At 74.2% G+C, this 55,837-nt stretch carries 49 protein-coding genes (1 of these 49 only partly in view); 23 read left to right on the forward strand and 26 right to left on the reverse strand.

Annotation, left to right across the window (positions count from 1 at the left end):
* Both ACQUFX_RS31250 and ACQUFX_RS31255 read left to right on the forward strand, forming a co-directional pair.
* Positions 1–221, forward strand: the final stretch of a protein-coding gene (locus ACQUFX_RS31250) for a phosphoadenylyl-sulfate reductase (protein WP_428963720.1). Its footprint begins 544 nt before the window's first position; the window shows 221 of its 765 coding nt (coding positions 545–765); its start codon lies off the left edge, out of view; it ends in the stop codon at positions 219–221.
* A complete protein-coding gene (locus ACQUFX_RS31255) occupies positions 203–1,084 on the forward strand; it encodes a sirohydrochlorin chelatase (protein WP_428963721.1) in 882 nt (293 codons plus the stop codon). The genes ACQUFX_RS31250 and ACQUFX_RS31255 overlap by 19 nt, the downstream gene beginning before the upstream one ends.
* Before the next feature lie 87 nt (positions 1,085–1,171).
* Here ACQUFX_RS31255 and ACQUFX_RS31260 read toward each other — a convergent pair whose 3' ends face one another.
* Both ACQUFX_RS31260 and ACQUFX_RS31265 read right to left on the reverse strand, forming a co-directional pair.
* Positions 1,172–1,429 (reverse strand): WhiB family transcriptional regulator, encoded by a 258-nt coding sequence (locus tag ACQUFX_RS31260; protein WP_007072794.1) that lies wholly within the window; start codon positions 1,427–1,429, stop codon positions 1,172–1,174.
* Between the two features lie 444 nt (positions 1,430–1,873).
* Positions 1,874–2,869: a diacylglycerol/lipid kinase family protein gene (locus tag ACQUFX_RS31265; RefSeq protein ID WP_428963722.1), complete on the reverse strand. Its 996-nt coding sequence runs from the start codon at positions 2,867–2,869 to the stop codon at positions 1,874–1,876.
* Positions 2,870–2,912: 43 nt separating this feature from the next.
* Between ACQUFX_RS31265 and ACQUFX_RS31270 the strand changes: the two genes are divergently transcribed.
* Positions 2,913–3,302, forward strand: coding sequence for a hypothetical protein (locus ACQUFX_RS31270; RefSeq protein WP_428963723.1), 390 nt, complete (start codon positions 2,913–2,915; stop codon positions 3,300–3,302).
* Between the two features lie 102 nt (positions 3,303–3,404).
* On the opposite strand, the gene ACQUFX_RS31275 is transcribed toward ACQUFX_RS31270, so the two are convergent.
* A complete protein-coding gene (locus ACQUFX_RS31275) occupies positions 3,405–3,809 on the reverse strand; it encodes an ATP-binding protein (RefSeq protein ID WP_428963724.1) in 405 nt (134 codons plus the stop codon).
* Positions 3,810–3,992: 183 nt separating this feature from the next.
* Complete coding sequence (gene sodN / locus ACQUFX_RS31280; protein ID WP_428963725.1) at positions 3,993–4,397, reverse strand: superoxide dismutase, Ni; 405 nt, start codon at positions 4,395–4,397, stop codon at positions 3,993–3,995.
* 85 nt (positions 4,398–4,482) lie between these two features.
* Between sodN and ACQUFX_RS31285 the strand changes: the two genes are divergently transcribed.
* From ACQUFX_RS31285 to ACQUFX_RS31295, 3 genes are all read left to right on the forward strand, one after another.
* Complete coding sequence (locus ACQUFX_RS31285; protein WP_428963726.1) at positions 4,483–4,833, forward strand: S26 family signal peptidase; 351 nt, start codon at positions 4,483–4,485, stop codon at positions 4,831–4,833.
* A 144-nt stretch (positions 4,834–4,977) separates the two neighbouring features.
* Positions 4,978–6,156, forward strand: a complete 1,179-nt coding sequence (locus tag ACQUFX_RS31290; RefSeq protein ID WP_428963727.1) for an NAD(P)-dependent malic enzyme — start codon at positions 4,978–4,980, stop codon at positions 6,154–6,156.
* 85 nt (positions 6,157–6,241) lie between these two features.
* Positions 6,242–7,195: a zinc-binding dehydrogenase gene (locus tag ACQUFX_RS31295; protein ID WP_428963728.1), complete on the forward strand. Its 954-nt coding sequence runs from the start codon at positions 6,242–6,244 to the stop codon at positions 7,193–7,195.
* 100 nt (positions 7,196–7,295) lie between these two features.
* Here ACQUFX_RS31295 and ACQUFX_RS31300 read toward each other — a convergent pair whose 3' ends face one another.
* The 5 genes from ACQUFX_RS31300 to ACQUFX_RS31320 all read right to left on the reverse strand — a co-directional run bounded on the left by ACQUFX_RS31300 (position 7,296) and on the right by ACQUFX_RS31320 (position 13,245).
* Positions 7,296–8,264 carry an alpha/beta hydrolase family protein gene (locus ACQUFX_RS31300; RefSeq protein WP_428963729.1) on the reverse strand — a complete coding sequence of 323 codons (969 nt, stop codon included), beginning with the start codon at positions 8,262–8,264 and terminating at the stop codon, positions 7,296–7,298.
* 113 nt (positions 8,265–8,377) lie between these two features.
* A complete protein-coding gene (locus ACQUFX_RS31305; RefSeq protein ID WP_428963730.1) occupies positions 8,378–9,283 on the reverse strand; it encodes an alpha/beta hydrolase family protein in 906 nt (301 codons plus the stop codon).
* Between the two features lie 106 nt (positions 9,284–9,389).
* Entirely contained in the window at positions 9,390–10,505 is a 1,116-nt protein-coding gene (locus ACQUFX_RS31310; RefSeq protein WP_428963731.1) for an acetate/propionate family kinase, read from the reverse strand.
* Positions 10,502–12,580, reverse strand: coding sequence for a phosphate acetyltransferase (pta, locus tag ACQUFX_RS31315; protein WP_428963732.1), 2,079 nt, complete (start codon positions 12,578–12,580; stop codon positions 10,502–10,504). Before pta ends, ACQUFX_RS31310 begins: the two co-directional genes overlap by 4 nt.
* 227 nt (positions 12,581–12,807) lie before the next feature.
* Positions 12,808–13,245: a hypothetical protein gene (locus tag ACQUFX_RS31320; protein WP_428963733.1), complete on the reverse strand. Its 438-nt coding sequence runs from the start codon at positions 13,243–13,245 to the stop codon at positions 12,808–12,810.
* On the opposite strand from ACQUFX_RS31320, the gene ACQUFX_RS31325 reads away from it, so the two are divergent.
* Positions 13,237–15,507: a bifunctional polysaccharide deacetylase/glycosyltransferase family 2 protein gene (locus ACQUFX_RS31325; RefSeq protein ID WP_428963734.1), complete on the forward strand. Its 2,271-nt coding sequence runs from the start codon at positions 13,237–13,239 to the stop codon at positions 15,505–15,507. The two genes, ACQUFX_RS31320 and ACQUFX_RS31325, sit on opposite strands and share 9 nt — an antisense overlap.
* A gap of 41 nt (positions 15,508–15,548) precedes the next feature.
* Here the strand turns inward: ACQUFX_RS31325 and ACQUFX_RS31330 are convergent, their stop codons facing one another.
* The 6 genes from ACQUFX_RS31330 to ACQUFX_RS31355 form a co-directional block, all read right to left on the reverse strand.
* Positions 15,549–16,586, reverse strand: coding sequence for a glycoside hydrolase family 6 protein (locus tag ACQUFX_RS31330; protein WP_428963735.1), 1,038 nt, complete (start codon positions 16,584–16,586; stop codon positions 15,549–15,551).
* 53 nt (positions 16,587–16,639) lie between these two features.
* On the reverse strand, positions 16,640–16,819 hold the full coding sequence (locus ACQUFX_RS31335; RefSeq protein ID WP_428963736.1) for a DUF6104 family protein: 180 nt from the start codon (positions 16,817–16,819) through the stop codon (positions 16,640–16,642).
* 79 nt (positions 16,820–16,898) lie between these two features.
* Complete coding sequence (locus ACQUFX_RS31340; RefSeq protein ID WP_428963737.1) at positions 16,899–20,684, reverse strand: multifunctional oxoglutarate decarboxylase/oxoglutarate dehydrogenase thiamine pyrophosphate-binding subunit/dihydrolipoyllysine-residue succinyltransferase subunit; 3,786 nt, start codon at positions 20,682–20,684, stop codon at positions 16,899–16,901.
* Positions 20,685–20,928: 244 nt separating this feature from the next.
* Positions 20,929–21,753: an ABC transporter permease gene (locus ACQUFX_RS31345; RefSeq protein ID WP_428963738.1), complete on the reverse strand. Its 825-nt coding sequence runs from the start codon at positions 21,751–21,753 to the stop codon at positions 20,929–20,931.
* Positions 21,750–22,688 (reverse strand): ABC transporter ATP-binding protein, encoded by a 939-nt coding sequence (locus ACQUFX_RS31350; protein ID WP_428963739.1) that lies wholly within the window; start codon positions 22,686–22,688, stop codon positions 21,750–21,752. Before ACQUFX_RS31350 ends, ACQUFX_RS31345 begins: the two co-directional genes overlap by 4 nt.
* A 219-nt stretch (positions 22,689–22,907) precedes the next feature.
* Positions 22,908–23,612, reverse strand: coding sequence for a hypothetical protein (locus ACQUFX_RS31355; RefSeq protein WP_428963740.1), 705 nt, complete (start codon positions 23,610–23,612; stop codon positions 22,908–22,910).
* A 204-nt stretch (positions 23,613–23,816) separates the two neighbouring features.
* On the opposite strand from ACQUFX_RS31355, the gene ACQUFX_RS31360 reads away from it, so the two are divergent.
* From ACQUFX_RS31360 to ACQUFX_RS31385, 6 genes are all read left to right on the forward strand, one after another.
* Entirely contained in the window at positions 23,817–24,611 is a 795-nt protein-coding gene (locus ACQUFX_RS31360; RefSeq protein WP_428963741.1) for a GNAT family N-acetyltransferase, read from the forward strand.
* A 44-nt stretch (positions 24,612–24,655) separates the two neighbouring features.
* Positions 24,656–25,663 carry a lysophospholipid acyltransferase family protein gene (locus tag ACQUFX_RS31365; protein ID WP_428963742.1) on the forward strand — a complete coding sequence of 336 codons (1,008 nt, stop codon included), beginning with the start codon at positions 24,656–24,658 and terminating at the stop codon, positions 25,661–25,663.
* 146 nt (positions 25,664–25,809) lie between these two features.
* Complete coding sequence (locus ACQUFX_RS31370) at positions 25,810–26,511, forward strand: response regulator transcription factor (RefSeq protein ID WP_067360587.1); 702 nt, start codon at positions 25,810–25,812, stop codon at positions 26,509–26,511.
* Positions 26,508–28,067, forward strand: coding sequence for a sensor histidine kinase (locus tag ACQUFX_RS31375; RefSeq protein ID WP_428963743.1), 1,560 nt, complete (start codon positions 26,508–26,510; stop codon positions 28,065–28,067). The genes ACQUFX_RS31370 and ACQUFX_RS31375 overlap by 4 nt, the downstream gene beginning before the upstream one ends.
* Positions 28,068–28,129: 62 nt before the next feature.
* Positions 28,130–29,872 (forward strand): S1C family serine protease, encoded by a 1,743-nt coding sequence (locus tag ACQUFX_RS31380; protein ID WP_428963744.1) that lies wholly within the window; start codon positions 28,130–28,132, stop codon positions 29,870–29,872.
* A 213-nt stretch (positions 29,873–30,085) separates the two neighbouring features.
* Complete coding sequence (locus ACQUFX_RS31385) at positions 30,086–31,138, forward strand: glycosyltransferase family 4 protein (RefSeq protein ID WP_428967135.1); 1,053 nt, start codon at positions 30,086–30,088, stop codon at positions 31,136–31,138.
* 63 nt (positions 31,139–31,201) lie between these two features.
* On the opposite strand, the gene ACQUFX_RS31390 is transcribed toward ACQUFX_RS31385, so the two are convergent.
* Positions 31,202–33,010, reverse strand: a complete 1,809-nt coding sequence (locus tag ACQUFX_RS31390) for a serine/threonine-protein kinase (RefSeq protein WP_428963745.1) — start codon at positions 33,008–33,010, stop codon at positions 31,202–31,204.
* A 219-nt stretch (positions 33,011–33,229) separates the two neighbouring features.
* Between ACQUFX_RS31390 and ACQUFX_RS31395 the strand changes: the two genes are divergently transcribed.
* The 4 genes from ACQUFX_RS31395 to ACQUFX_RS31410 are packed head-to-tail and all read left to right on the forward strand — an operon-like array spanning position 33,230 to position 38,925.
* Positions 33,230–34,060 carry a patatin-like phospholipase family protein gene (locus tag ACQUFX_RS31395; RefSeq protein WP_428963746.1) on the forward strand — a complete coding sequence of 277 codons (831 nt, stop codon included), beginning with the start codon at positions 33,230–33,232 and terminating at the stop codon, positions 34,058–34,060.
* The gene (locus ACQUFX_RS31400; protein WP_428963747.1) at positions 34,060–35,076 is read left to right on the forward strand and encodes a 1-acyl-sn-glycerol-3-phosphate acyltransferase; all 1,017 of its coding nucleotides are present in this window, start codon (positions 34,060–34,062) and stop codon (positions 35,074–35,076) included. The genes ACQUFX_RS31395 and ACQUFX_RS31400 overlap by 1 nt, the downstream gene beginning before the upstream one ends.
* Before the next feature lie 9 nt (positions 35,077–35,085).
* Positions 35,086–35,406: a divalent-cation tolerance protein CutA gene (cutA, locus tag ACQUFX_RS31405; RefSeq protein WP_067374386.1), complete on the forward strand. Its 321-nt coding sequence runs from the start codon at positions 35,086–35,088 to the stop codon at positions 35,404–35,406.
* A gap of 48 nt (positions 35,407–35,454) precedes the next feature.
* A complete protein-coding gene (locus tag ACQUFX_RS31410; RefSeq protein ID WP_428963748.1) occupies positions 35,455–38,925 on the forward strand; it encodes an SCO7613 C-terminal domain-containing membrane protein in 3,471 nt (1,156 codons plus the stop codon).
* Between the two features lie 87 nt (positions 38,926–39,012).
* Here ACQUFX_RS31410 and ACQUFX_RS31415 read toward each other — a convergent pair whose 3' ends face one another.
* On the reverse strand, positions 39,013–39,789 hold the full coding sequence (locus ACQUFX_RS31415) for a hypothetical protein (protein WP_428963749.1): 777 nt from the start codon (positions 39,787–39,789) through the stop codon (positions 39,013–39,015).
* A gap of 213 nt (positions 39,790–40,002) precedes the next feature.
* Between ACQUFX_RS31415 and ACQUFX_RS31420 the strand changes: the two genes are divergently transcribed.
* Positions 40,003–40,296 (forward strand): 4a-hydroxytetrahydrobiopterin dehydratase, encoded by a 294-nt coding sequence (locus ACQUFX_RS31420; RefSeq protein ID WP_428963750.1) that lies wholly within the window; start codon positions 40,003–40,005, stop codon positions 40,294–40,296.
* Positions 40,293–41,444, forward strand: coding sequence for an FHA domain-containing protein (locus ACQUFX_RS31425; RefSeq protein ID WP_428963751.1), 1,152 nt, complete (start codon positions 40,293–40,295; stop codon positions 41,442–41,444). The genes ACQUFX_RS31420 and ACQUFX_RS31425 overlap by 4 nt, the downstream gene beginning before the upstream one ends.
* Before the next feature lie 119 nt (positions 41,445–41,563).
* Here ACQUFX_RS31425 and rocD read toward each other — a convergent pair whose 3' ends face one another.
* The 4 genes from rocD to ACQUFX_RS31445 form a co-directional block, all read right to left on the reverse strand.
* Positions 41,564–42,778: an ornithine--oxo-acid transaminase gene (rocD, locus tag ACQUFX_RS31430; protein ID WP_428967136.1), complete on the reverse strand. Its 1,215-nt coding sequence runs from the start codon at positions 42,776–42,778 to the stop codon at positions 41,564–41,566.
* Entirely contained in the window at positions 42,778–43,593 is an 816-nt protein-coding gene (gene ddaH / locus ACQUFX_RS31435; protein WP_428963752.1) for a dimethylargininase, read from the reverse strand. Before ddaH ends, rocD begins: the two co-directional genes overlap by 1 nt.
* 332 nt (positions 43,594–43,925) lie before the next feature.
* The gene (locus ACQUFX_RS31440; protein ID WP_428963753.1) at positions 43,926–44,654 is read right to left on the reverse strand and encodes a thrombospondin; all 729 of its coding nucleotides are present in this window, start codon (positions 44,652–44,654) and stop codon (positions 43,926–43,928) included.
* Positions 44,655–44,845: 191 nt separating this feature from the next.
* Complete coding sequence (locus tag ACQUFX_RS31445) at positions 44,846–45,550, reverse strand: SDR family NAD(P)-dependent oxidoreductase (RefSeq protein WP_428963754.1); 705 nt, start codon at positions 45,548–45,550, stop codon at positions 44,846–44,848.
* A gap of 188 nt (positions 45,551–45,738) precedes the next feature.
* Here ACQUFX_RS31445 and ACQUFX_RS31450 point away from each other — a divergent pair, with 188 nt between their 5' ends.
* Entirely contained in the window at positions 45,739–46,545 is an 807-nt protein-coding gene (locus ACQUFX_RS31450) for an Fpg/Nei family DNA glycosylase (RefSeq protein ID WP_428963755.1), read from the forward strand.
* A 73-nt stretch (positions 46,546–46,618) separates the two neighbouring features.
* Here ACQUFX_RS31450 and ACQUFX_RS31455 read toward each other — a convergent pair whose 3' ends face one another.
* The 4 genes from ACQUFX_RS31455 to ACQUFX_RS31470 all read right to left on the reverse strand — a co-directional run bounded on the left by ACQUFX_RS31455 (position 46,619) and on the right by ACQUFX_RS31470 (position 51,772).
* Positions 46,619–47,533, reverse strand: a complete 915-nt coding sequence (locus ACQUFX_RS31455; protein ID WP_428963756.1) for an aminoglycoside phosphotransferase family protein — start codon at positions 47,531–47,533, stop codon at positions 46,619–46,621.
* A gap of 96 nt (positions 47,534–47,629) precedes the next feature.
* A complete protein-coding gene (locus tag ACQUFX_RS31460; RefSeq protein ID WP_428963757.1) occupies positions 47,630–49,051 on the reverse strand; it encodes a WGR domain-containing protein in 1,422 nt (473 codons plus the stop codon).
* A gap of 95 nt (positions 49,052–49,146) precedes the next feature.
* On the reverse strand, positions 49,147–50,526 hold the full coding sequence (locus ACQUFX_RS31465; protein ID WP_428963758.1) for an FAD-dependent oxidoreductase: 1,380 nt from the start codon (positions 50,524–50,526) through the stop codon (positions 49,147–49,149).
* Positions 50,527–50,626: 100 nt separating this feature from the next.
* Positions 50,627–51,772, reverse strand: coding sequence for a carboxylate-amine ligase (locus ACQUFX_RS31470; RefSeq protein WP_428963759.1), 1,146 nt, complete (start codon positions 51,770–51,772; stop codon positions 50,627–50,629).
* Positions 51,773–52,053: 281 nt separating this feature from the next.
* Here ACQUFX_RS31470 and ACQUFX_RS31475 point away from each other — a divergent pair, with 281 nt between their 5' ends.
* The 3 genes from ACQUFX_RS31475 to ACQUFX_RS31485 all read left to right on the forward strand — a co-directional run bounded on the left by ACQUFX_RS31475 (position 52,054) and on the right by ACQUFX_RS31485 (position 54,953).
* A complete protein-coding gene (locus ACQUFX_RS31475) occupies positions 52,054–52,341 on the forward strand; it encodes a DUF6412 domain-containing protein (RefSeq protein WP_428963760.1) in 288 nt (95 codons plus the stop codon).
* Between the two features lie 199 nt (positions 52,342–52,540).
* Positions 52,541–53,440, forward strand: coding sequence for a YidC/Oxa1 family membrane protein insertase (locus ACQUFX_RS31480; protein ID WP_428963761.1), 900 nt, complete (start codon positions 52,541–52,543; stop codon positions 53,438–53,440).
* A gap of 82 nt (positions 53,441–53,522) precedes the next feature.
* The gene (locus ACQUFX_RS31485; RefSeq protein ID WP_428963762.1) at positions 53,523–54,953 is read left to right on the forward strand and encodes a carbohydrate-binding protein; all 1,431 of its coding nucleotides are present in this window, start codon (positions 53,523–53,525) and stop codon (positions 54,951–54,953) included.
* 118 nt (positions 54,954–55,071) lie between these two features.
* Here ACQUFX_RS31485 and ACQUFX_RS31490 read toward each other — a convergent pair whose 3' ends face one another.
* Positions 55,072–55,740, reverse strand: a complete 669-nt coding sequence (locus ACQUFX_RS31490; RefSeq protein ID WP_428963763.1) for a DedA family protein — start codon at positions 55,738–55,740, stop codon at positions 55,072–55,074.
* Positions 55,741–55,837: the final 97 nt, after the last annotated feature.

A 55,837-nucleotide genomic window follows, 5' to 3' on the forward strand; every position in this document is an offset into this window, starting at 1 on the left:
CGCGCCGGGGCAAGGTCAAGGTCAACCCGATCGTGGCGTGGTCCCAGGGCGACGTCGACGCCTACGTCGCCCGGTACGACATCCCGGTCAACGAGTTGTTCCGACGGGGCTACGGCTCGATCGGCTGCTGGCCGTGCACCCGGCGGACGAAGGCCGGGGAGGACCCGCGCGCCGGCCGCTGGGCCATGTTCGAGAAGACCGAGTGCGGGCTGCACGTCTGAGCGCCGCGTCGACCGCCGGCCCGGGGCGGGGCGACCCGATCCTGCTGGTGGCGCACGGCAGCCGGGATCCCCGGGCGGCCGAGGCGACCCGGGCGCTGGCCCGGGCGGTCGGGGCGGCCCGGCCGGGCACCCCGGTCGTGCCCAGTTGGCTGGACCACACCGCGCCGAATCCGACCGAGGCGCTGCGGAGCCTCGCCGCCGCCGGGCACCGCCGGGCGGTCCTGGTCCCGCTGCTGCTCACCGCCGCCTACCACCGTCGGGTGGACATCCCGGCGGCGGTCGCGGCGGCCCGCGAGAGCGGAGCCCCGCTGACGGTACGGGTGACCGACGTGCTCGGTCCCGCCGACGGCCGGGTCGATCCGGCGCTGCTGGCCGCGCTCTGCCGCCGGCTGACGCAGCCCGACCGGGTCGCCGCCGCGCTGCTGGACTCCCTCGCCGGGCCGGCGCAGCCGGGCGCGGTCACCGGTGCGGCGCGGACGGCTCTCCTGGCCGCCCCGGTGACACCGGCCCCGTTCGACGCGCTGGTGCTGGCGGCGGCGGGGACCCGGGACGCCCCGGCGCGGGGCTCGGTGGGCCGGGTGGCGGCGGCCCTCGCCGACCGGTACGGCGTGCCGTGCCGGGTCGCGTACGCCTCGGCGGCCCCGCCCGTGGTCGGTCGGGCGGTGGCCCGGCTGCGCGCGCGGGGTGCCCGCCGGGTGGCGGTGTCGGCGTACTTCCTGGCGCCGGGGCTGTTCCACGACGCGGTCGTCGTGGCGGCCCGCGACGCGGGGGCGGTGGCGGTGGCGGAGCCGCTGACCGACGTCCCCGAACTGGCCGGGTTGGTGCTGCGTCGGGTCGACGCGACGGTGCGGCGCCCCCGGTGAACAGGGCCGGTGGCCGGGCGTCCACGGGTGCGCAACGCCCCGGCCGGGATCATCCGGCCGGGGCGTGGTGGCGCTTTGTCGATGGGATCAGGCGGAGTGAGCGCGAAGCACCCGGAGGCCACCGCGGCGCTTGACGGCGCGCCGCTCCTCCTCGCTCATTCCACCCCAGACGCCAGCGTCCTGACCGGACTCCAGTGCCCACTGGAGGCACTGGTCGGTCACGGAGCAGCGCCGGCAGACGGCCTTGGCCTGCTCGACCTGCAGGAGAGCCGGCCCAGACGTCCCGATCGGGAAGAACAGCTCCGGGTCCTCGTCGCGGCAGACAGCATGGTGACGCCAGTCCATGGCGGCAACACTCCTCATTCTGGATGGGTGGCAGTGACGCTTGTGCTTTTTCTTTATGCATCCGCAGTGCCGTTGGTGACGGTTCGCGTCCATCAATTCGGCAATGCGTGAGCAAGCCTGTCGGGTTGCCGGGACCTGCGGGGACGGCTCAGGTGCCGAGCCTGTCCGGGTGCGTTCCCGGTAACTCAAGTTCGCTTGTGAATACTTTCACGAACTCACGCAATGTCAAGGGTGGTGCTGGGAAAAACTCCGGGCGGTGAGCAAGCTCACGACCCCTATGTCCGGGTTTGAGGGCGTCCTGATTACCCGGCGTGTAACAGTACTGGGTCAATATAGTACGGTCTTCGTGACATGGTCGACATTTCCGGCACCTGTCCTCCCGGTGTGGCGGCCACCGCGTCGATGCGGTGGGTTACCGCGTCGACCAAGGGCTGTACCCGGGACCTAACAGATTACTCTCAGTGCGGCCGGAACGGATGTGAATCTAACTTTCTCCCGCTCGCCAAGGTAGTCCCCATCTAGTTGGAACGCCTGCGGGCGCGCCGAGACCAGCGTGAACTCCGCCAGATCGTGCAACCTGAGCACCTGTCGGCCGTGCGGATCGGGCTGCTGGGAGAGGAACTGTGTCACCGTGCGTGTCGTACCGGCGACCCGTAGTCGCCGCAGGGCGAGCAGATCGAGCCCCAGATCGAACGACGCCGCCGGGTTCGGGTTGACCTCCCGGTCGCCGACGTACGTCCACGGCGCGGTGTTCTGCACGATGACGGTGGCGAGATCCGCCTCGGCCTCCTCGCCCGGCCGCTCCACCGTGATCGCCGGATGGCGACGCTCCGTACCCACGACGTACTGCTGGAGCATCGAGCGCAAATAGAGCCCGGGAGTGGAGACCCGGCCCTTGCGACGGGCCTGCTCCACCCGGTGGATGACCGCGGCGTCGAAGCCGAAGCCGGCGCAGAAGGTGAAGTACCGGTCGTCGGCGCGGCCCAGGCCGATCGTGCGGTGCCGGCCGAGCCGCAGGCCCTCCAGGATCATGCTGGTGCTGTCCGGCCACTCCCGGGGCAGCCCGAGGGCGCGGGCGAAGACGTTGGTCGAGCCGCCCGGCACGGTGGCCAGGGCGGGCAGCCGATCGGCGAGGGCCGGCCCGGACGGGTCGGCGTCGTCGGGCCGGCCCGGACCGGGTGTCGTCCCGTCCGGAGCGGCGGCGACCCGGGCGGCCATCAGGCCGTTCACCACCTCGTTGACCGTGCCGTCCCCACCCAGGGTGACGACGACGTCGACTTCCTGGTCGGCTGCCTCTCTGGCGATGTCCGCCGCGTGGCCGCGCCGACGGGTGTACCGCACCGAGAGGTCGACCTCACTGCGCAGCGCCCGGACCAGGACGTCCCGGCTGCGTTCGCTGGTGGTGGTGGCCTTCGGATTGACCACCAGGACGGCCCGCATGGGCGGCACTGTACCGCGACCCGACTTGGGTATCGTGGCCCGAGTGACCATCGACTCCGACGCGCTGCCCGGCACCCTCCGGTGGGCCTCGCGGTTGCTCCACGGGCAGGCGGTCGCGCTCGGGCTGGTCGCCGCGTGGCTGGTCTGGGCCGATCTCACCGCCACCGCCACCGACCTTCCCACGGCGCTGCTGGTGACCGCGTTCGCGGTCGGCGGCGCCGTCGCGCTCTGGGCCCTGGGCTCGGCGTTGGCCCGGCGTCGGGCCGGCGCCCGCGCACCGGCCATCGTGCTGCAGTTGATGCTCCTGCCGGTGGGCTGGTTCATGATCCAGGGCGGGCTGGGCTGGCTGGGGGTGCCGCTGATCGCCCTCGGTCTCGGGGTCTGCGCGCTGCTGGTGAGCACCCCCACGAACCGGGCCCTCGGCTTCGACTGACCGGCGCTGCGGCGGCCTGGACCGACCGGCCCCACCGTCCCGACCGGCGGCGGTCGGCAGCGGCGGTCGAGAGCGGCCGGCGGCGGGCCGCGGCCGCCGGGGTCAGTAGCCGCCGCGCCGGGTCAGCAGCGAGATGGTGGCCCGGCCGTCGGCCGCCTGCGCGGCGGCGGCGGTGGTGAGCGCGGTGAGCACCTTCCAGGCGAAGGACGACTCCGACGGCAACGACGCACCGCGCACCGTCGGGACGGTGACCTCCACGGTCAGCGCGTCGTCGGTCACCGTGAACCGGCACTCCAACTCGGCGTCGCGGGTGGCGATGGCGAGCAGCATGGCGCACGCCTCGTCGACCGCGATCCGCAGGTCCTCGATCTCGTCGAGGGCGAACTGGAGCCGCGCCGCGAGGCCGGCGGTGGCGGTCCGGAGCACCCCGAGGTAGCCCCCGTCCGCAGGCACGGTGAGGTGCACGATGTCGTCGTCGGTCACTGGCTGCCCGGTCAGTTGAGTCACACCTCATCCCCCCGGTCGGGGACTCTACCCGGTCGGTCGCCGAACCGCGTGGCGACGGTCACCTGCGGCGGTTTCGCCGCGTGGGACGGCAGCCCCCGAGGGCCTGCCCACCGGGGGCGGGACGACGACGGCCGGCGCGCCCCCAGGGCACGCCGGCCGGATCGTCCGAGCCGCGAGCGAGGCTCACGCCTGCTTGGTCTCCCAGAAGATCTTGGAGATCTCGTCGATCTTCGACAGCAGCTCGTCGGCCTTGGTCGGGTCGGTCGCGCCCTTGGCGCCGGCCGCGCCGGCCAGCTTGGTGGCCTCGTTGAAGAGCTGGTGCAGGTGCGGGTACTTCTCGAAGTGGGTGGGCTTGAAGTAGTCGGTCCACAGCACCCACAGGTGGTGCTTGACCAGGTCGGCCCGCTGCTCCTTGATCAGGATGGCCCGGGTCCGGAACTCGGGGTCGGTGTTCGCCTGGTACTTCTCACAGATCGCCTTGACCGACTCGGCCTCGATCCGGGCCTGCGCCGGGTCGTACACGCCGCACGGCAGGTCGCAGTGGGCGCTGGCGGTCACGCGGGGCGCAAGGATGCGCGGAAGTCGCATCGGGTTCCTCCATGGGACGTTTGCGATGATCCAAGCCGACATTACTCCTGGAGATGCTCCCCGGCGGGGCGGAGGTGAAACCCGGATGCGGGCCGACGACGGCGACTTCGCGCCCCGGCTGCGGGGGCTGCTGCTGCCCGTCCTGGTGACCGGGCCCTCCATGTCCCCGACGCTGCGCCACGGCGACGCGGTGCTGGTGCGGCGCGGTGGCCGGCCGGTCCGCCCCGGCGACGTCGTGCTGGCGGTCTTCCGCACCCGCCCCGAGTTGCTGGTGGTCAAGCGCGCGGTCCGCGCCCAGGACGGCGGCTGGTGGGTACGCGGCGACAACGACCTGGTCACCGACGACTCCCGAACGTACGGGGTGGCGGACGTCCAGGGGCGGGTGCTGCTGCGCTACTGGCCCCGCCCGGGGCGGCTCGCCCGACCCCCGGTATGACCCTCCTCACAACCTGCTTCCGCTGCTGACACTATGCTCGGCTGGTGTCCGGGTGACCCCCGTACCGCGCGCCGCCGCTCGCCGCCTCACCTTCGTGCCCGCGCCGGCCCGCCCCAAATCTGCTCGACAGATCCTGGAGTCACCATGCCTTCGTCCACCGTGGACCCCGCTGATCCCGTCTTCCGCCTGCACGTCGGCGGCAAGCTCGCCGTCGCCTCGACGGTCCCCCTCACCAGTCGGGACGACCTCTCCCTGGCCTACACCCCCGGCGTGGCCCGGGTCTGCGAGGCCATCGCCGCCGACCCCGCCCTCGTCGACGACTACACCTGGGTGTCGCACACCGTCGCCGTGGTGACCGACGGGTCCGCCGTCCTCGGCCTGGGCAACATCGGCCCCCGGGCCGCCCTGCCCGTGATGGAGGGCAAGGCGGTGCTCTTCAAGCAGTTCGGCGGGATCGACGCCGTCCCCGTCTGCCTCGACACCCAGGACGTGGACGAGATCGTCGCCACGGTCACCGCGTTCGCCCCCTCCTTCGGCGGGATCAACCTGGAGGACATCAGCGCGCCCCGCTGCTTCGAGATCGAACGCCGGCTCGACGAGGCGCTCGACATCCCGGTCTTCCACGACGACCAGCACGGCACCGCGATCGTCGTGCTCGCCGCGTTGCGCAACGCCGCGACCCTGCTCAACCGCAAGCTCGGTGACCTGCGGGTGGCGGTCAGCGGTGCGGGCGCGGCCGGGGTCGCGGTCACCCGGATGCTGGTCGCCGGGGGCGTCGACCCGCAGCGGGTGGTGGTCTGCGACTCGCGGGGCATCCTCGGCCGGCACCGGGACGGCCTCACCGGTACCAAGGCCGACCTGGCCGCCACCACCAACGCCGAGGGCCGTACCGGGGACGTCACCGAGGCGCTCCGCGGCGCCGACGTCCTGGTCGGCGTCTCCGGCGGCCGGATCCCGGAGGCGGCGGTGGCCGGGATGGCCCCCGGCGGCATCGTCTTCGCCCTGGCCAACCCGACCCCCGAGGTGGACCCCCAGGTGGCCGCCCGGCACGTCGCGGTGGTCGCCACCGGGCGCAGCGACCACCCCAACCAGATCAACAACGTGCTGGCCTTCCCCGGCGTCTTCCAGGGGGCGCTGGCCGCCCGCGCCACCACGATCACCGACACCATGAAGGTGGCCGCCGCCGACGCGATCGCCGCCGTGGTCGACGGCGAGCTGGCCCCGGACGCCATCGTCCCCTCCCCGCTGGACCCCCGGGTCGCCCCGGCGGTGGCCGAGGCGGTCGCCGACGCCGCCCGCCGCGCCGGCGTCGCCCGCGCCTGAGGTGCAAGGAAGGGCCCCTTCTTAACCTGTTCGGTAGAGGAGGGGCCCCTTCTTAACACCCGCCATCCTTGTTACGGTCCGGACCATGCGTGCCGCCTTCGCCTCCCGGACCGACGCCGACAACCCGCTCGCCGCGCTGACCGTGGGGGAGCAGCCCGAACCCGTCCACCCTGACGACGACTGGGTGACCGTGCAGGTCCGGGCCAGCTCGCTGAACCACCACGACATCTGGTCGCTGCGCGGCGTGGGGCTGCCCGCCGACCGGCTCCCGATGATCCTCGGCTGCGACGCCGCCGGTATCGACCCGGACGGCAACGAGGTGGTGGTCTACCCGCTGATCGCCGACCCGGGCGACCCCCGGGGGATCTCGATCCTCTCCGAGCACTTCCCGGGTACCTTCGCCGAGCGGGTCGCCGTACCCCGGTCGAACCTGCTGCCGCTGCCGGCGGGGATGTCGCTGACCGACGCGGCGTGCCTGCCCACGGCCTGGTTGACCGCCTGGCGGATGCTCACCACCAAGGGCCGGGTGGATGACGCCGACGCGGTGCTGGTGCAGGGCGCGGGCGGCGGGGTGGCCACCGCCGCCGTGGCGCTGGCCGTCGCGATGGGCAAGAGGGTGTACGCGACCAGCCGTGACGCCGCCAAGCGGGCGCGGATCGCCGAGCTGGGGGCCACCGCGGTCGAGCCCGGCGCCCGGCTGCCGGAGCGGGTCGACGTGGTGGTCGAGACGGTCGGCGCGGCCACCTTCGACCACTCGCTGAAGTCGGCCGCGCCGATGGCCCGGATCGTCGTCTCCGGGGCCACCGCCGGGCACGAGCCGACGGTCAACCTGCGCCGGGTCTTCGCCATGCAGCTGGAGATCGTGGGTACCTCGATGGGCACCCCCGACGAGCTGCGCGACCTGCTTGCCTTCTGCGCCGAGCGGAAGGTCCGGCCGGTGGTCGACAGCGTGGTCCCGTTCAGCCGGATCGGGGACGCCTTCGCCCAGCTGCACGCCGGGACCGTCTTCGGCAAGCTGGTCGTCGACCACACCGCCTGAGCGTCGGGGCGCGCCCCGCCTGAGGCGTCGGGCGCGCTCCGCGCCGTGGGTGTGAGAAGGGTTCCCCTCTCTACCGTATGCGTTAAAAGGGGGCCCTTCCTTACAGGCGGTCGTCGAGGGTGGCGAGGCCGCCGCGGGTGGCGTCGGCGGTCATCCGGCGCTTCGCGGCCGGGTCGCCGTACAGGGACCAGCGGAGGAACCCGACAGTGGTGTCCGACACCACCCGCAGGGTGGCGCCGTCGGCGAGCAGGCCGCGCCCGTGGTCGCCGTCCGGCAGGCTGAGCATCGCCTTCGGCCAGGGCACCCGGTCGTACGCCGCCCTGCCGGCCGCGTACTCGACCACCTCGTCCAGTTCGCCGTGCACGAACAGTTGCGGGGCGGCGGCCCCGGCGAAGGCGGTACCCACGCCCAGGGCGCTACCGGCGAAGACCACCCCGGCGCCGAGCCGGTCGTCGCGGCCGGCGGTGAAGAGCCCGATGGTGGTCACCCCACCGGCGGAGTGCCCGGCCGCCGCCACCCGGTCGGTGTCCAGCCGGCCGCGCAGCGGGTCGCCGTCGGCGTCGTCGAGCGCCAGCACCTCGTCCAGCACGTACGACACGTCGGCCGGCTGGTTGAGCACGTCCAGCACGTTGCCGTCGCCGCCGCGACCGGTGCGCGGGAAGGTCGGGGCGGCGACCACGAAGCCGGCGGCGGCCCAGCGGGTCAGCAGCGCCGCGTAGTCGTCCGGCCGGGCGCCCAGGCCGTGGCTGAACACCACCACCGGGAACCGGCCGGTCGCGGCGGTCGCCCCCCGTCGCGGGGCGTCGCCGGCATCACCCCGGGCCGGGTACCAGAGGGTGGTCGGCAGGGCGCGGTCGCCGTCCCGGTTCAGCCGGAGCTGGCGTACGCCGACGGCGTGACCGCGGGTGGGGGCGGTACCGGCGGAGACCCGGGGGCTCGGGGTGGCCGCCGCCGTCGACGGTTCGGCCGGGGCGGCCGGTGAACCCTGCGGCTCGGTGTCCGCGCAGCCCACCACCCCGGCGGTCAGGACGGCGCTGGTCAACACGGCGAGGGTACGGCGGGCGAGCATGGCTCCGATTGTGCCCTGCCGGGGCGGACCGCCGGCCCGGCGTCGGCGCAGCGTCGACAGCGGCTCACCCCGGGTCGCGTACCCGCTTCCGGCGGTGCGCCCGGGGTGCGGCGTCAGCCGGTCGGGCCGGCCGGGTCGAGGCGGTTCTCGAAGGTGGTCACCCCGGGCAGCCGGGCGCCGGCGGAAAGCCGTCGACCCGCCGCCGCGTCCCCGTAGAGCGTCCAGCGCAGGAAGTCGGTGGTGGTCGCCAGCACCTGCACGAAGCCCGGCCGTCCGGGGTTCAGGTACTCGCCGTGGCCCTGGCCGAGCAGGCCGAGGAACGCCGACGGTCCGCGTACCCGCTGGTAGGCGGCGCGACCGGCGGTGACCGGGACGATCGGGTCCGCCGTGCCGTGCACGAACAGGACCGGCCGGTCGGGGCCGGCGAAGCTGCCGGCCAGCGCGCCCCCGGCGATGACGATGCCGGCGCGCAGCCGGGCGTGGTGCCCGGCGGCGAACATGCCGGCGGTGGTGAAGCCGCCCGCCGAGTGCCCGGCGGCGGCGATCCGCCGGGTGTCCAGGTGCCCGGCCAGCGGGTCGCCCCGGCGGGCGTCCAGGCGGACCAGGTGCCGGATCACCCGCCAGCCGTCGGCCGGCTGGTGCCGGACGTCGGCCCGGGTGAACCGGGCGGCGTGGCGGTTGGTGTGCGGGTAGGTGGGGGCGGCCACCACGAACCCGGCGGCGGCCCACCGGGTGGTCAGCGCGGCGTGCAGTTCGGGCAGGCTGTGCAGGCCGTGGCTGTAGACGACCACCGGGAACCGCCCGTCGGCCACCTCGGCCCCGTCGGCCGGGTACCAGACGGTCAGCGGCAGGGGCCGTTCGGAGGTGGGGTCGAGGGTGAGCGTACGCACGCCGACGGCGTACGCTCCCCCGGGCGCCCGCGACGTCGGCGGTGCCCCGCCGGGCGTGGTCGCGGTCGTCGCGCAGCCGGCCGACAGCAGTGCCGTCAGCAGGATCGCGACCAGCCGGGTGACCCCCATCGTTTCACGGTAGAGCCGGGGCCGGTCGCGCGTTCCCACCTTCCGGGTCGGCTGCCCTCACCCACCCGGCCGGAACTGCCTGCCGGAGCGGACCCGGGTCGCCGGGTCAGGCGGCGGCGACCACGGCGCGGGTCTGCAGGGCGATCTCCAACTCCTCGTCGGTGCCGATCACGCAGACCGCCACCTCCGCGCCGGCCGGCGAGATCACCCGGTCCCCGTGGCCGGCGTTGCGCGCCGGGTCGACCGCGATGCCCAGCCGGTCCAGCCCGGCCAGCGCCGCGGCCCGGACCTCGGCGGCGTGTTCACCCACCCCGGCGGTGAAGGTGACCGCGTCGACCCGGCCGAGCAGGGCGTAGTACGCCCCGACGTAGCCGGTGATCCGGCGGCAGTACACGTCGAAGGCGAGGGTGGCGGCCGGGTCGCCGGCCTGCCGTCGGGCCAGCACCTCCCGCATGTCGTTGGCCCCGGTCAGCCCGAGCAGCCCGCTGCGGTGGTTGAGCAGGTCGTCGATCTCGTCGACGCCGAGCCCGCCCTCGCGGCGCAGGTGGAAGACGACGGTCGGGTCCAGGTCGCCGCTGCGGGTGCCCATGACCAGCCCTTCGAGCGGGGACATGCCCATCGAGGTGGCCACGCTGCGCCCGCCGGCGACCGCACACGCGCTGGCGCCGTTGCCCAGGTGCAGGGTGATGGTGTGCAGTTCGGCGTACGGGCGGCCGAGCAGGTCGGCGGTGCGCCGGGAGACGTACCCGTGCGAGGTGCCGTGGAAGCCGTACCGGCGGATGTCGTACCGCCGGGCGACCTCGCGGTCGATGGCGTACGTGGCGGCGGCCTCGGGCAGGGTGTGGTGGAACGCGGTGTCGAAGACCGCCACCTGCGGCACGTCCGGCAGCACCCGCCGCGCCTCGACGATGCCGGCCAGGTTCGCCGGGTTGTGCAGCGGGGCGAGCGGCACCAGTTCCTCGATGCCGGCCAGCACCGCGTCGTCGACGAGCACCGGCGCGCTGAACCGCCGGCCGCCGTGCACCACCCGGTGCCCGACCGCCACCAGGCCGGTGAGGTCCAGCCGGGCGAGGATCTCCCGGACCGCCGTGGCGTGGTCGGCCGGCCCGCCGCCCGGCTCACCGATCCGCTCGACGGTGCCCCGGTCGGTCACCGACTCCCCGTCGTACAGCCGGTACTTCACCGACGACGACCCGGAGTTGAGCACCAGCACCCGACTCACGACGACACCTCCCCGCTGGCGGCGGCCTGGATGGCGGTGATCGCCACCGTGTTGACGATGTCGGGCACGGTCGCGCCCCGGGACAGGTCGTTGACCGGGCGGTTCAGGCCCTGCATGACCGGGCCGACGGCGACCGCGCCGGCCGAGCGCTGCACCGCCTTGTACGTGTTGTTGCCGGTGTTCAGGTCCGGGAAGACGAAGACGGTGGCCCGGCCGGCGACCGGGCTGTCCGGCAGCTTCGTCGCCGCGACCTGCGCGTCGATCGCCGCGTCGTACTGGATCGGGCCCTCGACCAGCAGGTCGGGCCGGCGCTCGCGGACCAGCGCGGTGGCCGCCGCGACCTTCTCCACGTCCGCCCCGGCGCCGGAGCTGCCGGTGGAGTACGACAGCATCGCGACCCGGGGCTCGATGCCGAACCGGGCGGCGGTGTCGGCCGAGGAGGTGGCGATGTCGGCGAGCTGGGCGGCGTCCGGGTCGGGGTTGACCGCGCAGTCGCCGTAGACCAGCACCCGGTCGGCGAGCAGCATGAAGAAGACGCTGGAGGCGACCGAGAGCCCCGGCACGGTACGGATGATCTCGAAGGCGGGGCGGATGGTGGCGGCGGTGGTGTGGGTGGCCCCGGAGACCATCCCGTCGGCGTACCCGGCCTGCACCATCATCGTGCCGAAGTAGTTCGGCTGGGCCACGATGTCGTGGGCCAGTTCGGCGGTGACGCCCCGGTGGGCGCGCAGCTTCGCGTACGCCTCGGTGAACTCCTCGCGCCACGGGCTGGTCGCCGGGTCGACCACGGTGGCCCCACCGATGTCGATGCCCAGTTCCCGGGTGCGCCGGGCGACGTCGTCGGGGCGGCCGAGCAGGGTGAGGTCGGCCACGCCCCGGCGCAGCAGGATCTCCGCCGCGCGCAGGATCCGCTCCTCGGACCCCTCCGGCAGCACCAGGTGCCGGCGCTGCGTCCGGGCCCGGTCGATCAGGTCGTACTCGAACATCATCGGGGTGACCCGTTCCGACCGGCTGACCGCCAGCCGGCGGGCCAGGTCGTCGGTGTCCACGTTGGCCTCGAAGGCGCCGAGCGCGGCCTCCACCTTGCGCGGGTTGGCCGCGCTGGGCCGCCCCTCGATCCGGCTGGACGCGGCCACCGTGTCGTAGCTGTCGCTGGGCACGCTGAGCACCGCCAGCCCGGTGTTCAGCCGCTCGACCAGCCGCATCGCCCGCGCGTCCGGCTGCTCACCGAGGGTGAGCACCAGCCCGGCCACCGAGACCTGGCCGGCCACGTGCGCGGCGCTCGCCGCCACCAGCAGGTCGTCCCGGTCGCCGGGGGTGATCACCAGGCAGCCGTCGGTGAGGTGGTCCAGCAGGGTCGGCACGTGCGCCGCGCCGACGACGTAGTCGAGCACGTCCCGGCCGAGCGCGGCGTCGTCCCCGGCGAGCAGGGTCGCGCCGAGCGCCGCGGCCACCTCGGCCACCGTCGGCGCCGACACGGTCGGCACCTCGGGGATCGCGTACGCCGGCACCGGCAGCTCGGGCATGGCGCCCATCGTCTCGGGCACCCGGTTGGCGATCACCGCCAGCACCGTCGCGCCCAGGTCCACCAGGTCGTGGTACGCCCCGCGCGCCGCCGCCGCGATCGCCTCCGGCGACTGGCCGTACCCGTCGACGACCGGCACCACGACGCTGCCGAACTCGGTGGCGAGCCGGGCGTTGAAGGCCAGCTCGCGGGGGGCCGCGCCGTCACCGGAGTCGGCGAAGTCGCTACCCACCACCACGACGGCCGGGCACCGCCGCTCGACCGTTCGGTACCGCTGGACCACCCGGGAGATCAATTCTTCCCGCCGTCCGTCCGCGACCAGGGCCGTGGCCTCGGCATATGTGGTCCCGGCCAGGTCGTCGGGGGTACCGTCCACGCGGTAGCGGTCGCGGAGCAGGGAGAGGATGGGGTCGGGGCGGTTTCCCGAGACCAGCGGCCGGAACACCCCGATCCGCTCGACCTGTCGGGAGAGCAGCTCGGCGAGACCGAGCGCGATCGTCGACTTTCCTCCGCCGGAACCGACGCTGGTGAGGTAGACGCTGCGGGCCACCCGGCCAACCTACTAGGTCCAGTTGATTGTCAGCCGGCAACCAGCTCTGGGTGGTAACAGCCGTTTTCCCTTGTCAGACGGGACACATGGGGGAGAAGGTGAACGTTATTCGCCTTTACACTCGCCCAGGTGGAGGGACCAACACAGATCATTCCTGTCGCACCTGAGCCACCCCCCGTCTTCGTCGATCCGAGCGGGCGACGGCGGCGGTGGCTGCGCCGCACCGCCTACTTCCTCGGCCTGGCGGGGGTGGCGTACACCGCGATGGTCGGGGTCAGCTTCGCCGGGGGCCCGGTCCGCCCCGAGACGATCATTCCCTTCGTCGAACCGGTCGAGGAGCAGTGGCAGCCGCCCTCGGCCGCACCGGCGGCAAGCCCCTCGCCGTCCGCCACGGCCTCCCCGTCACCCACCCGGGTCGCGCCCCCGCCGCAGCCCACGCCCAGCCGCTCCACCGCGCCCTCCGCCGGCGCGACCTCGACCAGCCCCGCCCCGGGCCCGTCCCCGACGACGCCGCCGGCCAGCAGCCGGCCCAGCGGCACACCGTCGCGGAGCCCGGCGAGCAGCCCGCCGGCGAGCAGCCCGGCACCGACCAGCCCGGCGCCCACGCTGTCGCCGTCCGAGGAGCCGACCACCCCGATCGACGCACCCGCCCCCTGATGAGCCACCCGTACCCGCCCGGCCGACCGGGACACCAGGCCCCCTCCCGCATCCCCGACCGGCCCCGGCACCACGCCCGCCCCGGCGCGGCGGCCCGTGCCCGGCGCTACGTGCCCCGTCCGAGCTGGGCCATCTACGCGATGGTCTTCGTCCTGCTCGGCGGCATCCTCTTCGTCGAGGCGTACGCCAACGGGTCGTTCATCCCCGACTACCGGGCGGAGAACACCACCGGCAGCGGCCAGGGCGAGGTACCGGACGAGATCCTGACCGGCGGACCGATCGTCAACACCACCGCCGACCGCCCCCAGTCGTACCGGCTGCCGGCCCGTACCGTCGTGCTCACCTTCGACGACGGCCCGGACGAGCGCTGGACCCCCGAGGTGATGCGGGTGCTGGACAAGCACCAGGTGCCCGGCACCTTCTTCGTCCTCGGCAACCAGGTCGTCCGGCAGCCCGGCCTGGTCCGTGACCTGGTGGCCAACGGTCACGAACTCGGCGTGCACACGTTCACCCACCCGCACCTCACCGAGATCCCCGGCTGGCAGCGCCGGCTGGAGTACACCCAGACCCAGCTCGCCATCGCCGGGGCCACCGGCGTCCGGACCAACCTGCTGCGGTTCCCGTACTCGTCCCGGTCGGACGCCTTCGTCAACCAGGACTGGCCGCTGCTGCGACAGGCCGGCGAACTCGGCTACCTGACCGTGGTCAACGACCTGGACAGCCGGGACTGGGAGCGGCAGGGCCCGGACGGCATGATCGAGCGGACCGTCCCGCCGGGCTACTCCGGGGCGGTCACGCTCTGGCACGACTCCGGCGGCGACCGGTCCCAGACGGTCGAGGCGCTGGACCGGTACATCCCGATGATGAAGGAGCGCGGGTACACCTTCACCACGGTCAGCGGCGGGCTGAACCTGGCGCTGGCCGAGGCCGGGGTCTCCGCGCCCGTGGCCGGCCCGGTGCCGGCGACGGCCGGGGAGCGCTGGCGCGGGCAGATGCTCGTCATGGCGGTCCGCGCCGCCGACTTCACCTTCGTCCTCTTCGGCATCCTCTTCGTGCTCGTCGGGGTGCTCACCATCGGCCGGACGCTGCTGCTGTTCGTGCTGGCCCTGCGACACGCCCGTAAGCGCCGTCGCCGGGACTTCGCCTGGGGGCCGCCGGTCACCGCGCCGGTCTCGGTGATCGTGCCCGCCTACAACGAGAAGGAGGGCATCGCGGCGGCGGTCCGCTCGCTGGCCACCGGGGACCATCCCGGCGGGATCGAGGTGGTCGTCGTCGACGACGGCTCGACCGACGGTACCGCCGACATCGCCGCCGGCCTCGGCCTGCCGAACGTCCGGGTGGTGCGCAAGCCGAACGGCGGCAAGCCGAGCGCGTTGAACACCGGCGTCGCCCTGGCCCGGCACGACCTGATCGTCATGGTCGACGGGGACACCGTCTTCGAGCCCGACGCGGTCCGCCGCCTGGTCCAGCCCTTCGGGGACCCGCAGGTGGGGGCGGTCGCCGGGAACGTCAAGGTGGGCAACCGGCGCAGCATGATCGCCAAGTGGCAGCACATCGAGTACGTCATCGGCTTCAACCTCGACCGCCGGCTCTACGAGACGCTGCGGTGCATGCCCACCATCCCCGGCGCGATCGGCGCGTTCCGGCGGGAGGCCCTGGAGTACGCCGGGGGGATGACCGACGAGACCCTGGCCGAGGACACCGACATCACCATGGCCCTCGGGCGCTCCGGCTGGAAGGTGGTGTACGAGGAGGGGGCCCGCGCCTGGACCGAGGCGCCGGCCAGCCTCGGTCAGTTGTGGAAGCAGCGCTACCGCTGGAGCTACGGCACCATGCAGGCGATGTGGAAGCACCGTCGCTCGGTGCTCGACAAGGGCGCCTCGGGCCGGTTCAGTCGCCGCTGCCTGACGTTCCTGACCCTGTTCGGGGTGGTGCTCCCGCTGACCGCCCCGGTCATCGACCTGCTCGCCCTGTACGGCCTGATCTTCCTGGACCGGACCGAGACGGCGCTGGCCTGGCTGGCGATGCTCGGGCTCCAGTTCCTCACCGCGATCGTGGCGTTCCGGCTGGACCGGGAGAAACTGGGCGTCCTCTGGGTGCTGCCGTTGCAGCAGTTCGTCTACCGGCAACTGATGTACCTCGTGCTGCTCCAGTCGGTGGTCACCGCCCTGACCGGGGGCCGCCTGGGGTGGCAGAAGCTGCGCCGGACCGGCCTGGACAGCGCCACCGGCACCGGGGGCCGTCCCGCCGCCCGGGTCGGCGGCCCCTGACGCCCTGGGGGATCGCACGCCGGGGCGGCCGGGGCGGGTAGCTAGGTGGTGGCGCGTTCGGCGAGGCCGAGGGCGTACTCGGGCCACCAGACGCCGATCTCCGGCTCACCGGGACGGCAGGCGCCGTCGGACTCGCCCGGGTACTTGATCCAGAGCAGCGCGTCGACCCGGTCCAGGCCGGTCTCGGCGGTGGGCTCCGCGCCGAGCGCCCGTCCCGGCGGGTTGCACCAGCTCGGCGCGCCGCGCACGGTCCTGGCCGGGTGCGCGCCGTTGCCGTTGCGGCTGGTGTCGATCACGAAGGTGGCCGCGCCGCCCAGCGCGTCGGAGATCCGGTGACCGTACGTCACGTTCTCGGTCGTGCCGACGAAGTTGGCGACGTTGAGCGCGAAGCCGTCGGCCTCGGCGACGCCGGCCCGGCGCAGCACCGCCGCCAGTTCGGTGGTGTCCTGCACCCAGCCGGGGTGCCCGGCGTCCAGGTAGACCCGGGCGCTGCCGGTGCTCTTGAGCACCGTGACCGCGTCCCGCAGCAGCGCCAACCGACCGTCGACGTCGTCGACGCACTCGTCGACCGCGTCCGGGACCGCGCCCGGTTCGAGGATGACCGTCACCGGGCGGCCCCGTACGCCGCTGGCCAGTTCCCGGATCCAGGCCTGGTACGCCTCGGCGCTCTCGGCGCCCCCGTACCACTGCCGGCCGCAGTCACGCTGCGGCAGGTTGTGCGTGACCAGCACCGGGGTCTGGCCGGCGCGGCTCGCCCCGGTCAGGTACTCCGCGACCTCGGCACCGACCGCGTCGGAGCCGCCGACCAGCCACCGCGCGGTCGGCCGGGTGCTGATCCGGCGCAGCGCCGCCGCGTCGCTGGCCCGCTGCGCCCGTTCCCACCGGGCGACCTGGCCGGCCGCCGCGCTCTCCGGATCGACGTAGAAGACCGGGGGCAGCGGCACCGCCGCAGCCGGGGTGCGGGGGGTGGTGCCGTCGGGGCCCTCCGCTGCCGCCTGGCCGCAGCCGGCCGCCAGCAGGGTCAGCACCAGGCCGCTGAGCAGGGCGGACCGTCGGCGCACGGAGCGGAGAGGGGGCACGGCCGACACGGTACCCGGTGCCCGGCCAGCCGGGTACGGGACCACCAGCCGGTCTACTCGTCGTCGGGGTCGTCGAGGCGGGCCAGCCAGGTGGCGAAGCGTTCGACCGGGGTCTCGAACTCGGGGTTCAGGTCGACGAAGTCACGCAGCCGCTCGCCGATCCACTCCAGGGTGACCTGCTCGTCGCCCCGGCGCTGGACCAACTCCTCGATGCCACGGTCGGTGAAGTACATCGTGGGTCTCCTCGACAGGCCGCTGGGGCAGACCGTACCGTCGCCGGTCGGTCTGCCCCAGGGGCGGGTTTCTCGTCGGTCAGGGACGCGGCAGCGCCGCGTCGATCAGCGCGGTCTGCTCGACCTCGTGCATCTTCGCCGAGCCGACCGCCGGGGCGGCGGCGGCCGGGCGCGAGATGCGCCGCAGCCGGACCTCGCTGAGGTGCTCCAGCAGGTTGAGCGCGACGAACGACCAGGCACCCTGGTTGGCCGGCTCCTCCTGCACCCAGGCGAAGTCGTCCGCGTTCGGGTACCCGCCGAGGGCGGCCCGGATCTCCTCCACCGGCAGCGGGTAGAGCTGCTCGATCCGGACGATCGCGGTGTCCGTGACGCCCCGCTCCTGGCGGGCCTGGAGCAGGTCGTAGTAGACCTTGCCCGAGCAGAGCAGCACCCGCTTCACCTGCTCGGCCGGCGGCGCGGCGGTGTCGGCCAGCACCGGCTGGAAGGTGCCGGTGGTGAAGTCCTCCACCGAGGAGACGCAGAGCCGGTGCCGCAGCAGCGACTTCGGCGTGAACACCACCAGCGGCTTGCGCTTGGGCGACAGGGCCTGGCGGCGCAGCAGGTGGAAGTAGTTCGCCGGGGTGCTCGGCACGGCCACCCGCATGTTGTCCTCGGCGCACATCTGGAGGAACCGCTCGGGGCGACCGGAGGTGTGGTCCGGGCCCTGTCCCTCGTGGCCGTGCGGCAACAGCAGGGTGACGGCGGAGCGCTGGCCCCACTTCACCTCGCCGGAGGAGATGAACTCGTCGATCACCGACTGGGCGCCGTTGACGAAGTCGCCGAACTGGGCCTCCCAGCAGACCAGCGCGTTGATGTTCTCGACCGAGTAGCCGTACTCGAAGCCCATCGCCGCGTACTCGCTGAGCAGCGAGTCGTGCACGAAGAACCGGGACCGCTCGCCGTCGGCGGTGAGCGACTTGAGCGGCAGGTAGTCGTCGCCGGTCTCGGCGTCCACGATCGAGGCGTGCCGCTGCACGAACGTGCCCCGGCGGGAGTCCTGCCCGGCGAGCCGGACGGTGACCCCGTCGTTCAGCAGCGCGCCGAACGCGATGATCTCGCCGAAGCCCCAGTCGATGGCGCCCTCGGTGGACATCTTGGCCCGCCGGTCGAGCAGTTGCTGGATCCGCTTGTGCGGGGTGAAGCCCTCGGGCAGGTTGACGTGCGCCGCGCCGATCGCCTTGATCACCTCGGCGCTGGTCGCAGTCTCCACCGCCGGCTCCGGCTGCACCCCGGGGTGCTGGCGGTCCGGCTGCTTGGGCACCGAGGCGGCGTCCCGGGTGGCCTTGAAGACCCGCTCCAGTTGCGCCTGGTAGTCCCGCAGCAGTTCCTCGGCGTCCTCCACGGTGATGTCACCCCGCCCGATCAGCTCCTCGGTGTAGAGCTTGCGGACCGACCGCTTCGAGTCGATGATCTTGTACATCTGGGGGTTGGACATCGACGGGTCGTCGCCCTCGTTGTGCCCGCGCCGCCGGTAGCAGACCATGTCGATCACGACGTCCTTGTTGAACGTCTGCCGGTACTCGAAGGCCAGCCGGGCGACCCGGACCACGGCCTCGGGGTCGTCCCCGTTGACGTGGAAGATCGGCGCCTGGATCATCCGGGCCACGTCGGTGCTGTAGAGGCTGGACCGCGAGTACTCCGGGGCGGTGGTGAAACCGACCTGGTTGTTGACCACCACGTGGACGGTGCCGCCGGTGCGGTACCCCCGGAGCTGGGAGAGGTTCAGCGTCTCGGCGACCACGCCCTGGCCGGCGAAGGCGGCGTCCCCGTGCACCGCCAGCGGCAGCACGGTGTACCCCTCCAGCTTGAGGTCGATCCGGTCCTGCTTGGCCCGGACGATGCCCTCCAGCACCGGGTCGACGGCCTCCAGGTGCGACGGGTTCGCCACCACCGAGACCTTGACCGAGCTGTCGCCGTCCGGGGTGGTGAACTTGCCGTTCTGGCCGAGGTGGTACTTCACGTCGCCGGAGCCCTGCGTCGAGCGCGGGTCCAGGTGCCCCTCGAACTCCGAGAAGATCTTCTCGTACGGCTTGCCGACGATGTTGGCCAGCACGTTGAGCCGGCCCCGGTGGGCCATGCCGATGACGACCTCGTCCAGCCCGCCCTCGGCGGCGGCCTCCAGCACCTCGCCGAGCAGCGGGATCAGCGACTCGCCGCCCTCCAGCGAGAACCGCTTCTGGCCGACGTACTTGGTCTGCAGGAAGGTCTCGAACGCCTCGGCGGCGTTGAGCCGGTTGAGCACGTGCTTCTGCTCGTCGACCGCCGGCTTCTCGTACTTGAGCTCGATCCGCTCCTGGATCCAGCGCCGCTCCTCCGGGTCCTGGATGTGCATGTACTCCACGCCGACCCGGCGGCAGTACGAGTCACGCAGCACGCCGAGGATCTCGCGCAGCTTCATCCGCCGCTTGCCGGCGAAGCCGTTCACCGGGAACTCGCGGTCCAGGTCCCACAGGGTCAGCCCGTGCTGGAGGACGTCCAGGTCCGGGTGCTTGCGGATCTTGAACTCCAGCGGGTCGGTGTCGGCCATCAGGTGGCCGCGCACCCGGTACGCGTGGATCAGCTCGTGCACCCGGGCGGTCTTGTTGATCTGCCCCTCGGAGTTGACCGCCACGTCCCGCATCCAGCGCACCGGCTCGTACGGGATGCGCAGCGAGGTGAAGATCTGGTCGTAGAACCCGCGCTCGCCCAGGATCAGCTCGTGCATCACCTTGAGGAACTCGCCGGACTGCGCGCCCTGCACGATCCGGTGGTCGTACGTGCTGGTCAGCGTGATGATCTTGCTGACCGCCAGCTCGGCCAGGGTCGCCTCGCTCATGCCCTGGTACGGCGCCGGGTACTCCATCGCGCCGACGCCGATGATGGCGCTCTGCCCGGTCATCAGCCGGGGGATCGAGTGCACCGTGCCGATGCCGCCCGGGTTGGTCAGCGAGATGGTGGTGCCGGAGTAGTCCTCCATGGTCAGCTCGTTCTTGCGGGCGCGCCGGACCACGTCCTCGTACGCCTGCCAGAACTGCCGGAAGTCCATCTGCTCGCAGCCCTTGATGGAGGGGACCACCAGGGTGCGGCTGCCGTCCGGCTTGGCCAGGTCGATGGCGATGCCCAGGTTCACGTTCGCCGGGCGGACCAGCGTCGGCTTGCCGTCGACCTCGGCGAAGGAGTTGTTCATCTCCGGGTGCTCGACCAGCGCCCGGACCATCGCGTACCCGATCAGGTGGGTGAAGCTCACCTTGCCACCGCGCCCCCGGGCGAGGTGGTTGTTGATCACGATCCGGTTGTCCACCAGGAGCTTGGCCGGGACGGCGCGGACGCTGGTCGCGGTCGGCACGGTCAGCGAGGCGTCCATGTTCTGGACGATCTTCGCGGCGACCCCGCGCAGCGGGGTGGTCTGCGGGCCGGTCACGGTCGGCTTCGCCGGGGCCGGCTTGGCCGGGGCGGTCTTGGCGGCGACGGTCTTGGCGGGCGCGGCCTGCTTCGCCGGTGCCTTGGCCGGTGCCTCCTTGACGGGCGCCTCCTTGGCCGGGGCGGCCCGGGCGGCGGCCGGCGCCGTCGTGGCCGGGGCCTGCGTGGCCGGCGCGCTCTTCGCCGGGGCCGGCTTCTGCTCGGCGCCGGGGGCGGTCTTCGTCGGGGCGGGGCGGGTGCCGGCGGGCGTCTCCGGCTGACCCTTGGTGCCGTCGGCGCCGGGCCGGTAGTCGGCGAAGAAGTCGTGCCAGGCCGGGTCGACGCTGCTGGGATCGGCGAGGTAACGGTGGTACATCTCTTCGACGATCCACTCGTTCGGGCCGAAACCCGCCAGTGGGTTCTCCTGCGAGGTTTGCTGGGTCGACACGGCCGGTAATCGCCTCTTTCACGCGGGTTCGTATGTCACGCGGTGTCCGTTGCCGCCCGAATCGGGGGCACGCGACAGTCACCAGGCTACGCCGTACGACTCCCGCAGGCATTTCTGCCTCCGACCCGTGGCCGGTTTCACAGAAGATGCCAGAAGTTCACGAAACGCTCCGTGGTCGGCCGACTCCTGGTAAACGACACCGGCCGGGCCCGAGGGCCCGGCCGGCGCGCTGCGGAGGTACCGGTCAGGAGATGTCCCGCTTACGGGTGATCAGGATGCCGGCGACGCCGGTGACCACCGCGTAGCCGACCAGCACCAGGGCCCCCACCCACCAGGCCGGCAGCATCGGCGACTCGATGCTGTTGACCATGACCGTGGAGGCGACCGAGGGGAGCACCACCTGCCACTTCAGCACGGCCTCACTGTCCAGCCAGCTACTGAGCAGGAAGAAGAAGACGCTGGCCACCTGGGTGCCGATCAGGTAGACCACCGCCGAGGTGACCACCGCCCCGATCTGGTTGGTGATCAGGCTGCCGACCCCGATGCCCAGGATCGTCCAGATCATGTACGCCAGCAGGTTGAACAGGAAGGCCCGCTGCACCTCCCACTCGCCGAGCTGGGTGCCGAAGTCGGCGACGCTCATGAAGATCGCCCCGGCCACCAGGTTGATGATCGACGTCACCAGCCAGAAGCCGAACCCGATCAGGCTCGCCGCGACCAGCTTGCTGAGGATCACGCTGGTGCGCTTCGGGGTGGAGAGGAAGGTCGTGGTGGCCGTCTGGTGGAAGAACTCGTTGGTGACCATCAGGACACCGATGAGCATCACGAAGAGCAGCCCGAAGTACTGGCCCGAGGTGTAGAGGTTGGCGGCCTGCCCGACCACGTCCTGCTGGGCCGCCATCTCCTCCGGGGGCAGCCCCAGCATGTCGGCGTCCCCGGTGAGGGTGGTGTGGGCGAGCCAGGCGTTGACGGCGAAGGCCAGGACCACCGCCAGCAGCGCCCCCAGGGCCATCCAGAGCCAGGCGGCCGTGGTACGGATCTTGAGCAGCTCGGATCGGACGAGGTTCATCGGATGCCCGCCTTCCCGGCCGTCAGCTCCAGGAAGACCCCTTCCAGGTCGGGGCGTTCCGTGGTGAGTTCGTGCAGCTCCGCCTGGACGGCGAGGGCGGCGCGCCCGACCGTCGCGGCGTCCACCCCGGCGACCAGCAGGGCGCCCTGCGGGTCCACCTCGACGACGGCGGACTGCTCCCGCAGCGCCTTCGCCAGCTCGGTCGCCTGGGGGGTACGGACCCGGACCCGGGCGCTCTGGGTCATCGACCCGAGCACCTGGGCGACCGGACCCTGCCGGACCAACTGCCCGGCCGCGATGATGACCACGTCGTCGGCGAGGAGCTGCATCTCCGAGAGCAGGTGGCTGGAGACCAGCACCGTGCGCCCCTCGCTGGCGAGCGTCTTGAGGAACCCGCGCATCCACCGGATGCCCTCCGGGTCCAGACCGTTGGCCGGCTCGTCGAGCACCAGCACCCGGGGGTCACCGAGCATCGCGGCGGCGATGCCCAGCCGCTGCTTCATGCCCAGGGAGTACCCCTTGAACTTGCGCTTCGCGGCCGGGGTCAGCCCGACCATGGCCAGCACCTCGTCGGCCCGGTGCTTCGGCAGTCCGGCGGCGGCGGCGATCACCCGCAGGTGGTTGATGCCGGTACGTCCCTTGTGCGCGCTGGACGCCTCCAGCACCGCGCCCACGTGCCGCAGCGGGTCGGTCAGGTCGGCGTACCGCCGGCCGCCGATGGTGGCCGAACCGGCGGTCGGGGTGACCAGGTTCAGCAGCATCCGCAGCGTGGTGGTCTTGCCGGCGCCGTTCGGGCCCAGGAAGCCGGTCACCCGCCCCGGTTCGACGGTGAAGGACAGATCGTTGACCGCCCGAACGTTCTTGTACTGCTTCGTCAGGCCGGACACCACGATCTGACCGCTTCCGGTGGTGGGGCTCCGCTGCCCGTCAGACATCTCGCTCCTCTCCTGCTGGGCGCACCGTTGCGCCGGATGATCACGCTGGGACGCACCGCCGCGCCGGTGATCCCTCCAGGGACACTCGGCAGGGTGCCGGACCAGCCTGACCGGTGCGGGGGGCCGAATCAATCAGGCGCGGTCGGGAGATCCATCTCCGCCTTCGGCAGGAGGAGACCCGCCCCGGTCCTCCTGAGGAAGGAGATCACGTGGCGGTGCTCACCCGGCGGGCAGGGCGATCCAGGTCGCCCGCGCGTGCCCGAGCAGCGTGCCGGTCGGGCCGTACAGGCTGGAGTACACCTGCGCCTTGCGGCCCGCGACGTCGCCGGCCCGACCGGTCACCACGCACTCGTCACCGGGCCGGGGCAGCGCGGTCACCCGCGCGGTGATCCGGCCCAGCACGTACGGACGGCCGGGGCCGAGCACCGTCCAGCCACCGGGGCAGTCCAGCGCGGCCCAGACCGTGGCGACGCTGACGTCGGCGGGGACCAGGAACGGGGCGGCGGTCCGCCCGTCCGGCAGCCGCCCCGGATAGATCCGCAGCCCGTCCGGGTGGGCCGGGCCGCAGACGTAGCAGCCCGGGAAGGGGTGGTGGAGCAGCCCCGGGTACGCCGCCGAGGCGGCCCGGGCCACCGCCGGGTCCACCGGCTCGACCACCGGGGGCGGCTCCACCGCCGGGCGTACCTCGGCGACCACGAGACCGGCCGGGTCGTGGATCTCGCCGCCGACGGCGGTCAGCGGGGTCTCCACCGGAACCGGCCGACGCAACGTCACCTCGACCGCACCCCCGCCGCTGCCGGCCGCGTCACCACCGATCGCTTCACCATCGACCGGTTCACCGCCGACCGCCGCCGCGAACCGGGCGGCGCTCCAGCCGCCGTTGCCCGAGTCGGGTGGACCGACGTACCGCCGCTCGATGATCATCTTTCCTCCGTCGCGTCCCGGTCCGGCCCCGTCGCCGGACCGTCCGCGCAGCCTGTCACGCCGGGACGGACGGGCCCGTCCGGGCCGCCCGTCCCGCCTGGGCGGACTGTCCCGTACGGGTGCACCGACCCCGCCGGCCGGCGTTCACCGGATCGACACCGATCGCCGGAGCCGTTGTCCATCCGGGCCACCTACACAGGTCCCATGGCTGTCCTGCATGCCGCTGGCGCACCCCTGACGACCAGCGGATACACCCTGCTGATCGCCGGCGACCCGACCCAGGTCGCGGCTGCCCAACGTCTGCGTCACGAGGTGTTCGCCACCGAACTGGGCGCCACCCTGCGCCCCGACGTCCCCGGGCTCGACGTCGACGATCTCGACGCCCACTGCGACCATCTGATCGTCGTCCAGGAGCGCACCGGTGACGTGGTCGGCACCTACCGGTTGCTCCCGCCGGGGCGTACCGGTCGCCGCTACGCCGAGTCGGAGTTCGACCTGACCCCGCTCGCCCCGCTCCGCGACGACCTGGTCGAGGCGGGCCGCTCCTGCGTGCACCCCGACCACCGCTCCGGCGCGGTGATCAACCTGATGTGGGCGGGCATCACCCGGTACCTGCACCTGCGCGGATCCCGCTGGCTCGGCGGCTGCGCCTCGGTGCCGGTCGACGACGGCGGTCGGGCCGTCGCCGAGGTCTGGGCCCGCGCACAGGCCGGTCACCTGGCCCCGCCGGCCCTGCGGGTACGCCCGCTGCGCCCCTGGTACGCCGAGCCGGCCGCCGGGGTCCGGCCCGGCCCGGCCCCGGCCGACGCCGCCCCGTTGGCCCGCGCCGGGTCGCTGGTGCCGCCGCTGCTGCGCGGATACCTCCGGCTCGGGGCCTGGATCGGCGGCGAGCCGGCGTACGACCCGGACTTCCGGGTCGCCGACTTCTACGTGCTGTTCACCCTCGACCGGATGAACCCGCGTCACCTGCGGCACTTCCTCGGTGGGGCCGAGCGGTGAGCCGCGCCGACGGCCCAGTGAGGGGCCACGCCGACGGCCGGGCGGTGAGCCGCGCCGACGACCTGTGGCGGCCCCGCTCGGGGTGCGGGCCGTGGTGCCTGCCGGATCCCACCGCCGCCGGCACGGGCACGGGGGCCGGCTCGGTTCCGGTGGCGCGGCGGCTCGGCCGGTTCGCCGCCGCGCTGGTGGCCCTGCTGGCCGGGATCGGGCTGGCCGCCGTGCTGCCGCTGCTGCCGGCCGAGACGGGCCGCACCGCCGTGCGACGCTGGTCCCGGGGGCTGCTGCGGGCGCTCGGGGTGCGCCTGACGGTGACCGGGCGGCTGCCCCGGCGGCGGGCCCTCCTGGTCGCCAACCACATCTCCTGGCTGGACGTGGTGGCCCTGCTGGCCACCGCGCCGGCCAGGATGGTGGCGAAGCGGGAGGTCCGGCGCTGGCCGCTGGTCGGGCTGCTCACCGTCGCCGCCGGCACGGTCTCGGTGGACCGGTCCCGGCCGCGCGCCCTGCCGGCGACGGTCCACCAGGTCGCCGCGACGCTGCGGGCCGGTCACCCGGTCGCGGTCTTCCCAGAGGGGACGACCTGGTGCGGCGGGCGGGGGGACAGCGGGCAGCGGCCGGGTCGGGATGCCGGCCACCGGCCGGGTCGGGAGGCAGGGGCCGGGTGCCGGCCGCCCGGCGGGTTCCGGCCGGCCATGTTCCAGGCGGCGATCGAGACCGGGGCGCCGGTGGTGCCACTGCGGATCGAGTACGGCCAGGGCTCCGGCGGGCCCGTCGGCCCCGGCCCCAGCGGCAGCAGCACCAGTACCGGCAGCAGGGGTGTCAACGGGGCCAGCGCGGCGGCCTTTCTCGGCGACGAGACCCTGTGGCGGTCGGTCCGGCGGGTGGTGGCGGCCCGGGACCTGACGGTCACGGTGACCGTCACCGCCGCCCTGCACCCCGCCCGGGACGCCGACCGTCGCTCCCTCGCCCGCCTCGCCGAGTCGGCGGTGCACCCGGCACCCGCCCGACCCCGGGCACCGGCCACGGCGCCACCGGATCTCGGCCTCGCCGCCTGAGGGGGACCGCCCGGGAAAGGCGATTGAGCAGGCCCACAGCCGCGGTGAGCCGCGCTCAGGGACCGCGCTGGTGGGGCACAGGTTTTCTCAGCGTGTTTCCAGGTACCGCCCAGCGGGGTCGAAGCCGGGTCCCGCATGATGACGCCATGGCCGCTACCCAGACCGAGGCGCGACTGCTCGTCGTCGAGGACGATCCCAACATCCTCGAACTGCTCTCCGCGAGCCTACGGTTCGCGGGCTTCGACGTGGCGACCGCGACCAGCGGCAGCGCGGCGCTGACCGCCGCCAAGGACCACCGCCCCGACCTGGTGGTGCTCGACGTGATGCTGCCCGACCTGGACGGCTTCGAGGTCATCCGGATGATGCGCGAGGGCGGTACCCGGACCCCGGTGGTCTTCCTGACCGCCCGGGACGCCACCGACGACAAGATCCGTGGGCTCACCCTGGGCGGCGACGACTACGTCACCAAGCCGTTCAGCCTGGAGGAGTTGACCGCGCGGATCCGGGCGGTGCTGCGGCGCACCAGCACCGGCGAGCACGCCCCGTCCCGGCTCACCTTCGCCGACCTGGAGTTGGACGAGGAGACCCACGAGGTGCACCGGGCCGGCCAGCGGGTGCAGCTCTCGCCGACCGAGTTCAAGCTGCTGCGGTACCTGATGCTCAACGCGAACCGGGTGCTGTCCAAGGCGCAGATCCTGGACCACGTCTGGAACTACGACTTCCGCGGTGACGACAACATCGTCGAGTCGTACATCTCGTACCTGCGCCGCAAGGTCGACAACACCCAGCCCCGGCTGATCCATACGCTGCGGGGGGTCGGGTACGTACTGCGCAAGCCGGCGGCGTGAACGCCGTCGACCAGGCGAAGGGGCGACTGCGCGCGGTACCGCTGCGGGTCAAGCTCGTCGCCTCGGTGCTCACCCTGGTCGCCGCCGCGCTGCTGGTGATCAGCGTGTCGACCACGTTCTTCCTGCGCAGCTACCTGGTCGACCAGGTGGACAGCGAGCTGACCGGTTTCCGGGGCACGGTCGCGCGGGCCGTGGAGGACCTGCCGCCCGGCGCGTCCGCGAAGGTCGGCCTGCCCAGCGACAACCTGATGCTGGTCTACCGCGGCGGCGGCCTGGTCGACCCGTACTACTACGAGCCCAGCTTCCAGCCGGACGACCTGCCGTACTGGCCGACCACCCCGGAGGGGTTCGGCCGCCCGGAGGGTGAGCCGTTCACCGAGTCGGCCCGGGACGGCCACAGCCGCTGGCGGATGATCCTGGTCGACCTGCCGGGGGAGCAGGCCGTCGTGGTCGGCCAGCCGCTGACCGACGTGGACCGGGCGGTGGCACGGCTGGTCTGGATCGACCTGCTGGTCGGCGGGGCGGTGCTGGTGCTGCTCGCCTCGATCGGCGCGGCGATCGTGCGGACCAGCCTGAAGCCGCTGGTGGAGATCGAACAGACCGCCGCCGCGATCGCCGGGGGCGACCTCAGCCGCCGGGTGCCCGACCCGGAGGAGGGGCAGCCGTACGCCACCAGTGAGCTGGGGCGGCTCTCCCGGGCGCTGAACGTGATGCTCGCCCAGATCGAGGCGGCCTTCACCGCGCGGGCCGCCTCGGAGATCGCCGCGCGCTCCGCCGAGGCGGGGGCCCGGGACGCGGCCCTGGCCGCGCAGGCGTCCGAGACCCGGGCCCGCCGCTCCGAGGAGCGGATGCGGCAGTTCGTCGCGGACGCCTCGCACGAGCTGCGGACCCCGCTGACCACCATCCGGGGCTTCGCCGAGCTGTACCGGCAGGGTGCGGCCCGCAACCCGGAGCAGACCGCCGGCCTGCTGCGCCGGATCGAGGACGAGGCGGCCCGGATGGGGTTGCTCGTGGAGGATCTGCTGCTGCTGGCCCGGCTGGACCGGGAACGCCCGCTCGCGTTGGTGCCGGTGGAGCTGCCGGTGCTGGCCAGCGAGGCGGTGCAGGCCGCCCACGCGGTCGCCCCCGACCGCCGGATCGAGCTGGAGATCGCGCCCGGTTCCGGGCCGTTGGTGGTGCTCGGCGACGACGCCCGGCTGCGGCAGGTCATCGGCAACCTGATGACCAACGCGCTCACCCACACCCCGCCCGACGCCCGGGTGACCCTGCGGCTGCGGACCGAGCCGGGGAACCTGGCGGTGGTGGAGGTGGCCGACACCGGTCCGGGGCTCTCCCCGGAGCAGTCGGAACGGGTCTTCGAGCGCTTCTACCGGGCGGACGCCGCGCGGACCCGCCGGGCGGACGGGGCGACCGGCACCGGCCTGGGCCTGGCCATCGTGGCGGCCCTGGTGGCGGCGCACCAGGGCACCGTGGAGGTCGCGGAGACCCCCGGTGGCGGGGCCACCTTCCGGGTCCGGCTCCCGCTGGATCCGGACGCCGACGGCGAGCCGGAGTGACTTTCAGGCAACATCCAGGTCGATTCCAGGCTGGTCGCAGTACGACGGGGCAAGGTGTAGTCATGACCGAGTACGAGTCCGACCCGCAGCGGCGGCCGGCTCCCGCCGACGCCGAGCCGTCGCCCCGCACTGCCGAGCTGCCCCGTGTCGACCACGGGCACTCCGACCCGGCCGCCGCCGGGTCCACCCCCGGCACCCCCGCCGGTGGCACCCCGCCCCCGTCCTACGGTCCCCCTGGCACCACCCCGGCCACTCCCGCCGCTCCCACCCCCGACAGCGGCCAGCCCGCCGGCCCCGTCGACAGCGGCCAGCCCGCCGCCCCCGCCGCCGATGGTGGTCGGCCCGCCGCCGCAGGCCAGCCCGATCCGACCGCCGCCGGTCCGGGTCAGCCCGGCCCGCCGGCCGGCGACGCCAGCCCGTCCACCGGTGCCGGCTCCGGTGAGGGGTACCGGCCGGGTGGGTACCACCCCGGTGGCTCGACCCCGTCCGCCCCGCCGTACCCGGCCTCCGGCCCGGGCGGGGCGTACCAGCCCAGCCCCTGGGCGCCGGGGCAGCGCGGCGGTTGGGCCGGGGCGAACGCCGGTCCCGCCTACGGTGCGCCGTACGGCCAGCAGGGCGCGGCCGGCTACGGCCAGCACGGCGCCCCGGGCTACCAGCCGGGCGGCGCCGGGTACGGCCAGCCGGGCCAGCCCGGTCAGCCGGCTCACCCCGGTCAGCCAGGCCACCCGGGTCAGCCGGTGCCGCCGTGGGCCCAGGGGCCCCCGCCCCGGCCGAGCCGCGCCGGCCGGTACGTCGTCGCGGGTATCGCCGTGGTGGCGCTGATGTTCGGCTCCGGGCTGGCCGGTGGCGCGCTCGCCCTCGCGGTGGGCGGGGGCGGGATCACCCGCACCTACTCCGCCGCGCCGGTGATCAACGGCGCCGACCTGCCCCGGATCGCCGCGTCGGTGCAGGACAGCGTGGTCTCCATCGCCACCGACAGCGGCGAGGGCTCCGGCGTCCTCCTGACCGCCGACGGGTACGTGCTCACCAACAACCACGTGATCGCGTCCGGCTCCGCCAACAGCGTCCGGGTGATCTTCGCCGACGGCAAGAACGCCCAGGCCAGCATCGTGGGCACCGATCCGAAGAGCGACCTCGCGGTGCTGAAGGCCAGCGGTGTCAGCGGCCTGAAGGCGGCGACCTTCGGCGACAGCGACGCGATGCAGGTCGGTGACCAGGTGCTCGCCCTGGGCAGCCCGCTGGGCCTGCAGGGCTCGGTCACCGCGGGCATCCTCAGCGCCCGGGACCGGACCATCCGGGCCGGCGGCGGTCAGCAGGACCCGCAGCAGGGGGCCGCCTCGATCTCCGGGCTGCTCCAGACCGACGCCCCGATCAACCCGGGCAACTCCGGCGGGGCCCTGGTCAACACCCGGGGCGAGGTGATCGGCATCAACACCGCGATCTTCACCGCCGGGCAGGGCACCGGCAACATCGGGGTCGGCTTCGCCATCCCGAGCAACAAGGCCAAGGACGTCGCCGAGAAGCTCCAGCGCGGCGAGAAGGTCAGCCACGCCAGCCTCGGGGTGAGTGTGGCCGAGGCCCAGAACGGCGGTGCGCTCGTCGCCTCGGTGCTGCCGGGCAGCGCCGCCGAGCAGGCCGGTCTCCGGCAGGGTGATGTGATCACCCGCTTCGGGGACACGACGGTCAACGGCTCCAGCGACCTGGTCGGCGCGGTCCAGGCGCGCAAGGTCGGTGACCGGGTCGAGGTGCGGTACCAGCGGGACGGCAACGAGAACACCGTCACCGTCACGCTGGCCGAGTCGTAGGCGGACGCGGACCCGCCCCTCGACCGGGCGGCGGGTGACGGGCCGAGGGGGTCGGCCCGTCACCCGCCGCCTTCTGCGTGGGTGGGCCCGGTTTACCGCTGGTGGTACGGGGAATGCCGCCGGTCACGCGCTCAGGGGACCAGCGGGGAGGGGCTCGTGGCCGCAGACCACCGTCAGTCCGGCGGGGCACCGGAGGCGCCGCTGCGCATCGCGATGGTGGTCCCGCCGTGGCTGTCGGTCCCGCCGCCCGGCTACGGCGGTCTGGAACAGGTGGTCGCAGCCCTGGTGGACGCGCTGGTCCGGGGCGGGCACCGGGTGACGCTGTTCGGCGCCGGCCGGCAGCACGGCACGCCGGCGGACTTCGTCTCCACGGCGAGCGACCTCCAGTTCGACCGGCTCGGCGAGGCCCTGCCCGAACTGGCCCACCTGGCCCGGGTACGCCAGTTGGTGAGCCCGGCGGACTTCGACGTGGTCCACGACCACACCACCATCGGCCCACTGGTCGCCGGCCGGCGCGCGGTACCCACGGTGGCGACCGTGCACGGCAATCCGGTCGGCGAGTACGGCCAGGTGCTCAGCGACACCGACCACGGGGTGGGCCTGGTGGCCATCTCGCACGCCCAGCGCCGGGCCAACCCCGGGCTGCCCTGGGTGGGTACGGTGCACAACGCGTTCGAGACCCGGGACGTGCCGCGCAAGTCCGTGCCGAGTACCGGGCCGGTGCTCTGGCTGGCCCGGTTCAGCCCGGACAAGGGTCCGGACCTGGCGATCCGGGCGTGCCGGGCCGCCGGCCTGCCGCTGACCCTCGCCGGCAAGTGCACCGAGCCGGCCGAACGCCGGTACTACGAGCAGGTGGTCGAGCCGATGCTCGGCCCGGACGTGCGGGTGGTGCTCAACGCCGACCGGGAGGCCGCGCTGCGGCTGCTGGTGGAGTCCCGCTGCCTGATCATGCCGATCCAGTGGGAGGAGCCGTTCGGCATGGTGATGGTCGAGGCGATGGCGACCGGTACGCCGGTGGTGGCGCTCGACCGGGGTGCCGTACCGGAGGTGCTCCGGCCGGGGCGGACCGGGCTGATCTGCGCGGAACCCGACGAACTGCCCGGCGCGTTGCGGGCGGTGACCCGGATCGACCCGGCGGAGTGCGTGGCGCACGTGGCGGAGAACTTCTCCACCTACCGGATGGCGCTCGGCTACACGGCGGTGTACCGGAGCTTCCTCGCCGCCTCGGTGGCGGCCCGGGAACCGGCCCGCGTCGCCGGCTGGTGACGACCGGCGGCAGGGGCGACCGGCACCGGGACGACGGTCAGCGGTGGGCGACGGGGCCGGCGGTCAGAGGGGCGCGGTGGCGAGCCGGGCGATCGCGGCGTCGAGCTCACGGGCGTACGCCGGGGTGATGCTGCCCTCCCGGCGGCGCTCGGCGACCTTCCCCCGGACCGAGTTCACCGCCGCCGCCAACGTCTCCGGATCGCTGTCGTAGCTCAGGTTGCGCATCAGGTTGCGCAGGTCCGTGCCCACGTCGTCGCGGATGTCGCCGGAGGCCACGCCCTCGTCGATGAGCTGCCCGACCAGGTTCGCCGGGTCCACCACCGGTGCTGACGGGGTGCTCCGGGTCGGTGGCGCGGAGGTGGCCGTCCGACTGGGTGTCGTCGCCGGTGACGGCGGGACGCTGGCGGCCGGCGCGGACGGCGACGCCGACGCCGCCGGGCTGCTCGGCGCCAGCGACGGCGGCGGCTCCTCGGCCGGCTGGTGGGTGGGCAGCACCTGCGGCGGTGGGTCCGACTCCTGGATGAGCGCCGGCACGAGCAGGGTGGCCCCGGTCACCACCACGATCAGGCCCACGAGCACCAGCGGAATCGGCACCCGGCGCTCCGACGAGCGACGCCGGCCCGGCCCGCGACGGCCCTCCGCGCCCGGCTCGTCGTCGGCGTCCGGGTGGTCCAGCGAGCCCGGCGGTGCCGCTGCGGCACCGACCACCACCGGAGGGGCCGTCGGTCCGGCCGCACGACCCGTCGGGTGGGCCCGCCCGTCCTCGCCCGGTGCACCCGCGTCCACCGGGCCGTGCCCGAACGGACCGACCGGGGTGGCACCGTTACGCGGCACCGTCGTACCGGTCGGCCCCGTCGTCCCGGCCAGCGTCGCCGCCCCGACCGGTGCCGTCGCGCTGGCCGGCGTCGGCGTACCGGTCGGTGCCGGGACGCCGGTGGGCGCCGGAGCGGCCGGTACCGGTGGTGCGGCGGCGCCCGGCACGGTGACGATGGAGGGCAGCGTGACGGTCGGGGCCAGCATCGTGGCGGCCTGCGGGTCGGCGGGGAGGAGCTGCTCCCGCAGCGCGGCGGCGACCTGCGCCGCGGTCGGCCGGTCCAGGGGTTCCCGGGCCAGGCAGCGCAGGCAGGTACGGGCCACCTCGGGCGGCAGGCCGGGCACGTCGAGCACCTGCGGGGTCGTGTCGGAGGCCAGGGCCTCGCTCAGCTCCTCCCAGGTGTCGGCCGGGTAGGGCACCCGCCCGGTCAGGGTCTCGTACAGCAGCACGCCGAGGGAGTAGATGTCGGTGGCCGGCTGGGCGGGGGCCCCGTCCAGCCGTTCCGGGGCGACGTACGCCGGGGTGCCGAAGGTGCCGCCGTCCTCGTCCTCGTCCGGAGCGCCGACCTGGGTGGCGATGCCGAAGTCGAGCACCTTCGCGCCGACCCGGGTCATCATCACGTTGGCCGGGGTGATGTCCCGGTGCACGATGCCGAGCCGGTGCGCGGCGGCCAGCGCGTCGGCCACCTGGGCGCCGATCTCCACCGCCTCCGACCACGGCAGCGGCCCCTCGGTGAGCCGGTCCTCCAGCTCCTCGCCGGTGAGCAGCTCCATCACCACGAACGAGGTGATCGTCCCGTCCGGGGCCAGCGTCTCGCCGTAGTCGTGCACCGAGGTCACGTGCGGGTGCACCAGTTGGGCGGCGGCGCGGGCCTCCTCGCGGACCATGTCCCGGAACCGGGCGTCGGCGGCGAGCGACGGGGCGAGCACCTTCAGCGCGACGACCCGGTCGAGCACCTCGTCCCGGGCACGCCAGATCACCGACATGCCACCGGACCCGATCTGGTCCACGAGTCGGTACCTGCGGGCCAGCAACCTGCCGGCTTGCAGTGTCGCCATCAGTGTTCGCACCTGCCTGGGGGTGGGGGCGGTATCAGGTTGCGCGAATGTGTCGGGGCTGTCAACGGCCGGTTCGTCCCGTGATCGACGCGAAAGCGCCGGACCTGTCTGGCCGTCCCGGCACCGGACGGGTCCACCCGGAACGTCCGGTGTGCCCGCGCACACCAGGGCCCCGGGCACCGGCCAGGGCCCTTTTCCGGCCGTGCCAGGATGAACGACATGGTTCAGGGTCCGGTGGCGTTCGTGCTCGGCGGCGGGGGAGTGCTCGGCGCGGTCGAGGTCGGCATGCTGCGGGCGCTGTTCCGCGCCGGGATCCAGCCCGACCTGGTGCTCGGCACCTCGATCGGGGCGGTCAACGGTGCCCTGGTGGCCGCCGACCCGACCGAGGCGGTCACCGACCGGCTGGTCCGGCTCTGGGCCTCCCCGGAGGCGAGCGAGGTGTACGGCGACTCGGTGGCCCGGCAACTGCGCCGGTTCGCCGCGCGTACCCACCTGCACTCGCCGCGCCCGCTGCGCCGGCTGCTGGAGAAGGAGCTGGGGGAGGGGGTCACCTTCGCCGACCTGCGGGTGCCGTTCAAGTGCTGTGCGGCGAACATCGAACGCGCCGCCGAGCACTGGTTCGACAGCGGGCCGCTGGTGCCGGCGGTGCTCGCCTCCGCCTCCGTACCGGGGCTGCTGCCGCCGACCAAGATCGACGACCAGCACTACGTCGACGGGGGCATCGTGAACTCCATCCCGATCGGCGAGGCGGTCGCCGCCGGGGCGGGCCGGATCTTCGTCCTCCAGGTGGGGCGGATCGAACGGGAGTTGACCCCGCCCCGCCGGCCCTGGGAGATCGCCCAGGTCGCGTTCGAGATCGCCCGCCGGCACCGGTTCGCCCGGGAGATGGCCGCCCTCCCCGCCGGGGTGGAGGTGCACGTGCTGCCCACCGGCGGGCTGGAGCCCCGCGACGACACCCCGTGGGCGTACCGGGACATGGCGGCGGTGGGGCGGCGGATCAGCCGTGCCTACACCGCGTCCCGGCGGTACCTGGCGAACCTGGAGCGCTGATGCCGTTGCCCCCGCGCTGGGTCCGCCGGCTGGTGCTGGCCCCGGGCGTCGTCCTGTTGGCGTTCCTGGTGGTGACCACGCTGCCGGCCTGGGCGTTCGTCGCCGCGGCGGCCTCCCCGCTGGTGCCGGGGCGGCTGCGCCCGCTGCGGCTGCTCTGGATCGGCACGGTGTACCTGGTCTGGGACGCGGTGGCGCTGATCGCCCTCTTCGGGCTCTGGGTCGGCTCCGGCTTCGGCCTGCGCAACCGGGCCCCGGCCTTCCAACGCGCGCACTACGTGCTGGCCGGGGCGTTCCTGCGGGTGCTGTTCTGGCAGGCCCGCTGGACGTTGCGGCTGAGCATCGACATCGTCGGCACCGACCCGGACACCGCGCTGCCCGGCCGGCCCGAGCTGGTGCTCTGCCGGCACGCCGGCCCGGGGGACTCGTTCATCCTGATCCACGCGCTGGTGAACTGGTTCTCCCGGGAGCCCCGGATCGTGCTCAAGGCGGCCCTGCAGTGGGACCCGGCGATCGACGTGCTGCTCAACCGGCTGCCCAGCCGGTTCATCGCCCCCGACCCGGACGGTCGCGGCTCGGTGGTCGAGCAGATCGGCCACCTCGCCGTCGGGCTGGACGACAACGACGCGTTCGTGATCTTCCCCGAGGGCGGGAACTTCACCCCGCGCCGCCGGTTGAGGGCGATCGCCCGGCTCCGTGCCCGGGGCCACGAACGGATGGCGCTGCGGGCCGAACGGATGCAGCACGTGCTCGCCCCGCAACCCGGTGGGATGCTCGCCGCGCTGGACGCGGCCCCCGACGCCGGGGTGATCTTCGTGGCGCACACCGGCCTGGACCAGATGCTCACCGTCGCCGACGTCTGGCGTGAGCTGCCCATGGACAAGCGCATCGCGATGCGTTTCTGGTCGGTGCCGCCGGAGGAGATCCCGGCCGGGCGGCAGGAGCGCATCGACTGGCTGTACGACTGGTGGGGGCGGATCGACGACTGGATCGCGGCCAACCGCGACGGTGACGCGTAGGGTTCTGCCGTGGAGCAGATCAGCGTGGTGACGACGGTGGTGGACGCCCGCTCGGTGGCGGACGTGCTGGCCGCTGCGGCGGTCGCCGGCCGGCTGGCGGCCTGCGCCCAGGTCGGCGGGCAGGTGGACAGCACGTACTGGTGGCAGTCCAACGTGGAGACCACCGCCGAGTGGTCGGTGCAGTTCAAGACCGCGCCGGACCGGGTGGACGCGCTCGTCGCCCAACTCCGCGCCAACCACCCGTACGAGGTGCCGGAGATCCTGGTCACGACCGTGGGCAGCGGCAACCCGGAGTACGCCGCCTGGGTGGTCGAGCACACCCGGCCCTGAGTACCCGCACTCTGGTCAGGGCGGGGGTCGGGCCACGAGGATGGCCGGGTGGACCCGACCGGCTACCCCTGTCCCGCCTGCGGCGCACCGGCTGACCTGCGCGTCGGCTGCTCCGGCTGCGGCCGGCCGCCGTACCCGTTGGCCGCCGAGGTGATCCGGCTGGACGGGGAGATCGACGGGCTCGGCCGGCAGGTCGAGCAGGCCCACCGCGCGTACCGGGACCTCGCCGCCCGGCTGGCGGACGCCCGGAACCGGCGGGCCCACCTGGCGGCCCGGGTCCGGGCCGAGGTACCGGCCCCGGGCCGGCCGTACCCGACGGTCGACCCCCGGCACCCCGCCCCGGCACCCGCCGTGCGCCCTGCCGTCCCGGGGCCGATCCCCCCGGCCCAGGTGCCGCCGGGCGCGGTGCCGCCGCCCGGTGGGGTGGAGATCTCCGGCGGGGCGGTGCAGGGGTTGCTCTTCGTCCTGGGTGGACTCCTGCTCGGTACCGCCGCGGTGGTCTTCACCGCCGTCGCCTGGGCGGCGGTGGGAGTCGTCGGCCGGGCGCTGATCCTGGCCGCGGTCACCGCGCTCGTGCTGGCCCTGCCGCTGGTGGCGGCCCGGCGCCGGCTGCGCGGCACGGCGGAGACGCTGGCCGCGGTGGGACTGCTGCTGGTGCTCCTCGACGGGTACGCCGCCTGGGCGGTCGACCTGTTCGGCGTCACCGCCTGGCCGGGTACCCGGTACACCGCGTTGGTCGGGGTGGTCGGCGTGGCCTTCGCCGCCGGGTACGCCCGGCTCAGCGGGCTCACCGGGCCGTGGTTCTGGGCGCTGCTGACCGGCCAACCGGTGCTGCCGTTGCTCGCCGCCGAGGCGCGGCCCTCGGCCACCGGCTGGACCCTGGTCTTCCTCGGCACCGCCCTGCTCAACCTGGTGGTGGTGACGGTGCTGCGCGACCGGGCCCCGGAGAGCGGCCCACCGGATGCGGGTGCGGGGGCGAATCCGCCGCACCGGCCGGCCCGGATCGTCGGGCAGGTGGTCGCGGGGCTCGGGTACGCGGTGGTGCTGGCGGTGGCCGTCGGGTGCGCGCTGGTGCCGCTCGCCGAGGGGCGGGCGTTCGGGGTCCCGGCGCTGGCCGGGCTGCCGTTGCTGCTGGTGGTGGCGGCGCTGGGGGCCGCCGCGCCGGCCCTGCGGAGCCGGGGTGTCGCCGTGACCGCCGCCGGGCTGGCGGTGCCGGTGCTGGCCGCCGTGATCCTCCGGCCGGTGGTGCAGCAGTGGCCCGTGCTGTCCCTGCTGGCGGTGGTGCTGGTCGCCGTCGGCCTGGCCGGGGCGGTCCGGCTGGTACCCGAGCGCTGGCGGACCGGCCCCCGGGTCGGCGCGTTGGTGGTGGCGGGGAGCACCGCCCTGGTGACGGCGCTGACGACGGTGGTGTTCGCCGCGGCCACCGTGCACCGGTCGATGCTGTGGTGGCGGGGCGCGGATTCCGGTCCGGACCTCACCTGGGGCTGGCAGCTTCCGGTGGCCGTCCTGCTCGGTGCGGTCGCGTGGGGGCTGCTCCTGCCCCGTGGCGGCTGGTTCGGCCTCGGGGTGGCCGCCGGGGCGCTCGTCGTGCTCGCCCTGCCCGCCGTCGGGCCGACGTCCTGGCCGCTGGTGGTGACCCTCGACCTGGTCGCCGGGGTGGGGCTGCTGCTGGCCGCGGTGCTGCGGCCGGGTACCCGGACCGGGGTGGCGGTGCCGCTGGCGAGCGCCGGGGCGGTCCTGGTCGGGCACGCGCTCCCGGTGGCCCTGGCCGCGCCGGCCGGCGCGGCGCTGGCCCTCGCGGTCACCGCGCTGACCGGGCTGCTGCTGGCGTCGCGGGGCCGGTCCGGCAGCGCCGCTCAGCGGGGGATCGCCGGGGTGGGCCTGGCCGTGGCCCTGGTCGCCGCGCCGCTGGCGGTGCCGCTGGGGGCGTTCGCCGCCGGGGTGCCGCCCTGGTGGCAGGCCCGGTTCCTGGTCGCCGCCGTCGGGCTGGCGGCGGTCGCCCTGGTCGCCGTCCGTCGCGGGTGGCCGGACCTGCGCGGGTACGCCTCGGTGGGGTACGCGGTCGCCGTGACGCTGGCCGGGCTGGTGGCGGTGGTGCCTGCGGCCGACGAGCCGGTGTCGCTCTACGCCGCGCTGGGCGTCCTGCTGGTGGTCCTGGCCGCGCCGGGGTTCCGTCCGGACCCGCTGCTGCGCGCGCCGGGGCTGGTGCTGCTGGCGGTGGCGGTGCTGGTGGCCCTGCCGGCCGCGGTGAGCGCGCTGGTCGTCCCGTACGGGCCGCCGTCGGCCGTCTGGGCCGGCGCTCCGGCGGGCCGGCCGGGCACCGGGAACCTGCCGGTGGCCCTCGCCCTGCTGGTGCTGGCGGTGGCCGCCCTGCTGGCGGGCCGGGGCCGGCGTGGCCGGCTGCTGCTCGCCTGGCCGTTCGCGGCGTTCGCGGTGCCGGTGCTGCTGACCGCCGTCGGTGCCCCCTGGCCGGTCGTGCCGGCCGTGGTGCTGCTCCTCGGGACGGCCGCCCTGCTGGTCGTGGCGCTCGTCCGGCCGTACCCGGCGCTGGTGGCCGGCGCGCTGCCGGTGGGGCTGGTGGCTGCCGGGTCCGGGCTGCTGGGGCTGCTCGCCACCCGGGCCGGCACCCTGGCCGGTACCGGCGTGGTGATCGGGGCGGCGCTGGCGGTCGGGGTGGCCGCCCGGTCCGACGCCGTGCGGGTGCTCGGCTGGGTGGTGGCCGTACCGTCGGCCGTCGGGTTCGCGGTGACCGCCGCGCTGGCCGGTGGGCTGCCGCTGCGGACGACCGCGTTCGCGGTGCTCGCGGTGGCGGTGCTGGCGCTCGCCACCGCACCGGTGCTGGCCCGCTGGCAGCCGCTGTCGGCCCGGGTGCTGGAGGTGCTGGCCCAGGCCGCCGCCGGGCTCGCGCTGCTGCTCACCGTCGGGGCGATCCGGCACGCCGCCGTGGTCTGCGTCCTCTGGGGAACGGCGGTCGCCGTCCGGGTGCTCGTCCCGGGCGGGTCGGCCGGCCGGCGGTGGGTCTTCGCGGGCGTCGCGGGCGGCAGCGAACTGCTCGGCGCCTGGCTGCTGCTGATCGCCGGCGAGGTGCTGCTGGTGGAGGCGTACACGGTGCCGGCGGCGGTGCTGGCGCTGGCCTTCGGGACGGTGGCGCTGCGTTGCCGAACGGGGCTGACGAGTTGGCTCGCCCTCGGTCCGGGGCTGGCCGCCGCGCTGCTGCCGAGCCTGGTCCCGGCGCTGGTGGTGGCGGACCCGCAGCCCTGGCGGCGGCTCGGGCTCGGGCTCGCCGCGCTCGCCGTGGTGCTGGTGGGGGCGGTCCGGCGCTGGCAGGCGCCGGTGGTGCTGGGCGCGGTGACGCTGACCCTGCTGACCCTGCACGAGCTGGCGCGGGGCTGGGACCTGCTGCCCCGGTGGATCTACCTGGGCCTGGGCGGGATCGTGCTGATCTCGGTGGCCGCCACCTACGAGCGGCGGCGGCGTGACCTGTCCCGGCTCCGCTCCGCCGTCGGCCGGATGAGCTGACCCGCGGTCCGGTGGTCGGCTGCGGGTACGGCGGCGGGGGTGGCACCCGTCCGGTGCCACCCCCGCCCGTACCGCCGTCGGTGTCGCTCAGGTGGTGGTGCCGCTGAACGAGCGGATCAGCTCCTCGGGGGCGTCCTGGGTCTCGCCGGCCGGGGGCTTCTGCGCGTCCACCGGGGTGCCGAAGTCCGAGTACGTGGTGGTCATCGTGCCCAGCGACTCGTGCAGGACGCTGGTGTCGACCACCAGCTCCACCAGGCGGCCCTGGCCGTCGACCTTGGCGGTGAAGGGCACCGCCTTGCCCTTCTCGCCCATCTGCTCGACGGCCTTGTCGCCCGGCTTGGCCTTGGTGTAGTCGATGGTGCCGGAGAAGCTGTCGGCACCGGTCTTCTCGACGTCGACCACGCCGTTGACGAGCTGCTGGGCGCCGCCCGGGTCGCCGTCGGGCATCAGGTTGAGCTGGCCGTTCGCGCCGAGCTTGGTCACGTCGAGGCGCAGCCACTTGTCCGGCAGCCCCGGCACGCCGGAGAACTTGAGGTAACCGTCGTTCTCGATGGTGATCATGCGGAACGTGCCCTGACCACCCATCTCCATCGTCATGTCGGCGCTCTTCGACTTCGGGTCCATCACGCCGCCACCGCTGAGCACGGACGACGTGATCTTGACCCGGAGGCTGTCCTCGTTGAGCTTGAGCGCCGCCGCGCTGAGCTCGGCGCGGGCGTCCGCCGGGGCGGAGCTGGCGGCCGGGGCCGCCTCGCCGGTGCCGGCCGGCGTGTCCGACGTCCCGTCGGTGCCACAGCCGGTCAGGGTGAGACCGAACGCGGCGACGAGTGCGGCCCCCGTGGTCGCCAGCCGTCGAGTCTTCATACTGGGATTTCTCCTCGCGCAGGGTGGGCCGGGCCGCCCGGAACGGGCCCCGGCCGGGTCACCGCCAGGGTAACGGCGCGGTGCGACAGCCACCGGGCGACGGCGGCCCGGCGACGGTCGCCGGCCACCCCGCCCACCCGGCGGTCACCACCGCTGACCAGCCCGGACCGGCGTGGCGACCACCGCCCCGACCTGCACCGGTAGGGTCTCCCCATGGCAGACGCGCTCACCGCCGAGGCGGTACGAGACGAGCTGGGCCGGTTGACGGACTGGTCGGGAAGCCCGGCCGGGATCAGCCGGACCGTCGAGTTGGCGAGTTTCCCGGCCGCCGTCGCGGTGGTCGACCGGGTCGCCGTGGTGGCCGAGGAACTGGGCCACCATCCCGACATCGACATCCGGTGGCGCACCGTGACGTTCCGCTGTGTCACCCACTCCGTCGACCGGGTCACCGTCCGTGACCTGGAGCTGGCGCGACGGATCGACGAGATCATCGGAGGTGCTCGGTGAGGTTCGAGATCAGCAAGGTGCTGGACGCGATCGAGGGCCGGGTCTGCACCGACCCGTCCCTGGCGCGGGCCGTGATCGACCTGGCCGAGGTCATCCGGTACCAGGATCTCGATGGTGGCCGGCCGGCCAACCTGCTCCGGCTGGGGATGATCATCGACGCCCTCTCCCGGCAGCTCGAAGAGGACAGCGTCCCGGTCTACGCGGTGGTGCACCGGGCCGTGCTCTCCGACGCGGACCTGACCTCCAACGAGCGGATGGTGGTCCGCCGCTGGGCCGACGACGGGCTGGTCGAGGTGCTCGACAACCCGGGCGACCGGATGCTGGAGGTGGCCGACCTGCTCGGCCTGCCGGTGCTCAGCCGGGGGCGCTTCGACGGGCTGCGGGGACGGTACCCGTGGGTGGTCGAGCAGCCCGGCCGGATCCTCGCCCCGGTGCCGGGGCCGGGTGGCCCGGCGTTCGTCGCCCACGTCGGCTCCGCGACCGTACCGGTGGAGGGCCAGCCCTCGCCGGTCGGCGAGAAGCTGCTCGCCCGGCAGTGGCGCTGCCCCGAGCCGGGGTGCGCGCTGTTCGGCGGCGGGGGTGGCGGCGGGGCCTTCGCCGACCTGGCCCGGGTGGACCGGGCCCCGGCCGGCCAGCCACCGCCGTCCCTGCGCAACGGGGTGCCGACCTGCCCCCGGCACGGCGCCCGGCTCTCCGACGCCGGCCCCCGGCCCCGTGCCGAGGTGTTGGCGGTCAGCGTCGGCGGCCTGATCCGGCGGCGCTTCGTGCTCACCGCCGACCAGCCCGTCCAGGTCGGCCGGGCGCCGGACCAGCCCGGCGGCGTCACCCTCGGGCAGTGGCTCAACGACGAGGCCCGGCGCTGGATCAGCCGCAGCCACCTCCAGTTCGAGCTGCGGGCCGGCGAGGTGATCGTCACCGACGTCAGCACCAACGGCTCCGGCATCCGGCCGGGCGGGTCGATGGACGAGGCCGACCGGCAGCCGCTCAAGCCCCGGCAGTCCCGGATCCTCGACGGCGGGGACATGGTCGAGCTGTACCCGGGTGTGCAGGTCGGCCGTCCCGGCGAGCTGGCCAGCGGTGCGCCCATCACCCCGGCCTCGGTGATGGCGGAGGCGCCCACGATGGCGATGCGGCTGCCCAACGCCTGACCCCCGCGCGCCTGACCCCCGCGCGCCTGACCCACGCCGGCCTGATCCACGCCGCGCCTGACCGGTGTGCGACGGCGCCCCCGCCCGGATCGGGGCGGGGGCGCCGCCGGTACCGGGGGTCAGCCGGCCAGGACGGCGGCCAACCGGCTCAGCGCCTCGTCGATCTCCGCCTCGGTGACCACCAGGGGCGGGGCCAGGCGGATGGTGGAGCCGTGGGTGTCCTTGGCGAGGACGCCCCGCTCGGCGAGGCGTTCGCAGGCCTGCCGGCCGGTCATCAGCGCCGGATCGATGTCCAGCCCGGCCCAGAGGCCCCGGCCCCGGACCGCGACCAGGCCCTCGCCGACCAGTTCGTGCAGGCCGGCGTGCAACCGCGCGCCCAGCTCGGTCGAGCGGTGCTGGAACTCGCCGGTGGCGAGCAGCCGGACCACCTCGGTACCCACCGCGCAGGCCAGCGGGTTCCCGCCGAAGGTGGAGCCGTGCTGGCCCGGCCGGAGCACCCCGAGCACGTCGGCGTCGGCGGCCACCGCGGAGACCGGGACGATGCCGCCGCCGAGCGCCTTGCCCAGCAGGTACATGTCCGGCACCACGCCCTCGTGGTCGCAGGCGAAGGTGTCCCCGGTCCGCCCCAGCCCGGACTGGATCTCGTCGGCGAGCAGCAGCACGTCCCGCTCGGTGCAGACCCGGCGGACGCCCGGCAGGTAGCCCTCCGGGGGCACCACCACACCCTGCTCGCCCTGGATCGGCTCGATCAGCACCGCCACGGTGGTGTCGTCGATGGCGGCGCTCAGCGCGTCCAGGTCGCCGTACGGCACGATCCGGAAACCCGGGGTGTACGGCCCGAAGTCGTCGTGCGCGTCCGGGTCGGTGGAGAAGCCGACGATGGTGGTGGTCCGCCCGTGGAAGTTCCCCTCGGCGACCACGATGGTGGCCTGCCCGTCGGGTACCCCCTTGACCCGGTAGCCCCACTTGCGGGCCACCTTGATCGCGGTCTCCACCGCCTCGGCGCCGGTGTTCATCGGCAGGACCAGGTCCTTGCCGCACAGCTCGGCCAGCTCCCGGCAGAAGTCGGCGAACTGGTCGTGCACGAACGCCCGGCTGGTCAGCGTCAACCGGTCGAGCTGGGCGTGCGCGGCGGCGATCAGCCGGGGGTGCCGGTGGCCGAAGTTCAGCGCCGAGTACCCGGCGAGGAAGTCCAGGTACCGCCGACCGTCCACGTCGGTGAGCCAGGCGCCCTCGGCGGAGGAGATCACCACCGGCAGCGGGTGGTAGTTGTGCGCGGTCCAGCGTTGCGCGTCGCGGACCGCGTCCGGCGTCCGCAGCCTGTCGTCGACGATCACGTGTCGGCCCTCCCCTGACGGAGTCGCAGTGTGCAGCACTTCGGTCCACCGCCGGCCCGGCGCAGCTCGGACAGGTCGACCCCGATCGTCCGGTACCCCCGGTCACGCAGCTTCGCGGCCAGGTCGACGGCCTGGACGGGCAGCACCACGTGCCGGCCGTCGCTGACCGCGTTCAGCCCCAACACCTCGGCGTCGGCCATGGTGGCGTGCACCGCGTCCGGGAAGAGCCGGCGCAGCACCGCCCGGCTGCCGGGGGAGAACGCCTCCGGCAGGTACGCCACGGTCCGCTCGTCGAGCACGGTCAGCGCGGTGTCCAGGTGGTAGAAGCGCGGGTCGACCAGGTGCAGGGTGACCACCGGGTAGCCGAAGACCTCCTGCACCCGCGCGTGCGCGGCGTGCGCGGTACGGAACCCGGTGCCGGCGAGCAGGTGGTCGCCGGCCAGCAGGAGGTCGCCCTCGCCCTCGTTGACGTGCTTCGGGTCGGCCACCGTGAAGCCGGCCGCCTCGAACCAGGCCCGGTAGGCGGGGGCCTCGTCGGCGCGCTGGGGGTCGCGGAACTGCACGGCCATCGCCGTACCGTCGATCACGGTGCCGCCGTTGGCGGCGAAGACCATGTCCGGCAGGCCGGGCACCGGCTCGATCAGCTCGACCTCGTGGCCCAGGTCGAGGTACGTGCGGCGCAGCCGTTCCCACTGCCGGACCGCGAGGTCGGTGTCGACCGGCGTGGTCGGGTCCATCCACGGGTTGATCGCGTAGTCCACGGCGAAGTACGTCGGCCGGCACATCAGATAGCGCTGGCGGATGGCGTCCATCGTCACTGTCCCTGCTCCCAGGCTCGGGCGCGCCCGGCCACCGTCGGCCCACGGGCTGGCGCCGTCACTCAACGCTATGCGGCACCCGGCGACGGCATCCACCGCTGACACTTGCGTGCACCGGCGGATCGTTGCGTCTCCCCGGGCCGGTTCTGCGATTCGTTGCGCCGACGGCGCGTCGCGTCCGGCCGGGCGGAAGGCGGTGCGGGACCCGGACATGCTTCGGGGGGCGGCTCCGTCGCCGCCCCCCGAGAAGGGTGTGCCCTCGCTGGTGAACCACCGGCTGGCCGGGCCTGCCGCCGGTGAACCACCGGCGAGCCGATATGTGCCCGTCAGAAACGACCGACAAACTGTGAGTCAAGCCACTCCCGGAGCCGCAGCACCCAGTCGCCGTCGGTGCTGGGCCAGGCGTACAGGCCGGTCATCGCCAGGATGCCGACCACCACCGCGCCGAGGCCGAACGCGATGCCGAGCAGCGCGTCCATCTTGCCGGCCACGTGCCGGCGGCGGGTGGCGACCAGGCCGAGCACGCTGAGCACGGCGCCGGCCGCGCCGAGCCCGATGCCGTACCCGGCGAGGGTGCCGGTGAGCACGAAGAGCGCGCCGGCCACCCCGACGACCAGGCCGAGGGTGGCGAGCAGACTGGCCCGGGGCTTCGCTCCGGCCACCACCGGGGCGGGCCGTGGGTCGGTGGTCGGCTCCGGGGCCGGCGCGTCCCGGTCGGTGGTCGACGCGGTCCGTTCGACGGTCGACGCGTCCCGGTCGGTGGCCGGCGTGCTCCGCTCGGTGGCCGGCGGGGGCGGGGGTGGCGGTGCGGACCGGCGTACCCGGTCGGTCAACGCCGTCCGGCGCGCGGGCGGCGGAGGCAGCGGCCGCTCGGCGGTGCGTTCCCGGTCGAGATCCAGGGTCTGGTCGGTCTCGGTGGTGCGCGCGGGTGCGGTTGCGGGTGGGGGTGCGGTCGCGGTGGCGGTCGCGCGGTCCGCCGCGTCGACCCGCCCGTCGCCGTTCTCGTCGCCCGCCGGGGCCGGTTCGGTCCGGCGCGACAGCGAAGGAATCCTCATGCTCCACCTCCTGATGAGCGCGGGGCGGCCAGCGCCGGAGAGCGTCACTCGGCAGCCACGCGGTAACACCCAGCGAGGTACCCAGCCGGCATTCCGCTGACACCCCGGCCGCGCCGACCACCCGACCGGGTGACGCCCCGGCGACGTCGCGGCCCGCCGTGGCCGACGGTGCCCGACGGATGCCGGGCGGGTCAGCGTCGGGCGCGCGACGAGAGCCGGGTGAGGCCGGCCAGGGCCGAGGTGAGCAGGGCCATCCGGCGGGGGCGGGAGACCTGCACCGGACGGGTCCGGACGCAGTTCATCAGGATCTCGACCGCCCGGTCGACCGACAGCATCAACGGCCGGACCGGTCCCTTGGCCATCTTGGTGTCGACGAACCCGAACCGCACGGTGGTGACCCGCACGCCGTGCCCGCGCAGCGCCGCCGACAGGCCCCGCAGGTACGTCGACAGCCCGGCCTTGGCGGCGGCGTACCCGGGCGCCTCGGGGGAGACCATCCGGTCGGCGAGGCTGGACAGCCCGACCAGGTGCCCGGAACCGGCCGCCACCATCACCGGTACGACCACCGCCACGGTCCGTACCGCGCCCATCAGGTTCACCTCGACGGCATGGGTCTGCGTGGTCAGGTCGGTCACGTCGACCGGCTCGCCGACGCCGGCGGCGTAGACGCAGAGGTCGACCCGGCCGAGGTCGGTCACCGCGCGGCCCAGCACCTGCGGGTAGTCCGCCGAGGTCACGTCCACGGTGTGGTGGGCGTACCCCGGCTCGGTCAGGTCGACCGCCCGCCGGGAGAAGCCGGCGACCCGCCAGCCGTCGGCCAGCAGCCGGCGGGTGAGCGCCAGCCCGATCCCGTCGCTGTTGCCGACCACGACCGCGTTCCGTACCGCATCCGACATGGAGATCCGTCCCTCACCGCGCCCGGTGGTGCCCGTCGCCGGGCACCGGCCCGCCATTGAACCACCTGCCCGCTCCCCGTCCGCAGCGGAGGCGACGTCGGCGGTGGCGTGGTGCCGGTTGCTTCCCCGACAGTCGCGGGCGCGTTCCGCGCGGATCGCGGCGCGGCTGTCGCGATACGCTTGCCGCCGTGCCGGAGGGTCACACCATTCACCGTCTGGCGGCGCGGCACGGCGACCTGTTCGCCGGGGACAAGGTGCTCGCCGCCAGCCCGCAGGGTCGGTTCGCCGAGGGCGCCGCCCGGCTCTCGGGCACCGTGCTGGAGGAGATTGAGGCGTACGGGAAGCACCTGCTGCACCACTACGCCGGTGAGCTGAGCCTGCACGTCCACCTCGGGCTGTACGGCAAGGTCACCGACGGCGACGGGGAGCCCCCGGAACCGGTGGGGCAGGTCCGGCTGCGGCTGACCAGCGACCGGCACTGGCTCGACCTGCGCGGCCCGGCCGCCTGCGAACTGCTCACCCCACCCGAGGTACGGGCGCTGCGGGCACGGCTCGGCCCCGATCCGCTGCGTGCCGACGCCGACCCGGCGCGGGCGTACGCCCGGATCGCGCGCAGTTCGACGCCGCTGGCCGCCCTCCTGCTCGACCAGTCGGTGGTGGCCGGCACGGGGTTGATCTTCGTCACCGAGGCGCTGTTCCGGGCCGGGCTGCCGCCGACCCGGCCCGGTCGGGAGCTGACCCCGGCCGGGTGGCGGGACCTCTGGGCCGACCTGGTCGGGCTGATGACCGCCGCCGTCGCGCACGGCCGGATCGACACCGTCCGCCCCGCGCACCTGCCAGAGGTCACCGGCCGGGCGCCCCGGGTCGACCGGCACGGTGGCGAGGTGTACGTCTACCGTCGCCCCGGGCAGCCGTGCCACGTCTGCGGCACCGGCATCCACCGGGGCACCCTGGCCGGCCGCAACCTCTACTGGTGCCCCACCTGTCAGCGCTGACGCCGCGCCCGGTGGTGCCCCGACGCGTCGGCGGCGGGGGCGGGCCGGCGCGGGTCCGGCGCTCCGGCCCGGCTCACACCTCGTCGACCAGCCACCGGACCACCTCCAGGTGGGTGGGGATCACCAGGTCGGGGGTGGTGCTCCAGGCCAGCGTCTGGCCGATCGTCCAGCCGAGCACCCGGTCCCGGTCCAGCCCCAGGTCGGCGGTGAGCCGGTCCAGCCGGCGGCGGACCACCGCCGGACCGTGCCCCAGCTCCGGCCCCCGGACCAGCGGCACCACGCTGAACTCCCGCTCGCCGACCAGCGGCTTCGGGTCGATCACCAGCCACGGCTCGCGGGTCGCCGCGAGCACGTTGCCGGCGTGCAGGTCCTGGTTGACCAGCACCTGCTCGCCCTGGGTGCCGACCAGCCCGGCCAGCCGGTCACAGGCCACGTCGAGCAGCCGTCGCTCGTACGGCCGGCCGGCCCGCTCCCACTGCACCGGCAACTGAATCAGCCAGCCGGTCGCCTCCTCGGCCAGCGACCCGATCGGTGCCACCGCCTCGGGGCGGGCCGGCCGCCAGAGCCGGGGCAGCAGGCCCGCCGCCACGTCGAGCGCCTCCTCCAGCGGCAACCGGTACAGCGGCGTGCCCGGTTCGCAGCGCTCGATCAGCAGTGCCCGCCGGTCCGCGTCGTACGCCAGCAGCCGGACCGCCCCGGTGCCGTCCCAGGCGGCCAGGGCCGCTGCCTCGTGCCGGCTGTCCGGGTCCGGGTACTGGAGTTTCAGCACCGCCGCCGTCCCGTCCGGCCGGTACGCCGGCAGCGCCAGCGACACCATGGCGTACGGGAACGGCGGACCGAGCCGCAGCGACCACCGCCGCGCGCACTCGGCGACCAGCCGGGGCAGCTCGGCCAGCCAGGCCCGCCCGGCGGGCACCTGACGCATCCAGTCCAACCCGGCGGGCACCGTCCCGTCGAGCCCGGCCGGTGGCTCCACCGTGCTGTCCATCCGGCCATCGTGGACCACCGGCGGGCCGGGCGACAGCGGTTTCCACGCCCGGCGGGTCACCGTGCCAGGCGGGGTCGACGTCGTGGTGGGCCGGTGTCAGCGCAGCCGGCGGATGTCGCCGTAGGCGCGGTAGAAGCCGCCCCGGCCGGACTCCCGGATCTCGCTGACCAGGTAACGGGCACCCACCTCGCGGATGCCCTTGGGGAACTGCACCGACCAGTCCCGCCGGAAACCGTCGGAGCACACGTGCATCCGCAGCCGGCCCTGCTCGGTCACGCACTCCACGATCACGCCGGCGCTGGTGTCGGTGGTCACCTCGACCACCGTCGGCGCCGCCGGGACCGGGGCGGTGGTCGGGGCCTTGATGTCGACCGGCTTCGGCACGTCGCCCGCCTCGGCGGCCCGGATCGCCGGCTCGCTGGCGTCCACACAGGCCAGTTGGCCGCTGGTGGTCACCACGTACAGCTTCTCCTGGTGGTACTGCATGGAGTACGCCGAGCCGCAGCCGGTGCCGAGCTTCCACAGCCGGTTGCCGGCCGCGTCGAAGCAGTAGATGGAGGACTGGTTGTCCCCGGCGAAGACGTACCGGCCGTCGGAGGCGGTGGCGCAGGAGAAGACCGGCGCGTCACAACGGAAGGCCTGCTCGCTACGGCCGTCCTTGCCCAGCCGGACCACCTGGCGGGTCGCCGTGCCGGCGAACACCGAGCCCGCCTCCTGCCAGCCGAACAGCACCGCCCCGGTGCTGGTGTGCCAGAGCTCCTGCCCGGTCCGCCAGTCGTAGCCGGTGATTCCCTGCGAGTGGCCGTGGTAGAGCGCCGCCGCGTCACAGCGCACCATCCACGCCGCGCTGCCGCGCCCGCCCCGCCGCCACAGGAACTCGTCCTCGTGGTCGACCGCCGCGATGCCGCCGTCGGCGTCGGAGACGCCGAGCACCCCGTCGTGGATGTCCAGCCAGTAGATGTCGATGTCCGGCGCGATGGTGTACGCCACCCGGGGCATCTTGCCGGAGAGGTCGTAGACGTTGCCGTCGTCGCAGCCGGCGTAGAGCCAGTCGTCGTCGGCGACGATGCACTTCACCCCGTCGGGGAGCTGCACCTGCCCGACCACCCGGGCCTGGTGGTCCAGCGTGGTGATCACGCCCCGCTCGTTGCCGACCATGCACCGCTCGCCGTCGACGAAGATGCCGAACGCCGGGGCGCCCGAGTTGTACCGCCAGAGCACCGGGGCGGTCCGGGCGGTCGAGCGGGTGCTGACGATCTGGCGGCGGGAGACGGCGCGCTTCTGCCGGACACCGCGCACCGCCGGGGCGTACCCCTTGCGGACCTTGTCCCCGATCTTCTTCGCCGCCGCCGCGCGGGCCTTCGCGTTGTCCGGGTAGGCGGTGGACTTCACCTGGCCCGAGTCGCCGATGCGGCCGTAGCGGACCGTCAGCGTGGTGTCGTCGACGACCACCTCGTAGAACTTGTGCGCGCCACCGCCGGCCTCGGACAGTTCGAGGTACGTCGTCTCCTGGGCCATCGCCGGGACCTTCCGCTGAGGGGTTGATCAGTCGCCGCCGACCCTAAACACCCCCACCGACATCTTCCCCGGGTGCATCCGTGGCCGCGGCCCGGTCAGCGGCTGTGCGTGGCGAGCGCGTCGACGGCCGTCCGGGCGGCCACCAGCACCGGGTCCCAGACCGGCGCGTACGGCGGGGCGTAACCCAGGTCGAGCGCCGTCATGTCGTCCACGGTCATCCCGTTCCAGAGCGCCACGGCCAGGGCGTCGATCCGTTTGGCCGCCTCGGACCAGCCCACGATCTGCGCGCCGAGCAGCCGCCCGCTGGGCCGTTCGGCGATCAGTTTCACGGTCATCGGCCGGGCGCCCGGGTAGTAGCCGGCCCGGTTGGTCGACTCGATGACCACGGAGACGAACTCGAACCCGGCCGCGTGGGCGTCCCGCTCCCGCAGGCCGGTCCGCCCCACCTCCAGCTCGCAGACCTTGGTCACGGCGGTGCCGATCACGCCGGGGAAAGTGGCGTACCCGCCGCCGATGTTGATCCCGGCCACCCGGCCCTGCTTGTTGGCGTGCGTACCGAGCGGCACGTGCACCGGCAGGCCGCTGACCCGGTGCAGGGTCTCCACGCAGTCGCCGGCCGCCCAGACGCCGGGCACCCCGAGCACCCGCATCCGGCGGTCCACCTGGACGCCCCCGCTGGGGCCCAGCGGCAGGCCGGCCGCCTCGGCGAGCGCGGTGTTGGGGCGTACCCCCAGGCCCAGGACCACGACGTCGGCCGGCAACGACCCGTCGTCGGTGACCACGGCGGACACCCGCCCGTCCTGTTCGGTCAGGCCGGTCACCTCGACGCCGGTGCGGATCTCGATGCCCACCCCGCGCATCGCGGCGGCGACCAGCACCGCCATGTCGTCGTCGACGGTGCTCATCGGCTGCTCGCCCCGCTCGACGAGGGTCACGTCGAGCCCGCGCTGGACGAGCGCCTCGGCCATCTCCACGCCGATGTACCCGCCGCCGACCACCACCGCCCGCCGGGGCCGGGGCTCGGCCTCCAACCAGTCGCGCAGCGCCGCGCCGTCGTCGAGGGTCTGCACCCCGAAGACCCCGGCCACCCCGGACCGGGCCCAGTCGGGCAGGCGGGGCGTGGCGCCGACGGCGTACACCAGGGTGTCGAAGCCGGCCCGGACCTCGCCGCCGCCGGCCAGGTCCCGGGCGACGACCTCGCGTCGGTCCAGGTCGATCGCGGTGACCTCGTGCTGCAACCGGACGTCGATGTCGTACTCGTCGCGGAAGGTCTCCGGGGCGCGGGCGACGAGCTGGTCCCGCTCGGGCACCAGGCCGCCGATCCAGTACGGGATGCCGCACGCCGAGTACGACGTGAAGTGACCACGCTCGAAGGCGACGATCTCCAGGTCGTCCCGGCCCCGACGCCGTCGGGCCTGGGACGCCGCCGACATTCCGGCGGCGTCCCCGCCGATCACGATCAGTCGTTCCGCCACCGGCTCAGTCTGACACGCGGTGCCGGTCCCGGCCCGGCACGCCTGTTAGGAGGGGGCCCTTTCCAGTCAGAAAGCGTTAACAGGGGGCCCCTCCTTGCACTCAGGTGCCGCGGGTCTGGCGGGCGACGTCGGCGACCACGTCGGTGAGCCGGCCGGTGCGGGCGTACACGGCCCGTTGCCGGGCGGCCCCGCTGCCGTGCCGGCGCAGCGCGCCCAGCAGGTCGGTGACCTCGGTCAGGTCGCCGTGCCGGTCCAGCGCCGGGCGGAGCCGGTCGACCAGGTCGTCCAGCAGTGTCCAGGCCGGGCGCAGGTCACCGGTGGTCAGGTCGACCCCGTCGCCCTCCAGCCCGTCGTGGGCGGCCCGCCAGTGCGCCGCCACCAGCAGGTGGTGATCGGTACGGATGGCCGGGCGGTCCGCCTCGATGTCCGCCATGGCGGTGGAGACCAGTGCCCGGACCAGGGCGGCGACCAGGACGGTGTCGTCCACCGACGGGCAGACGTCCCCGATGCGGATCTCCACCGTCGGGTACTTCGCGGAGAGCCGGGCGTACCAGTACAGCATCCCCTCGTCGAGCATCACGCCACTGGCGATCAGTTGCCGGATCAGCCGCTCGTAGTGCTCGTGGGACTCCAGCCACGGGGTGGGCGCCACCGAGGGCCAGCGTTCCCACTCGATCGAACGCCAACTCGCGTACCCGGTGTCGACGCCGGCGCTGAACGGGGAGTTGGCGGTGACCGCGTGCAGGACCGGCAGCCAGGGGCGGACGTGGTTGAGCACCTGCACGCCGGTCTCCGCGTCCGGCACGCCGACGTGCACGTGCATGCCGTTGTTGCCGGGCCCGGGGACCAGTAGCCGGAACCGTTCGATCATCCGGTCGAAGCGCGGCTTGTCGACCACCGGCGGGACCGGGCCGTCGACGGGGCCGGTGCCGATCGCCAGCACCCGGACGCCGGCCCGCTCGGCGGCGTCGGCGAGCGCCGCCCGCAGCACGCCGAGGGAGTGCCGGATGGAGGAGAGCTCCAGGCCGGGCGGGCTGCCGATCTCGATCTGGCTGGTCTGGAACTCGCGTTCGACCTGCCCGCGCAGCTCCGCCGGCACCTGCGCCATCACCAGGTCGACGGCCGGCACCGCGGCACCGGTGTGCGGGTCGACCAGCAGGAACTCCTCCTCGACGCCGACGGTGAGCAGGGCGGATCGGGCCGTCCCTGTCGTCTCCACCGGCGCCTGCGCGACCTGCCCTGGCATCGTGACCACCGTCCGTTCGGTACCGTCGACGGCCCTCCGCCGTCGCTGCGTTGGTACCCGCGCTGGTCGGCGTGGGAAACCCGGACTCCGGCGTGTCTGTCCGGCATGTCCGGTGCGGCCGACATGTCGGTGCTGCCGCCCGGCGTCGCCCCCGTCTGCCCGTCGCCCGCCTCGCCCACGTCGCCGGTGTCGCTCGGGTTCGCCCGCGTCGGTGGCGGCTGGTCGTCGTTGCGGTGGTCCGCCCGCCGGCCGGGGGTGACAGCCGGTTGTAGCCTGGCCCTGTGCTGGTTCGGATGCTGCTGCTCACCTGGGTGTACCTGCTCACCCAGGTGACCCTGCTCGCGGACCGGCCGGCCGAGGCCCTGGCCGGGGCCGCCGTCGTCGCGGCGGTGCTGCTGGCCACGTTGCTCACCGCCCGTCCCGGCACGGACCGGCCGCGTCGGTCCGCCCGGCGCGGCATCGCGCTGCGGGAGCGGTCCCGCCGACGGCGGGTGCCCCGACAGGTCGATCCCGACGCGGCCGGCCGACCCCGGCCCCGCGCACCGGGGGCGCTCCCCTCGGCCGCGTAGCCCACCGCTCCCGTAACCCGTAGCCCCAGTCCGCTGCCCGCCGCCTGCCGGTCGTGCGGGTCGACCGACGTCGCCTGTTTTATCCGGGCGACGCGCGTCGGGGCGGGGCCCGGCTCGGGGCAGTTCCCGCCGTGCGCGGCCGGTTCCCCGCGTTTACCGTCCACATCGGACGACCCGGAATCGGACCGAGGGGTCACCCATGCTCGCTTTCGCACCATTCGACCACGCGGTCGGCGCCGCCGGCGCCGCCGTGCACCTGCTGGCCGGCGTGGTGGAGCCGCTGGCCGCCGGTGGCGCCACCGCCGCCGCGATCGTGCTCTTCACCGTCGCCGTCCGCCTGCTGATCTCCCCGCTCACCGTCGCGCAGGTACGTGGGGAGCGGCGCCGCGCGGCGCTCGCTCCCGCCGTGCGTGACCTGCGCCACCGGTACGCCGACGACCCGGCCCGCCAGCAGCGGGAACTGGTCGAGCTGTACCGCTCGGCCGGGGCCAGCCCGGTCGCCGGTTGCCTGCCCGCGCTGCTCCAGGCACCCTTCTTCATCCTGATGTACCAGCTCTTCACGACCGCCGACGCGGGGCGGAGCCTGCTGGCCGAGCAGGTCGCCGGGGTGTCGCTCGGGCACCGCCTCGCCGACGGGTGGGGCGGCGCCGCCGGGCCGCTGTTCGGCGTGCTCCTGGCGGTGCTGACCGCGTTGGCCTGGTGGTCGTCGCGGCGGATGCGCCGGGCCGCGGCGGCGACCGGTGACCCGGTCGGCGGGCTGGCCGCCGGCTCGGCCGGCATCGCCCCGGCCGACCCCGGCGGCACCGACCGGCGGGCGGATCGCACCGGCGGCACCGACCGGCGGGTGGACCGTGCCGGCGGCACCGACCGGCCGGCGGGCGGCCCGGGAGGCGGGGGTGGGCGGCCCGGCGTGGACGGGGCGACGGTGGTGCCGGGGGTGGCGCTGCTGGGTCGGGTGCTGCCCCTGCTGCCGTACGCGACGGTGTTGGCCGCCCTGGTGCTGCCGTTGGCGGCGGTGCTCTACCTGGTCACCACCACGGCGTGGACCGCGCTGGAACAGGTGGTGCTCCGGCGGCCGGTACCGCAGCCCACCGCGTGATCGATATTGACAAATGTGAGGAAGCTCCGTACAACCTCTGAGAGAGCGCTCTCTCGAACCGTCCCCGTTGAGAGGCATGCCCATGACCCCTGCCCCGGCGGCCCCCGCCGCCCTGCCCCCGCGACGCCGGCTGCGACTGGTCGTGGCCCTGGTCGCCACCGTCACCACCGGGCTGGCCGGCGTCGCCGTCAGCGCCAACGCCGCCGTTCCCGCCCCGGCTCCGGGCTGGAGCCTGGTCTGGGCCGACGACTTCACCGGTGCGGCCAACACCCTGCCCTCGGCGGCCAACTGGATCATCGACACCGGCACCAGCTACCCGGGTGGCCCGCCCAACTGGGGCACCGGCGAGATCCAGACGTACACGAACAGCACCGCGAACGTCAGCCACGACGGCGCCGGCAACCTGCGGATCACCCCGCTGCGGGACTCCGCCGGCCGGTGGACCTCGGCCCGGATCGAGACCGTCCGCAGCAACTTCAAGGCCCCGGCCGGTGGCGTGCTGGCCATCGAGGGGCGGCTCCAGATGCCCAACGTCACCGGGGACGCCGCGCTCGGCTACTGGCCGGCGTTCTGGTCGCTCGGCTCGCCGTACCGGGGGAACTACCACAACTGGCCGGGCATCGGCGAGTTCGACGTGATGGAGAACGTCAACGGGATCAACCAGGTGTGGGGCGTGCTGCACTGCGGGGTGGCGCCCGGCGGCCCGTGCAACGAGAACAACGGCATCGGCAACTTCCGTACCTGCCCCGGCAGCAGTTGCCAGTCGGCCTTCCACACCTACCGCTTCGAGTGGGACGCCTCGGTCAGCCCTCAGCAACTGCGCTGGTACGTCGACGGGCAGCAGTACCACACGGTCACCCAGAACCAGATCGGTGAGCCGTACTGGAGCCAGATGACCAGCCACGCCGGGTACTTCCTGCTGCTGAACGTGGCGATGGGCGGCGGCTTCCCGAACGGCGTCGCCGGCTTCACCACCCCGACCGCCGCGACCGTCCCCGGCCGGCCGATGCTCGTCGACTACGTGGCGGTCTACCAGCGCGGCGGCGGCACCCCGCCGACCACGCCCCCGACCACCCCGCCGACCACGACCCCGCCGCCGACCGGGGCGCGGGACGCGTACTCGACCATCCAGGCCGAGTCGTTCAACGCGCAGAACGGGGTGCTCGTCGAGGCCTGCTCCGAGGGCGGGCAGAACATCGCCGCCGTCGGCAACGGCAACTGGGTCCGGTTCGACAACGTCGACTTCGGCTCGACCCCGCCCCGGGACTTCGTCGCCCGGGTGGCGTCGGGCGCGGCCGGTGGGGTCAGCGGCCTGGTCGAGGTACGCCTGGACAGCCCGACCAGCCCACCGATCGGCAGCTTCGCGGTGGCCAACACCGGCGGCTGGCAGAGTTGGCGCTCGGTGCCGGGCAACGTGTCGTCGGTGACCGGCCGGCGCACCGTCTACCTCACCTTCACCAGCGGCCAGCCCGCCGACTTCGTCAACGTCAACTGGTTCCACTTCCGCCGCTGACCGGTAAGGAAGGGCCCCTTGTTAACGCTTCCGGTAGAGGAAGGGGCCCTTCCTAACCTCCGGCCGGCCGGTACACCCGGCCGGCCGGTACGTGCGTCGGCCGATGGGGTGGCGGGGGTCAGCGGGAGGTCGAGCCCGCGTGCGGGCGGGTACGGCGGCGGCGTCGGATCTTCTTCACCGCCCAGTTGGCGATCATGAGGACGATCAGGGCGATGATGGCGTAGTCGAACCAACTGCTGTACTGGTCGACCTGTTCCCAGCGGGAGCCGAGGGTGTACCCGAGCCCGACGAACAGGGCGTTCCAGATGCCGCTGCCCAGCGTGGTGAGCAGGACGAACTCCGTCAGCGGCATCCGGTTCGCCCCGGCCGGGACGGAGACCAGGCTGCGGACCACCGGGATCATCCGCCCGAAGAGCACCGCCCAGCGGTCGTACCGTTCGAACCACCGGTCGGCGCGTTCGAGGTCGTCGAGGTCGACCAGCGGGATCCGGTCGAGCCACCGCTTCAGCCGGTCCTCGCCGAGCACCGCGCCCACCCAGTAGAGCACCAGCGCGCCGAGCAGCGACCCGGCGGTCGCCGCCAGCCCGACCACCACCACGTTGAACCGGCCCTCGCCGGCCAGGTAGCCGGCCATCGCCAGGACGATCTCGCTGGGGATCGGCGGGATGATGCTCTCCAGCGCGACGAGCAGCGCCACCCCGAGCGCGCCGGCCGACTCGATCACGCCGGCCACCCAGCCGGTCAGGCCACCGAGCTCGCTCGGCTCGACGTTCTCGGCGAGTGCCATGGGCGGGGCGTCCTTCCGCGCGGCCGGATGGTGGCGACGGCCGCACGGTGACGAAGGCGGCCGGGGATCACGCTGAAGTACCCTGCCCCCGCCCGGT

The sequence above is a fragment of the Micromonospora fluostatini genome (genome assembly GCF_050410825.1).
In the GTDB taxonomy this organism is placed as follows: domain Bacteria; phylum Actinomycetota; class Actinomycetes; order Mycobacteriales; family Micromonosporaceae; genus Micromonospora; species Micromonospora rosaria.

Excerpts from the sequence above, each read along its gene's own strand:
- ACQUFX_RS31260 (WP_007072794.1), bottom strand. The coding sequence starts at position 1,429 with ATGGACTGGCGTCACCATGCTGTCTGCCGCGACGAGGACCCGGAGCTG.
- ACQUFX_RS31265 (WP_428963722.1), bottom strand. The coding sequence starts at position 2,869 with ATGCGGGCCGTCCTGGTGGTCAATCCGAAGGCCACCACCACCAGCGAA.
- sodN (WP_428963725.1), bottom strand. The coding sequence starts at position 4,397 with ATGCGACTTCCGCGCATCCTTGCGCCCCGCGTGACCGCCAGCGCCCAC.
- ACQUFX_RS31285 (WP_428963726.1), top strand. The coding sequence starts at position 4,483 with ATGCGGGCCGACGACGGCGACTTCGCGCCCCGGCTGCGGGGGCTGCTG.
- ACQUFX_RS31290 (WP_428963727.1), top strand. The coding sequence starts at position 4,978 with ATGCCTTCGTCCACCGTGGACCCCGCTGATCCCGTCTTCCGCCTGCAC.
- ACQUFX_RS31295 (WP_428963728.1), top strand. The coding sequence starts at position 6,242 with ATGCGTGCCGCCTTCGCCTCCCGGACCGACGCCGACAACCCGCTCGCC.
- ACQUFX_RS31300 (WP_428963729.1), bottom strand. The coding sequence starts at position 8,264 with ATGCTCGCCCGCCGTACCCTCGCCGTGTTGACCAGCGCCGTCCTGACC.
- ACQUFX_RS31305 (WP_428963730.1), bottom strand. The coding sequence starts at position 9,283 with ATGGGGGTCACCCGGCTGGTCGCGATCCTGCTGACGGCACTGCTGTCG.
- ACQUFX_RS31325 (WP_428963734.1), top strand. The coding sequence starts at position 13,237 with ATGAGCCACCCGTACCCGCCCGGCCGACCGGGACACCAGGCCCCCTCC.
- ACQUFX_RS31335 (WP_428963736.1), bottom strand. The coding sequence starts at position 16,819 with ATGTACTTCACCGACCGTGGCATCGAGGAGTTGGTCCAGCGCCGGGGC.
- ACQUFX_RS31345 (WP_428963738.1), bottom strand. The coding sequence starts at position 21,753 with ATGAACCTCGTCCGATCCGAGCTGCTCAAGATCCGTACCACGGCCGCC.
- ACQUFX_RS31350 (WP_428963739.1), bottom strand. The coding sequence starts at position 22,688 with ATGTCTGACGGGCAGCGGAGCCCCACCACCGGAAGCGGTCAGATCGTG.
- ACQUFX_RS31355 (WP_428963740.1), bottom strand. The coding sequence starts at position 23,612 with ATGATCATCGAGCGGCGGTACGTCGGTCCACCCGACTCGGGCAACGGC.
- ACQUFX_RS31360 (WP_428963741.1), top strand. The coding sequence starts at position 23,817 with ATGGCTGTCCTGCATGCCGCTGGCGCACCCCTGACGACCAGCGGATAC.
- ACQUFX_RS31370 (WP_067360587.1), top strand. The coding sequence starts at position 25,810 with ATGGCCGCTACCCAGACCGAGGCGCGACTGCTCGTCGTCGAGGACGAT.
- ACQUFX_RS31380 (WP_428963744.1), top strand. The coding sequence starts at position 28,130 with ATGACCGAGTACGAGTCCGACCCGCAGCGGCGGCCGGCTCCCGCCGAC.
- ACQUFX_RS31385 (WP_428967135.1), top strand. The coding sequence starts at position 30,086 with ATGGTGGTCCCGCCGTGGCTGTCGGTCCCGCCGCCCGGCTACGGCGGT.
- ACQUFX_RS31390 (WP_428963745.1), bottom strand. The coding sequence starts at position 33,010 with ATGGCGACACTGCAAGCCGGCAGGTTGCTGGCCCGCAGGTACCGACTC.
- ACQUFX_RS31395 (WP_428963746.1), top strand. The coding sequence starts at position 33,230 with ATGGTTCAGGGTCCGGTGGCGTTCGTGCTCGGCGGCGGGGGAGTGCTC.
- ACQUFX_RS31400 (WP_428963747.1), top strand. The coding sequence starts at position 34,060 with ATGCCGTTGCCCCCGCGCTGGGTCCGCCGGCTGGTGCTGGCCCCGGGC.
- ACQUFX_RS31415 (WP_428963749.1), bottom strand. The coding sequence starts at position 39,789 with ATGAAGACTCGACGGCTGGCGACCACGGGGGCCGCACTCGTCGCCGCG.
- ACQUFX_RS31420 (WP_428963750.1), top strand. The coding sequence starts at position 40,003 with ATGGCAGACGCGCTCACCGCCGAGGCGGTACGAGACGAGCTGGGCCGG.
- ddaH (WP_428963752.1), bottom strand. The coding sequence starts at position 43,593 with ATGGACGCCATCCGCCAGCGCTATCTGATGTGCCGGCCGACGTACTTC.
- ACQUFX_RS31440 (WP_428963753.1), bottom strand. The coding sequence starts at position 44,654 with ATGAGGATTCCTTCGCTGTCGCGCCGGACCGAACCGGCCCCGGCGGGC.
- ACQUFX_RS31445 (WP_428963754.1), bottom strand. The coding sequence starts at position 45,550 with ATGTCGGATGCGGTACGGAACGCGGTCGTGGTCGGCAACAGCGACGGG.
- ACQUFX_RS31455 (WP_428963756.1), bottom strand. The coding sequence starts at position 47,533 with ATGGACAGCACGGTGGAGCCACCGGCCGGGCTCGACGGGACGGTGCCC.
- ACQUFX_RS31460 (WP_428963757.1), bottom strand. The coding sequence starts at position 49,051 with ATGGCCCAGGAGACGACGTACCTCGAACTGTCCGAGGCCGGCGGTGGC.
- ACQUFX_RS31470 (WP_428963759.1), bottom strand. The coding sequence starts at position 51,772 with ATGCCAGGGCAGGTCGCGCAGGCGCCGGTGGAGACGACAGGGACGGCC.
- ACQUFX_RS31480 (WP_428963761.1), top strand. The coding sequence starts at position 52,541 with ATGCTCGCTTTCGCACCATTCGACCACGCGGTCGGCGCCGCCGGCGCC.
- ACQUFX_RS31485 (WP_428963762.1), top strand. The coding sequence starts at position 53,523 with ATGACCCCTGCCCCGGCGGCCCCCGCCGCCCTGCCCCCGCGACGCCGG.
- ACQUFX_RS31490 (WP_428963763.1), bottom strand. The coding sequence starts at position 55,740 with ATGGCACTCGCCGAGAACGTCGAGCCGAGCGAGCTCGGTGGCCTGACC.